The following is a 57132-nucleotide window of genomic DNA, read 5'->3' as shown; positions in this document are numbered from 1 at the left end:
CCCGGCCAGCTCCGCACTAAGGCGCGCTTCGACCGCCAGCAGGCGAATGTAGCGTTCATGCAGCTCATCGTAGCGCCCTTGCGCATCGGTCGTCCGCATGCTGATCAGTATCTGGCCGGCGCTGACCTTGTCGCCTTCCCGCACATGGATAGCCCCGATGATGCCGCCCTCCAGATGCTGGACGGTCTTGCGGTAGCCTTCCGGGCTGACGACGCCATTGGCGACGACGGCGCTTGCCAGAAGCGCCACACTCGACCAGACCGCGACGCCGCCGACAAAGATTATCGCCGAGAAATAGCCGAGCATCCGTGCCGGTCGCGTCCGGCGCTTCAGGTCGCGGCTGCTGTCGCGAAATGCGCGCGACCGCCGCCGGACGAGCCCTGCAAGGATGAGCAGAAGGATTGCCAGTGCCGCCAATCCGATGCGCGCCGGCATATCCAACCCTTCGAACCAGTTCGATGCCGTGGCTGCCAGATCGCCAGCAGCGACGACCAGCCTGTCCAGCACGTCGCGTAGGCTGGCCATCAGCATGTCCAGCATCTTCGACAGGTCGCCAAATTGGTCGCTCATGGTTCACTCCGCCGCCTTCAATTTTGCAGGCACATTAACGATGGTCTTGTCTTGCCCGGGCGTCGGCACGGCAGTCGGTTTGTGCTGGCCGCCCAGCGCGCCCAGCACCTCGTCGCGCGTGCCGAACGCCTTGACAGTGCCATCGAGCATGAAAGCAACATGGTCCGCCGTGCGCAAAAGGCTGATCTGGTGGCTGACGAGAATGACGGTCTGGCCTCGTCCCTTCAGGTGGCGAAGCACATTGAACAGCGCCATCTCGCCTTCGCTGTCGAGGCCGGTGTTCGGTTCGTCGAGTACGATGAGTGCGGGATTGCCGAACAGGGCCCGGGCGAGGGCGATGCGCTGACGTTGGCCGCGCGATATTCGTGCCCCGTGCGGCCCTACCTCGGTTTGATAACCGTTTGGCATCCGCAATATCATCTCGTGAATGCCGGCAAGCTGCGCCGCGGCGATGACAGCGGCACTGTCGACATCGCGCAGGCGCGCAATGTTCTCGGCGATCGTCCCGGGAAACAGGTCGACCTGCTGCGGCAAATAGCCGATGTGCATCCCCAACTGGTCCGACGGCCAGCTGGCGACCTCCGCACCGTCCAGCCTGACATGGCCGAGCGACGGGCGCAGGGTTCCCACCATGAGGCGGCAGAGAGTGGTCTTGCCGGAGCCCGAAGGTCCGATCACGCCACAGGTCTCGCCGGCCACGACGTTCAAGGATACTTTGTTCATCAGCGCCTGCTGTGTACCCGGCGCATAGTAGTACACGTCCTCGAGCTTCAGCCGCCCATGCGGGCGCGGCAAGGTCACGCCACCGCTCTGCCTGGGCCCGGTGTCGGTGAAGAGGCGCATGAGGTTGCGACGCGCAGTGCGGGCAGTAACCAGGCTGCGCCAGGCTCCGATCGAGCGTTCTATCGGCGCGAGCGCGCGGCTCAGCAGGATCGATGCCGCGATCATCGATCCTGCCGTCAGTTCGCCACGCAGGACAAAGTAGGCGCCAAGCCCCAGTACGGCCACCTGAAGGGCCAGGCGCAGCGAGCGCGACAAGCTGCCGATGCTGGTTGTGCGCGCGAGGAGCTGCGACTGGATGGTCATCAACGACTGCTGCTTTTCTTCCCAGCGCTGCAGCGCCGGCTCGGACATGCCGAGCGAGCGGAGCGTCTCGGCGCCATCGACATATTGACCAGCCGCGGCCTGGTTGCGGCGCAGCCCTAGCGTCGCCTCCTGGCTCTTGCGGCGAGTGAGAAAGTCGTTGGCCAGCGCGCCGCAGAACAAGAGGATCGCCCCGGCTATTCCGACCAGGCCCAATGCCGGGTGTAGAAGCCACATGAACGCCAGGAAGACGGGCGTCCACGGCGCATCGAGAAAAGTCAGCATGCCGTCAGCGGCAACGAAACCGCGCAGGTCCGCCACGTCCTTCAGGCCGGCCTCGAGGTTGCTGCCGGCCAGACGAGCCTCCATGGCTCGTTCGATCACCGGGACACTCAGCTGGTCGTCGAGCCATTGGCTGATATGTCCGAGGATCATGCGGCGGGCTTGCTCCAGCAGGCCGTAGACGGCGATCGCGCCGATCACCGCTAGGGTGAGCCACACCAGCGTGTCGATTGACCCGCTCGACAGCACCCTGTCGTAGATCTGCAGCATGTAGACGGTGCTGGCGAGCAACAGAAGGTTGGCAAGCAGGCTGAAGATAAGCAGGGCGGGCACTTGGCGCCGCGCCAGATGCATCACCTCCTGGAATTGCGGTCTTGGCTGCGTCACGGTTGCCCCCCCGTTGCGATGCTTTGGATTGGGCCCGGCGGGCGCCAATGCTGGCGCCCGGCCGGTATTGCGTCAGGCTATGACGACGCCGTCTACGTGGTTGTCGTCGAAGATGCCGGTCCCGTCGATGCCAATGGAGAAGCTGTCGCTCGCCGTGTCGCCGTCGGCATCGGTGATCTGCACGGTGAATTCGAGCTTCTCGTCGGGCGCTGGCTGCGTCTGGCTGAGGCCGAAGCCGCCGATATCGAAAGTGTTGTTGTCGTTGCCGGCAATGCCGTCAGCGTTGCTGATGTTTTCGATCAGCACGCGGTCGTGGGTTGCGCTCGTGGTCCACTCGACTTTGTCGCCGCTGCTCAGGCCGGTGATGATCAAATTGCCGTCGGCGTCGATCGAGGCCTCCGGAGTAAATTGCGTATTGCCTGTCTTGACCACGACGTTGGTGAGCGAGAACGACGTGATGGCGACGTGCGTATCGTTGGTGAGCCCGTCGACGAACCCCGCCCCCGGTTCCGCAGCGGTGCTGAAGGCCGAGATCTTGACGGTGACGGGTCCGACGCCCGGATTGGTCTGGTTGACGGTGAAGGACGCCTTGTTTGCATTGAACACGTTCTGGAAGGCGATGTTGGCTTCAACATCGGCCTCGTTTTGGTCCAGATTGGGCACGAGGAAGTTCGTGTTCGTGCCCGTGACGTAGGTGATGAACGCGCCCTCATCGGGGTTGATCTGGTTGCCGTTGACACCGAACGAGGTGGTGCTGCCGGCCTGGCTGATATTGAGCACATCCTTGGTCGTGATGTTTCCGCCATTGGATTGATTCAGCGGGTCTTCCCCGATCACCACGATCTGGGTGGAGTTTGGATCGCCGAACGTCATGAACAGGTTGCTGCCGGAGGGTGCCCCGGCGAAGCTGAAATTCAAATCCGCGGGTGGAGGATTCTGGAGGACATCGAAGGTGTAGTTGCCGCCCGACAGGGTCAGCTTGAAGAAATCGATGTCTCCGGCGGTGTGTGTGCCGCTGCCATCAACATCCTTGAAGTAGGTAGCGACAGTGTTGCTGTTGGTAAGGTCCCTGAGCAGCGTTACCTGCGAGGATGTGCCGTCCAGTATCGTCAGGGTCGCCGGCGAAGCCGTGATGCTATAGGTTGCCGGGTCATCTGCCCCGACCACCCCGCTGAGCGTCTTGGTCACGGTGCTGCCAGCAGCGAAGTCCACCAGCCCATCGCTGATAAGTCCAATGGCCGGCCCGTCGTCCTGGAACTGCACGGCGTCGCCGATGCCTGTCGAGTTGGTCGCGGTGTCGCCATCGCCGTCGGTGACCGTCACCACCGCCAGCAACGCGCCGTCGGTGATCGATACCGAATCATCTGGATTGGCGGTTCCAGGGTGCTTCAGTGAGGCGTACTGCGCCACGCTCACGACCCCGCTCGTGCTGTTGATCGCGACGGCGAACGCCGCCGCCCCCGCGGCTGAGCCTATGCGGCCCACCACCAGGTCGCCTTCCTTGAACAGCAGGATGCTGGTGCCGTTGGTCGTGTCGAGGCCGGAATCCACCCCCGCGACGGAGACCGCCAGCGAGAACGCAGTCGTGCCGCCATCTGTACCCGTAGAACTGCCGGTTGAGCTGACCACCGGGCTCGCGTCCTGTGCGTAGCCGGCTGGGCTCAGATCGGTGCTGACATTGCTGACGCCTGCGAACAGTACCGCCACTCCGGCTGCGGTCGTGTCGTCGGCATCGCCCTGGTTGCCCGCGGTCTCGTCATGCGCCACCGTCGGAGCACCCTGGACGATGCCCGCCGTAGGTCCGTCGTCCTCGATGACGATCTGCTGGCCGACGAACTCCGAAGCGCCGCTGGATGTCACGATGCCGAAGCCGCCGATATCGAAAGTGTTGTTGTCGTTGCCGGCAGCGCCATCCGCGTTGCTGATGTTTTCGATCAGCACGCGGTTGTGGGTTGCGCTCGTGGTCCACTCGACTTTGTCGCCGCTGCTCAGGCCGGTGATGATCAAATTGCCGTCGGCGTCGATCGAGGCCTCCGGAGTAAATTGCGTATTGCCTGTCTTAACCACGACGTTGGTGAGCGAGAACGACGTGATGGCGACGTGCGTATCGTTGGTGAGCCCGTCGACGAACCCCGCCCCCGGTTCCGCAGCGGTGCTGAAGGCCGAGATCTTGACGGTGACGGGTCCGACGCCCGGATTGGTCTGGTTGACGGTGAAGGACGCCCCCGTCGCATTGACGACGTTCTGGAAGGCGATGTTGGCTTCGACGTCGGCCTCGTTTTGGTCCAGATTGGGCACGAGGAAGTTCGTGTTCGTGCCCGAGACGTAGGTGATGAACGCGCCCTCATCGGGGTTGATCTGGTTGCCGTTGACGCCGAACGAGGTGGTGCTGCCGGCCTGGCTGATATTGAGCACATCCTTGGTCGTGATGTTTCCGCCATTGGATTGATTCAGCGGGTCTTTCCCGATCACCACGATCTGGGTGGAGTTTGGATCGCCGAACGTCATGAACAGGTTGCTGCCCGACGGCGCTCCGGCAAAGCCGAAGTTGAGCGTCTCGCTCGCCGCGAGCTTGAGGGTGTTGCCAAGATCGACCGCGTCATCCGGGTTGGTGCTGCCGTTATGGAAGATCGGAACATAGGTGACGATATGGAAAGTTACCTGGTCGCTGGTCGCGCCGGCGTTTATCACGTCCTGCTTGAAGATGACGAAGGCAACCGTATCGACGCCGCCGATCCCGTCGCTGTCATATTTGCCGATCACGGTGTCGTTTCCGTCGGCGAAGAGCAGGATGTCCTTGCCGTCGACAGTGTTGAGGCCGCTGTCGTCGCCATTCAGGGCGCCGCCGCTGCCGTCGGTGAACGTAGTGCCGGTGAGCTGGGAGCCGGCGGTGGCGTTGACAGTGACAGAGTTCGTCTTGGTCGCGACGCCGACGCTGGTCGGGAACGCAGAGTTCAGCCCGAGAGTCGCCTCAAGGTAGGTCCGGACCGACGCCGGCAGACTGGAGTACGCAACATCGGTGTCGGTAAAGGCGTCGTCGATATTGTCGCCGGTTTGTAGCCCGGTGGTCTGGTCGTTGACGGCTTGGCCGTTGAGAGTAAAGGTGATCGCCATAGCTTGTTCTCCCCAATCCTAATGAGTGGCCGCTGAAATGCCCCGCCGAAATGCACCCCCAACGCTAATGATCGATTCTTGAAGGGGCCCATTCAAAGGAAAGATCGCGCATTGAATTGCGGCCTTCGAATTTTGATTGTCGCCGATCTCGAGCGCCGGTCTATTCTCGCTTCGATAGTATTAGGGTGAATGCCGCTACCTGATCGAACGATATACATCCTTCGATAGATCAAGCCGGGATAGGCGCTCGGTCGACGCGCTGGAACGCATCGGACCAAGAGCGAATATCGGGTTTTGGAAAAATCGGACGCTTGAGCAAGGGCTTGGGCGGTAGTGCGGCTCAGCTTGGGCGGCCGCCGCTCTGGTTTTCCGGCCCGCTGCCGGCGCTTGCTGACGCCGGCGGCCTCGCCGCCCGGCCGAGGTTACGAGACCAGGCGGTTTTGACCAGCTCCTGAGTCAGAACCTTTGCCATGCGCCATCCAGGCCAGCTCCGCCCGGCTGCCGAGGTTAAGCTTGGCGTAGACGTGGTGCAGATGCATCTTCACGGTGCCTTCGGACACATTCAGCTGCTGGGCGATGGTCTTGTTGCGCAGTCCGCGCGAGACGAGGTCGGCGATTTCCGACTCACGCCCGGTCAGCCTGGACGCGGGCTGCTGCTGCGATCTCGACATCAGCAGCTGCTGGACGATCTTGTTGTCGATCCACTTCTTGCCTGCCGCCACCGCATTCACGCATTCGACAAGATAGCGATTGCTGATACCGTCCAGCAACAGGCCATCGACGTCGAGCGCCTGTATGTCCTTTATGTCGAATCGGCTGTTTGGCTGCAGGATGAAAATGATGCCGAGAGCATCGTGGCTGGCTCTCAGCCGCGACGAAAGAGTGGCCGTCTGCGGATCCGCGATATCCAGGCCGATGACGACCATATCAGGCCGGTGACGCTCCACTTGCGGCAGAGCGTCTATAGCGCGGTGGCACTCGGCGACGACACTGTGTCCGGCCTTCCGCAGAACCCACTCCAGACCAGCGAGATACACCCCCCGCGGGTCCGCGACAACCAAGGTCGACATGCGAACACCGTCCGTAAAAAACGCAACGAACTTGTCTAAATATGCCCGAAATCAGGAAACCAGAGGTTTGGAAGATTGTCAAGAAATCCCTAATATAGTTGAGGCTATACCTAAACCTATGGGCGTGCCCGGTCGGGCAATCGTCTCGCACGATCATGTATAGGGCGGGCGCCGCCAACGTTGTCGTGGCAGCGCCCGCCTCCGCCCGTCAGTAGCCGACCGTGAAGCGCTGCCTGATATGCCTGGGCGTCTCGGTTTCGTTTGCCATCACGATGGCGTAGTCCTCGAAGGAGATGCTGCTGCCTTTCTCAGACGCCAGCAGGCTGTCCTTGCCGAGACGGAACTGGCCGGTGCGCTCGCCCGCGGCGAAAAGCGCCGAAGGCGAGAGAAAGGTCCAGTCGAGATCGTCGATCGACTTGAGCGTGTCGAGGAAGTCGGCGCCCTTCTGCGCCTCGGCCTTGTAGATGGCCGGAAATTCCGGCGTGTCGACCAGGCGCTTGCCGGGGGCGACCTCGAGGCTGCCGGCACCGCCGACGACCAGGTAGCGCTTGACGCCGGAAGCACGCACCGCCGCGATCAGCTTGTCGGCATCGCTGGCAAGGAAATGCACCGAGCTGATCACGGCGTCATGGCCCTTGATCAGGGCGGCGAGGCCGTTCGCGTCGTGGATGTCTCCCTTCGTGGCGGTCACGCCGGGAAGTGCTGCGATCTTTTCCGGGTTGCGGGCGATGGCGGTGACGGTGTGGCCGCGGTCGGAGAGTTCCTTCAGGATGCGCGAGCCGGCCTGGCCGGATGCGCCGATGAGGGCGATCTTCATGTGATTTCCTTTCTGCTTGGGGAGGGGGATCACGCCGCCTGGATATGGGCGATGAGATTGTCGTAGCTGCCGAACAGCGCGTTCGCGCCGATCAGGCGCGGTGCCTCGTTGCGGACGACGGCGAGCGAGGGAACGCCATTGGCGTGCAATCGCTGAAAAAGCGCGCGGCCACGGCCGACCAGCTCGCGATGCGCCGTCATCAGCGTATCGGTCGGCGCCTTGACCATCTCGGCCGCATCCGCCATGCCGGCGTCGGTCAGCACGCCCGCCACGCCATCCACCGTCACGATGTCGCGGCCGTCGACATAGCGGGCATGCTGGATCGCCTTGAGCGCCGAAAGCCGCCGGCGCGGGTCTTCAAGGCCGGCAGCGGTGATGGCAAGGGTCGCTGCTGTGGAATCCAGCAGGGTGCCGCGGACATTCAGCACATTGTCGAGATAGGCTTGCATAAAGCGCTGGCCGCTCAGCCGCTCGATGCGCTGGTCGTTGTCCCAGGCATGGGCGGCGAAGCCCGCATCCATTGGCCGCGCCCCTGCGCCGGAGAAGAGCCCAGTCGGCAAGAGTGTCGGCGTAATGCCGCTCGCCGCCAACCGGTCCAGCATCGGCGTGGCGCCATAGCACCAGCCGCACAGCGGATCGAAAAGGTAGGTCACAGTGGCATCGGTCATAACAGGCTGGTCCGGGTGTCTTTGTCTCGGACCTGGATGGCAGTTCGGCTGGTTGCGAAAAACATCGATCAATCATACAAACTGTCTGATCAGATCAGACAATTTGCCGATGACCGACCTTCTGAACCTCAACCGCCTCGTCTATTTCACCACCGTTGTGGAAACCGGCTCGTTCACCGCCGCCGCCGATCGGCTCGATGTCGCCAAGGCGGTGGTCAGCCATCAGGTCGGCAAGCTCGAGCAGGAACTGGGTGCGACGCTGCTACGGCGCACGACGCGGCGCGTCACGCCGACGGAGGAGGGACGCCTGTTCTACGACCGGGCGGCGATCATCCTGCGCGAGGCTGAAACCGCCTACGGCGACATCTCGCAAAGCGCGGCGAAGCCGACCGGGATGCTGAGACTGACCGCGCCGCTCGACTATGGCCAGATGGTCGTGGCGCCGACCATCGCCGCCTACCTCAGGAAGTATCCAAAAATGCGCGTCGAGACGATCTTCGACGACGCGGTGAGCAATCTCGTCGACGAAGAGATAGATCTCGGCATCCGCGTCGGCTGGCTCGCCGATTCCAGCAATCTGGCGCGGCGGTTGGGGACCTTGCAGCAATTCGTCGTGGCAAGCCCGGACCTCGCCGCCCGGCTGCCGGCGGAAGCCGGCCCCAGGCTGGCGAAGTCGCTGCCCTGGGTCGGCAACGCCCAATTGCGCGGCATCGGCCAGTGGCTGTTTTCAAAAGACGGCGAGACGGTGCTGGCCGAGCTCAATCTGGTCGTCAACTGCGACAAGACCCCCGGCGTGAAGGCCTGCGTGCTGGCCGGCATCGGGCTCGGCATCTTTCCGGACTACAGCGTCAGCGATGACATCGCCGGGGGAAGGCTGGTTCGGGTGTTCGCCGACTGGACCTTGCCGACTGGCGGCATCCATGCCGTCTTCCCGCCGGCGCGCTTCAGGCCGGCCAAGGTGCGCGCCTTCGTCGACATGCTGGTGGCGGCCGAGAAGAAGCGTGCACGCGGCTCCGTCCCGGGTCGCTGAGGGAACCTTTGTCCAGCTGGCGATTTTGGAGGTATGATGGAAACCCAAATGGCCCGGAGGGTATTGCCGATGACGACGAAACGTTTTGCGATCTGCGCCCTCGTTCTCGGGGTAGCCTGCGGCATGCACGGCTCGGCATACGCTGGAAGTCGCGAGCACCGGCCACAGCCCGAACGCTACGTTCCCGCCGATGGCGATATCATCGACATCCTCTTCGGCGGCCCGCGCTACTACGACAAGCAGCTGGTCACGACAGGCGGCGAACCCTGCTCCTACCAAAGGGTAGGGCCTGACGCGAATGCGCTGAACAAGATCAACGATCACCATTGCGGGAAGTAGTTGTCGCGGAAGCCGCGACGACACCGCTCTAGCGTCAGGACGCGGCAGGCGTCAGCTTCGGGTCGCGGCACGCCTGAGCGCCTGCGGCGGCTGGCCGAAGGCTCTCAGGAAGGCACGGCGCATGCGTCCCGGGTCGCCAAAGCCGCTGGCCTCGGCGATGCGATCGAGAGGCGCGTGGCTGGTCTCGATCGCCAATCGCGCACTCTCCAGGCGCAGACGTTCAACGGCCTTGGCCGGGGTAATGCCGGTCTCGGCCGCGAAGGCGCGCGCGAAATGCCGCGGGCTCATGGCCGCTCGATCGGCAAGGCGCTCCACCGTCAGCGGCTCGGCGAGCTTTGTCCGCATCCACTCGATCAGTTCGACAAAGCGGCCTGTCCGCCCGCCGAGGTCGACCAGCGCCGAGAATTGCGACTGGCCGCCGGGCCGGCGTTGGTGAACGACCAATTGCTGCGCCGCGCGGCGCGCAATCGCCAGGCCGAGGTCGTCTTCGATCAGTGCGAGCGCCAGGTCGATGCCGGCCGAAATGCCCGCCGAGGTCCAGACGCCGCCGTCCTTGATGAAGATCCGCTCGGCGTCGAGCCGCACCTTCGGATAGCGGCGGGCGAAGTCGTCCGTGCTCCACCAGTGGGTGGTGGCGCTGCGGCCGTCGAGAAGTCCCGCTTCGGCGAGCAAATAGGCGCCCGTGCACACGCTTGCCGTCCGTCGCGCATTTGTGCGCCGCAGCCAGGCGACGATCTGCTCGGCCGCCGCCATGGAACGTATGATCTCACCGCCTGATATGATGGCGGTATCGAGCGACTCCTCTGCCGACAGCGGCCGGGCCGAAAGCCGCATTCCGGACGAGCTCTCCATCTCGCCGCCGCCGGGCGCCAGTATCTCGAGAGCGTAGCTTCCGGGACAGAAGTGTTCCGCCATCTCGAATGCCGCCGCCGGCCCGGCCGCATCCAGCAGCTGGAACCCGGGGTGGATGACGATGCCGATCTTCCGCAGCATGGCAGTTTTTGCCCGATATATGTCATTTCGGACAAAGCGTAACGGCGCTAGGCTGAAGGTCAAGTCGCTTGATCAGGAGAGCATGGTCATGAGTTCGCGCATCGTGGTGTGGAGCGGCCTGGGCATCGTCCTGCTTTTCCTGGTCGTCGGTGCCGCATGGCTGCTGTCGCTGCCTTCGGCATCCTTGGCCGCCGTTCCGCCGGCAATCGATGGCAAGGAGGCGGAGGCCACCATCGCGGCACTGAAGCCGCCGAAGCGACAGCGGCCGCTGATCGCCATCGTCGGCATCAACGATGCCACCGAAACCACCGACTACCTCATGCCCTACGGCATCCTGCGGCGCGCCGATGTCGCTGACGTCGTGGCGCTGGCAACCAAGCCTGGACCCGTAAAACTGTTCCCGGCGCTGCAGGTCCAGCCCGATGCGACCGTAGCCGAGTTCGACGCGCAGCATCCCGAAGGCGCCGACTACGTCATCGTTCCCGCCATGATGCGGGACGACGATGCCGACGTCTTGGTATGGATCAAAAGCCAGGCGACCAAGGGCGCCACCATCATCGGTGTCTGCGCCGGGGCCAAGGTGGTCGGAGCTAGCGGGCTGCTCGATGGCAAAAGGGCGACGACGCATTGGTATTCGCTGAAAGAGATCCGCGAAAAACACCCGACGATCCGCTATGTCGCGGACCGGCGCTTCGTCGTCGACCAGGGTGTCGCGACGACGACCGGCATCACCGCGTCGATACCGATGATGCTGACCCTGATCGAGGCCATTGCCGGGCGGGACAAGGCCGAAGCCGTTGGCCGCGACCTTGGCCTGGCGCATTGGGATGCGCGGCATGCCAGCGCTGCCTTCACATTCACTCGTCCCTTCGCGTTGACGGCGATCGGCAACACGCTGGCTTTCCTCAGTCACGAGCAGCTCGGCATCGAACTGACCCCCGATATGGACGAGGTGTCGCTGGCGCTGGTCGCGGACGCCTGGTCGCGAACCTATCGATCCCGCGCTGTCACATTTGCCGCAAAGGACGGTGCGATCGTCAGCCGCAACGGCATGCGCATCCTGCCCGACCAGGTCGCGGCGAACTGGCCGGCGGGGCGCCTGGTTCCTTCCATGGCCGATCCGCGGCCGGCGAAGGCTCTCGACCAGGCACTTCGCGATATTTCTGCCCGCTACGGCGCACGCACGACCGACTTCGTTGCCATGCAGCTCGAATATCCCAAACAACCGTAAAGCGGCGATGGCTTCAGGCGCGTCCCCCGGTCGCCTTCATCCGCTCGATGATCGCCGCCATCAGCGCAAGGTCGCGGCGCGAGTCCGCGAGATCAGTCAGCGGCTTGGTGCCGTCCATGATGTGGCGGTGGAAGATTTCGAGCTCGTTGGAAAAAGCGTCGCCATAGAGCGGTCCAAAGGTCTTCGTCACCGGGCCGAGCGGGCCGGCTTCCGTCACTTCCAATCGGGTCGGCAGGCTGCGGATATACGGCGTGTCGTAGATGATGCGCACCCGCCTGGTGTTCGAACGCACCTCGATCATAGCGTCGAACAGGCCGAGATCGTCGACCACCGCGTCGTACAGGCATGCGAAATGGCCGTAGTCGAAAGTCACGCTTGTGTTGGCGCCGCCATTGGTGCGGTGCGCGGCGATCACGCCGGCCGGCTCGCCGAGCAGCCCGCGCATTGCCGAGATGTGGTGCGAGGAGAGCGCCGTCAGCCCGCGATAGGCGCGCACCAGGTCGGCCGGTGCATCGGCGCTCACCACCTCGCGGATCAGCGCGTCGCGCTCCTTCGCACCACGCGCCAGGAGCGCCGGGTCGATGTCGTTGGGATAGAGGATGTTCTGGCTCTTCTTCAGGAAATGCCGGCCCTCGGAGATCAGGTCGAAGATGCGGACATGGGTGATGTCGGCAAAGGCGGGCAGTTCGTCCCTCGCCGCCAGATAGGCCGGCGCGTAGCGGCGCATGTAGCCGATGAAGATGGTCTTTTCGTAGTTCGTCGTCAGCGCCAGCAATTCGTCGATCTCGCGCACCGTCAGGCAGGCGGGCTTTTCCAGCAGGATGTGCTTGTTGGCCTCAATGGCGGCGCGCACGAAGCGGCTGTGGGTGTCGTCGGACGACAGCACGAAAACCGCGTCGATGTCAGCCGAATTGATCAGCGCTTCCGCCGTATCGAAAGCCTTTGCCGTCGGATATTCGGATTTGCACAGCGCCACCAGGCTTGGCGAGACGTCATGGACGCCCGCGATCACCCAGCGGTCGCGCTGGTCCGCCAACACGGGCAGATGGATCGACTGCGCGACCTCGCCTAGACCCACAAGTCCGACACGGATTGGTGCCACTCGCAAACTCCCTTTGATTTCAAGTCCGGTGCTGACCGAGCAGCAGCCGTTGATTTCACGCCGCGCCGGTGACAAGCGCAACGAGCTCATTGCCGGATGTTTCCGAGGCGCGCACAGTCGCCACCATTTTGCCGGCGCGCATCACCCAGATCTGGTCGGACAGGCGCCGCACCTGATCGAAATTGTGGCTGACCAGGATGACGCTGACGCCTTGCTCGCGCAGCCGCCGGATCAGCGCCTCGACATTGGCCGTCTCCTGCACGCCAAGTGCAGCCGTCGGCTCGTCCATCACCACCAGCTTGGCGCCGGAGCCGGCGGCGCGGCAGATCGAGATCGCCTGTCGCTGCCCGCCGGACAGGCGCCTTACGCGCTGGTTGACCGAAGGCATGTTGATCGACAGCCGTGACAGCATGGCGCGGGCCTGCGTCTTCATCGCCTTGCGGTCGAGAAGCGCGAAGGGGCCGATGCGGCGCACGATCTCGCGGTTGAGGAACAGGTTCTGCGCCACCGTCAGTTCGTCGATCAGCGCCAGGTTCTGGTGCACCGTCTCGATGCCGGCCTTGCGTGCTTCGTCGGGATTGCCGAACGGCTTCGGCTTGCCGTCGAAGAAAATCTCTCCGCCGTCCGGCACATGCACGCCGACCAGGCAGCGGATCAGCGTCGACTTGCCGGCGCCGTTGTCGCCGATCACCGCCGTGACCTCGCCGCGTCGCGCCTGGAAGGCGACGTCGGTGAAGGCGCGGATGCCGCCGAAATGCTTGCTCAGCCCTTCGCAGGCGAGGATCGCTTCCGAGGAGGGGATGTGATGGACGGCGCTCATTTCTGGTATCGCATGATCAGGGCCGCCAGCACCACGATGGCGCCCACGGCGAGCGGTTGGTAGAAGGCCGAAACGCTGAGCAGGGTCAGGCCGTTGACCAAAGCGGTGAGCATCAGTGCCCCGATCGCCGGCCCGAGGATGCTGGCGCGGCCGCCGAACAGGCTGACACCGCCCAGCACCACGGCTGCCACCGAATTCAAGAGCAGGCTGGTGTTGATCAGCGGCTCGGCCGAGCCGATCCGCGCCACCAGCAGAATTGCGGCGATGCCGGCGCAGAAACCCGAAATCGTATAGGCGGCGATCTTGACCCGGTTGGTGCGAATGCCGAGCGCGTTGGCGCTCTCGGTCTGGCCGCCGGTGGCCAGGAGATGCACGCCGAAGCGGGTGTGGTAGAGCGCGATATGCGCGACGATGACTGCCGCGATCGCCACCCAGACCGGATAGCCGAACGGCCCGAAATGACCCGATGCCAGGCGCAGCAGAAAGGTCGAGCCGACCATGGTCGGCTCGCCGCCCGACAGGATGAGGCCGAGGCCGGTGATGCCCGACAGCGTGCCGAGCGTCACCACGAAGTCGGGGATGCGCCCGGCGGTGATCAGCAGCCCGTTGAGAAAACCCACCGCGCTGGTGGCAAGGACGGCGAGCACGCAGGCGAGGAAAATGCCATAGCCGGCGGCGTTGAACAGGCCGAGGATGATGGCGCCCAGCATGACGGCTGCCGCCAGCGACAGATCGATGCCTGAGGTCGCCACGACGAAGGTCTGGCCGATCGACAGCACGACCAGGATCGCCGCCGCAAGCAGCAGCGCCTGCAGATTGGCGACGCTGAGAAAGACCGGCTGGGCGATGCCGAAGACGATGACGAGGCCGACCAGGCCGACGACCGATGCCCAGTCGGCCCAGAAGGAAGGATCCAGGAGGAGAGCCGACAGGGAGGGGCGGCTCTCCTCCGCCGCGCCCGCCGTCACTCGAGCGGGCGCGTTTTGTTCAGGTGTGCTCACTTCAACATCTCGCGGAAGGGATCGGGATAGTCGCCGCCCGGGGCCGGGAAGTTCTTCAGCGAGGCTTCAGCATTGTCCTTGTTGATCAAGAGCACCGGCGCCGGCACGTTGGCGGGTAGTTCCTTGCCCATCGCCGCCGCCTTGCAGGCTTCCACGCCCATGGCGCCGACCACGTACGGATACTGGGCGACAGTGGCTGAGAGTTCGCCGGCGGCAACCGATTTCAGCGCGTCGACGATGCCGTCGAGCCCGATCACCTTGACGTCCTTGCCCGATGTCTGCACGGCGCGCTCGACGCCGAGTGCCATGATGTCGTTGGCGGCGAAGAAGCCGGCGAGATCCGGGTGTGCCGCCAGGATGTCGGTGGCCGCCGTCAGCGCCTTCTCGCGATCCCAGTCGGCGCTCACCATCACGACGACTTCGAGCTTGCCTTCGACGGCTTGCTTGAAGCCCTTGATGCGGGCGTTGGAGCCGACGTCGCCGACGATGCCCGCCACCAGGGCGACCTTGGAGCCGGCAGGCACCAGCTTCAGCATCTCATCGCCGGCCAGTGCGCCGGCGGCGACGTTGTCGGTCCCGATATAGGTCGAGATGGCGAAGCCGGCAGCCTTGGCCTGTTCGGCATCGATGGTGCTGTCGATGTTGACGATCGGCTTCTTCTTCTGGGCGACAGGCACCAGCGCCTGCACCAGGTTGGAGACGCTGATCGGGTTGACCAGGTAGCAATCGAAATCCTGCATGGCCATGGCGGTCAGCCGGTCGGCCTGCCCGGTCGCGTCGCCCATATTGGCGGCCGCCTGCACGGTGACGCCGACACCGTCGGCCTTGGCCTGCTCCTCGATGCCCTTCTGCATGTACTGGAAGAACGGGTTGTCGAGGCCTTTCACGATCGCCGCGACCTTTGCCGCGTCCTCGGCATGGGCTGGTATCGTCAATGTCGTTGCAATCAGGCCCGCGCCGAGCGCCAGGCAATTGAACATGCGCATGTACTTTCCTCCTCCGGATTTCTGTTTGTCGGCTCGTTTTTCTGCGAACGGCATGCCTGACAGGACACAAGCGACCCCGGCGCTTGCGTTGGAAAAATGGTGACCGGTTGGTGCGCGGCTTGCGACCCCGGTTCGGATCTCGTCTGTGTCAGGCATTGCTCCTCCCAGAGCGCTGGCCGATGCCTTGCCAGCATTTCCGCATGTTTTAGAAAAATTTGACACGCGTCAAGAATTAAAGTGGTGTGCAGTGCGTTTTGATGTGCTGCGATGCAGCAGGATTTTTTCGTCATCCTCGGGCGGAGCGGCAGCGAAGCGAACGCGCAGACCCGAGGATCCTGCCGTTCGTTCCACGCGTTGCAGCAGTGCAGAACTGTGTGACTCTGCAGCGCCGTGACACCCGAAAGTCACGGCATGGATTCCAGGGAGGAGGCGCCAGCTCAGACCCGATGCAGCGGCGCCAATGCCGGGCCATCGGGGCGAAACAGGTGGCAGACCGCAGGAGAGATATCGAGCGCGATCAGGCTGTGCAGCGGTGTCGTGTCGCCGCCTTCGGCCTGCACCACCAGCGTGAGGTCGGGCGTGACCTCGACATGCAGGATGGTCAGCCCGCCCAGCCGTTCCGCCAGCATGGCCTGCCCCTTGAACGGTCCCTTTGGCGAGACACGCAGGTGCTCCGGCCGCATGCCGAGCAGCAGCTCATCGCCGGCTTTGACACCGACCGCCGCGACCGGCACGGTCAGCGTCTGGCCGCCCGGCAAGGTGACAGTGACGCCTTCGGCTCCAGCGGACGCCACATTCAGCTTCAAAAGATTCATTTTCGGCGAACCGATGAAGCCGGCAACGAAGATGTTGGCCGGCCGGTTGTAGAGTTCGAGCGGCGAACCGACCTGCTCGATCGAGCCGCCATTCAGCACCACGATCTTGTCGGCCATGGTTGGCCTCGATCTGGTCACGGGTGACATAGATCATCGTCGCGTTGAGCTGCTCATGCAGCCGCATCAGCTCCAGCCGCATGCTGACGCGCAGCGCTGCGTCGAGGTTCGACAGCGGCTCGTCGAACAGGAACACTTTGGGATTGCGCACAATGGCGCGGCCGATGGCGACTCGCTGGCGCTGGCCGCCCGACAGCGCCTTAGGCCGCCGGTCGAGAAGATGCGCAAGCTGCAGCACGTCGGCTGCCTCCTTCACCTTGCGCTCGCGCTCCTGGAGCGGCACACCGGCGATCTTCAGTGCGAAGCCCATATTCTCGGCAACGCTCATATGCGGATAGAGCGCGTAGGACTGGAACACCATGGCCAGCCCGCGCTCGGACGGGTCGATGTCGTTGGCGCGCACGCCGTCGATCATGAGGTCGCCGTCGGTGATCCTTTCCAGCCCGGCGATCATCCGCAGCAGCGTGGACTTGCAGCAGCCGGAAGGGCCGACGAAGACCACGAACTCGCGATCCTCGACATCGAGGTCGATACCCTTGATGATCTCGGCGGCTCAATAGGATTTGCGCGCGCCGCGCAGCTTGAGCTCAGCCTTGGCTTGCCTCCCTGGCGCCCGCCTTTCCGCCGGCGCCGCTCTTGGTCTCGTCGTCCTGCACCATCGCCAGCGCCGTGCCGGGCTCGCCCTCCCACAGGATCAGGCTGGCCGCGCCGACCAGGCCCGCCCGGTCGCCGAGCTCGGCCGGAACGATCGGCACGTCGCGATAGGCTTGCATCGCGCGCTGCTCGACGGTCGCCCTGATGGTCGGCGCCAGGAGGTCGAAGCCATTGGAAAGACCGCCGCCCATCACGATCAGATCGGGCGAATAGAGATGCAGCAAATTGGTGAAGCCGATGCCCAGCCACTTCGCCTCCGCCGCGACCAGTTCGAGTGCGCTGACATCGCCGGCGCGCGCCGCCTCGACGACATGCCGGGCTGAAACGTCGCCGTCATTGGAAAGGCGCCTGAGCAGCGAGCCGTCGCCGGCCGTCGTCAGCTTGGTGGCGCGCCGCCCGAGCGCGGTGCCCGAAGCGACCGCCTCGAAGCAGCCGACAGCGCCGCAGAAGCAGCGCTCGCCTTCGCCGGTAATCGTCATGTGGCCGATCTCGGCCGCCAGTCCGCGCCTGCCGTGATAGATGTGGCCATCGGCAACCACGCCGCCGCCAATGCCGGTCGACACGGTGACGAACACCAGCGATCCGCTGCCGCGGCCGGCGCCGAAGCGCCATTCGCCAAGGGCGGCCGCGTTGGCGTCGTTTTCCAGCCGCACCGGCAGGCCGAATTGCCGGCTGAGAATGTCGATCAGCGGCACGTTGTGCCAGCCGGCCAGCGTCGGCGGCCCGATGACGATCCCCGCCTTGGGATCGAGCGGCCCCGGCGCGCACATGCCGATGCCGACCACCTTTGCCTGCGGATGCTCGGCCAGCAGGGTGCCGGCCAGCGCAATGATCTGGCCGATCACCGCCTCCGATCCCGCGCCCGACATCGTCGGCGCCGAAACACGGGCGATGACGTCGCCGCTGCGCTCGACCAGCGCGCCGCGCAGCTCCGTGCCGCCGAGATCGAAGGCAAGCGCAAGCGTACTCATCAGGCGGCGACCTTCAGTCCGTGTAGCCAGGCCATGCGCTGTGCAAGGTCGGGGTCGCCGAAGGCAAGCGAGCCCAGCACCACGGTCTCGGCGCCGGCGGCGCGCAGCAGCGGCACCGTTTCGTGGCGGATGCCGCCATCGGCGGCCAGCACGATGTTGGCCTCGCGGCCGGCCTTTCGCATCAGCCCGCGCGCCTCGATCAGGCGCGGGCACGCCTGGTCGGACAGGCTCTGGCCCTTGACGCCGATGGAGGTGCCGAGCAGCGTCACGAAGGCCACTTCGGGCAGGAAGGGCGTGACGGCGCTGACAGGCGTTTCCAGCCTGAGCACCACGCCGGCCTCGGCGCCAAGCTCATGCGCCAGCCGCACGGCGCGCAGGCCCGCCTCGCCATTTTCGGCGTGCACGCTGATCAGGTCGGCGCCGGCCTCGATGAACTGACGAGTCTGCTCCTCGACGATCTCCGCTTCGACCATCAGATGCACATGGATCGGCCTGGTCGTCAGCTTGGCGATCCGCGCCACCAGGTCGGGAAAGAACAGGAAGCCGGGCGTGAAGCGGGCATCGGCGACGTCGATATGGTGGAGGTCGACATGAGCGTCGATGCGCTTCAGGTCGCGCTCCATATTGGCGAGGTCGGCCGACCACAGCGAGAACTCGCCGATCAGCCGGTTGCGCGGCAAGGCGGCTATTGCCGAGGGGCCGGACAGGGGTTTGGTCGTCATGACGGAATGAGGCTCCGGAAGTTGGCGTGGGCGTGAAGGAAGGCCGTGATCTCAGCGTGCAGTTCGGCAAAATGCCCGGCGCTGTCGAGCGCCTTGGGCGCGATGTCGGCAAAGATTGCATTGGGAATGGCGGCCGCCAGCGTATAGGCGGCGGACAGCGGGTGCACGGCATCCATCGCATTGCCGATGACCAAAGCCGGAATATCGAGAGCCTCGGCATCCTTTGCCGAAACCTCCGGTCCGTCGGCGGCGATATCGGCGAGCACTTGCGCGAACGCCATGGCATCCGGCCGGTCGAAATAGCCCAACAGCGAAGCGAGATTGTCGGGCGCCTCGCGATAGAGCTGCACGGCCGTCTCGGACTGCGCGAAGATCGCCCGCGCCTTGTCCGGGCCGTGATCAAGGATGAGGCCGGCGACCTCGACGATCGGCCGCATGTTCGCCGGTGCCTTGCCGAACGTCCAGGCCGGGCGCACCAGCACCAGGCCGGCGACGCGATCGGGATGGCGGCAGGCGAGGCGCAGCGCGATTCCCGCGCCCATCGACACGCCGCCGGCGACGAAGCGCTCGAGGCCGGCCTGGTCGGCCGCCGCAAGCACATCGTCGGCGAACATCTGGAAGGAGAACGGCCGGCTTCTGCCGAGCGCCGAGCCGCCATGCCCGCGGCATTCCAACGTGATGCGCCGCAGACCCGTGCTGGCAGGGAAGGATTGGGCGACCTGCGCCTCGCCGCCGCCGAGGCCATGCTGGAAGACGACCGCCAGCCCGTCGCCCGCATCGGAAACCCGCAGCGTGGTGTCATCGCGGAGCAGGGTCGACGGGCGCTTCATCACAGCAGCCCTTTCAGGAAGTGGGCAACCTCGGGCGCCTCTTCGGCCGAAAGCCCATGCGTCACCAGGGGTCCATTGAAACCTGTTGCCGTGAGCCGGGCGACGAAATCTGGAAAGTCGACGACGCCACGGCCGGCGGTGGCGAAGCGGCCGTCGGCGAAACGGTCCTTGGCGTGGGCCATGGCGACATGGCCGGCCGTGGTTTCGATGGCGGCGGTAACGATGGCGCGGGCCTGGGCGGCATCCGCCTGCTCGAACAGATTTGCCGGATCGAGCACGATCCGCAGCCGCTTCGAACCCATTTCGGCGATGAGGCGCATGGCGTCGTCGGCCGAGGTAACAATGTTGGCCTGTTCCGGCTCGATGCCGAGATCGACGCCGTGGCGCTCGGCGAGTTGCAATGCCTTTTCCATCTCGGCAGCCATGTCGGTCCAGGCCGAGGGATCGGCATTGTCGGGATGGCGCGCCCACTGGTCATCGCGGTTGCGCGTTCCCGTGCACAGCGTGACCAGCGGCGTGGAAAGCCTGGCGGCGGTTTCGATTACCACCGCCAGCCGGCGCAAGCCATCGTCGCGCACGGACTTGTCCAGATGCGCCATGTTGTAGGTGCCCGACAGCGCCACCAGCGCGACGCCGGAGGCATTGGAGGCGGCCTCAATGGCGCCGATGGCGTCGTCCGCAACCGCATCCGGCATCGACGGCAGGCCGGCACAGGCCAGGTTGAACTGGGTGACGGCAAATCCCGCCTCGCGCACCGCGGCCAACACGCCGGCCGGCTCGCTGCCAGGAAAAGTCTTGGCGAACACCCCGATTTGCATCAGACCGCTCCCGTGACGCTGGCGATCTCGACGCGCTCGCCGCTCTCGACCGAGCGCGCGATCGCCACCATGGCGCGGATCGAGGCAAGGCCGTCATCGACGTTGGCGCCGCGCATCGACTTGCCGTCGAGGACTGTCTCGGCGAGGCCTTCGAGCTGGCGCCGGAAGAAATGGCCGTCGGCGCCGAGCGGCTTGCGCGAGGTCGCGTCCTTCTCGTGGAAGATGTCGACCTCGCTGGCGCGGAAATACCAGGGATTAAAGGTCTTCGCGATCACCGAGCCGTTCTCGCCATAGAGCTGGAAACCTTCGTGCCAGTCCATGCGAACGGCGACCGTGAGGTCGAGATGGCCGAGCGCGCCATTGGCGAATTCGGTTTCGACGAACCAGCAATAGGCGCCGAAGCGCTCGTTGAGGCGCGCGCGCACTGCAACGATCTCGCCGCACAGGAAGCGTGCCGTGTCGACCAGATGCGAGCCATGCGCCAGCATGAAATACTGCCTGAGATCCGCCTTCGGATTGCCGGCCGGTTTCCTCGCCAGCTTGCTGGTGACGGGCCGCGGCTGCACCGCGTCGGTGTTGGTGTAGCGATGGGTGGAATCGCAGTACCAGGCCTTCAGCGCCAGGATATCGCCCATCTCGTCGCGGACGAAATCGCGCGCCGCTTCCAGCGCCGGATCGAAGCGCTTCATATGCCCGACCTGCAGCACCTTGCCAGAGCGTTTGACCGCATCCGCGAGTTTCTGGCCTTCTTCCACCGAGACGCCGATCGGCTTTTCGCACAGCACGTGTTTGCCGGCCTCCAGCGCCTTGATCGACATCGGCACGTGATAGGCATCGGAGGTGGCGACGATCACCGCTTCCAGCTCAGGATCGGCAAGCATGGCGTCGTAATCGCCATACATTTTTTCCGGCTCGTAGGTCGCGCCCATGCGTGCGAGCAGGTCGGGGGCGGCGTCGCAGATCGCGTAGAGATCGGCATTGCTGGCCTTCACGCAGGATTCCAGATGGGCGAACTGCGCGATCGGCCCGCAGCCGAGCACTCCGACACGAAGGCGACGGTCTTGCTTGCGGATCATCGTCTCAGGCTCCGTAGCCGCGCATGGTCTGGCGGTTGATCTTGACCGCGCCGGCCGGATCGGCGGCGGCGGTTTCGGATTCCTCCTCCAGCACCAGCCAGCCGTTGAAGTTGGGCGCGGCACTGGCGATCTCGATCACCTTTGCCGTGTCGCAGACGCCCTTGCCGAGCATCGCCCAGGTGCCGCCGGCATCGACGTCCTTCAGATGCACGTAGCGGATGCGGTCGCGATAGGTGGTGAGCGTGTCGGCCATGTCCTTGTGGCCGCGCAGTATGTGGCCGGTGTCGGGCACCCAGCCGTCCAGCGACGGATCGAGCAGGCCGAAGATGCGGTCGTAGTCGGCACGGTCGAACAGCAGCGTGTTGTGATGCGAACTCGGATGCACCGCGACCTGGACGCCGGCCTTGCGGCCAAGTTCGCCGGCCTTGTTGTAGACCTCGGCGGCGATGGCGAATTTTTCGTCGCGCGGGCCATCGGACACGACGGTCGCCGAGCCCATCGAGATAAGCGCGCGCGGAAAAGCGGCGACGAAATCGATCCAGCGTTTCGCTGTTTCGAGATCGGCGCCGATCTTTTCCTTCAGCGTGAAGCCGCTCTTGGAGCCGAAGGCGAAGGAGACGAGCGTCAGGCCGGACGCCTTCAGCGCGGTCGCGAACTCCGCCGGTTTGACGGCATAGCGGCCGATCATCGTGTCGGTGATCTCGATGCCGGCATAGCCGCCATCGGCGATCGCTTTGAGCAGGTCGTCGGGGCCGCCGGCAAAACGGTCTCCGAGCATTTCCCAGGTGAAGGTCTGGCAGCCGACTTTGAGGTCTTTCACGTTCATCCTTTCATTCCTTGATTCCACCTGCGTAGGCCCTTCGATGATGTGGCGCTGGAAGAACAGCACGAGCACGATCAGCGGCGCTACGACGACGCCCGAGGCCGCGGCGATATCGCCTGCCAGCAGAGAAGGTCCAATCCACCGATTTCGATGCGCGGCCTACTCCATCAGTTCTCCGTGGGAGGGACATCCTACTTGACCGAGCCCGCGGTCATGCCGGCGAGGAAGAACCTCTGGGCAACGAGGTAGATGAGCAAGAGCGGTAGCGAGCCGAGCACGCTCATCGCCATCATCTGGTTCCATTCGAAGGCGTGCTGCCCCATCAACAGCTGGATGCCGATCGGGACGGTGCGCATGGACGTTGACTTCGTCAGCGTCAGCGCAAAGAGAAATTCGTTCCAGCACAACAGGAAGGTGTAGACCGACGTCGCCACGATACCAGGCAGTGAAATCGGGACGATCACCCGCCAGAGTGCGGTCCAGCTGGTGCCGCCGTCGACAGCCACCGCTTCATCGAGATCGCGGGGCAAGGTGTTCAGATATCCCGTCATCAGCAGGATCGCGTAGGGCAGCGTAAACACCAGGTAAGTCAGGATCAGTGCGACGTAGGTGTCGAAGATGCCATACGAGACGACAAGCCCGAAGAAGGGGATCAAAAGCGTGATCGGCGGGATCGTCTGCGTGCTGATGATGAGTGTGTTGAGGCTGCCCTTGCCGCGGAAATTGAAACGGCTGAATCCATAGGCCGCCAGCAAGGCGATCAGCACAGTCAGCACGGTCACCGCTCCGGCCACGAAGTAGCTGTTGAAGAAGAAGCGCAGCTTTACCGGGTCGCCAAGGATGGCCGCATACGCTTCTAGCGTGAAGGCCTTCGGCAGGACGGTTGGTGGCAGGGCAAAGATTTCGGTATTCGACTTGAACGAGCTGCTCAGCATCCAGTAGATCGGGAAGGCCGCGAAAAAGAGCCCTGCGGCAAGCGCGACATGGAGCGCGACGGTGATCAGCCTGTCTTTCGGCGTGTGCCTTTTCCTCATGGTGACTACCGAGCCTTTTGATAGCGGATGTAGAACAGCGTCAGGCCGAGAGAGATCAGCAGGATGACCACGGCACTCGCCGACGCCTGCGACAGGTTGTAGCTCGAAAACGCCAGCTTATACGTGTAGGTGCTGAGGACCTCGGTCGAGTAGATCGGACCGCCGCCCGTCGTTATCCAGATCAATGGAAAGACCTGCATGGTCCAGATGAAGTCGAGCAGCGAGATGCTGATGATGATCGGCATCAGCTGCGGGATGGTGATGAAGATCAGCTTCTGGTAGGCCTTCGCCCCGTCGATATCGGCGGCCTCGTAGAAATCCTTGGGAATGCCCTGCAAGCCTGCGAGCAGGCTGACCATGAAAAGCGGGTAGCCCGCCCAGATATTGGCGAAGGTGACGGCGTGCAGCGCGGTCTCGGGCGAGGAAAACCACTCGACCTTGGAACCGATGATGCCCATCTGCATGAGAACGCTGTTCACGACACCGTTCGGCTCGAGCAGGAGGCGCCAGATCACGGCGATAATCACCGCGGTGAACAGCCAAGGCAGTATGTAGAGCACGCGCAGAATATTGCGCAGCGTCGGATTGATGCGGTCGCTGTTCAGCATGAGTGCGAAGACCATGCCGATGGTCATGTGGAAGACGACACTCATGCATGTGAAGTAGAGCGTGTGCCACAGCGAGGCCCAGAACACCGGATCGACAAAGATCGCCTGGTAGTGTTTCAGTCCGGCAAAGGACGGGTCGCGACGCAGCACCGCGCTGTTCTGGAACGAATAGGCAATCACCGTCACCATCGGCAGCAGCATCAGAAGGCCGATTATGAGGAGCGAGGGTGACAGATAGAGATAGGGTGCGACCGCTCGTTTCAGTCTATGGTGGGAGCGCTTCTGCCGAGTCATGTGCCAACCTTGGGATACGCCTTCAAGAGAAGGTGAGCTTCGGAAACAGGTCCATCTCAAATTGCCGGTCCGTTGTTGACGGGTGGCCTGCCCGAAGTCAGGCCACCCGGTGGAAGATAGCAACGGGGAACAGGCCGCTCAGAATTTCGCCATCCAGCCCTTTTGAGCGTTGGCTGCGGCTTGTTCCGGAGACTGCTCGCCGGCGAGCATCTTCTGGGCTTCCACGTCGAACTGGGTCATCAGGTCTTCAGCCACCGGCAGACCCGTGAACTCGTTGGCGAGATAACCGGTCTTGAAGATTTCGAAAGCCTTGCCGAAAGCCTTGTCCGAGGTCACGAAATCGGGCTTGGCGTTGACGTTGCCCGGGAAGGCGTTTGCAAGCGACACGAGCTTGGCGTTCACCTTCTCACTCATCAGATATTGGACGAGCTTCCAGGCTTCCTCTTGATGTTTCGAGGCCGCAGAGATGCCGATGCCCCAGGAGGCGTAGGGAAGGCCGCGCTTGCCGTTGTAGTTCTCCACGACCGGGACCGGGATGAGATCGAAGTTCAGTTTGGGATTGCGTTTGCGGATGAGGTTCACGTGCGCAAGCGAGTCGATCATCATTCCGACCCGATCGTTCACGAATTCCTCGACCTTTTCCTGCTCGGTCTTGGTGGCAATGCCGGGCGAGATGACGCCGGCGTCGTTCAGCGATTTGACGAAGGTGAGCATATCGACGACCGGCTTGCCCTCGAGAGCCGGCTTGCCGTCAGCCATCATCGATTGACCCGAGGCCCAGACCCACGACATCAGGTCGTTCTGGACACCGGACGGCGTTTGCAGCGACAAGGGAAGCACCCAGCCATACTGGTTCTTGTCGGCATGCGTCATCTTCTTGGCGGCTTCGAGAAACTCCGCGCGGGTCGACGGCAGCTTGGTCACGCCTGCCTGGGCGGCTAGGTCCATGTTCACGAAGACCGGATAGACGAACGAAGCCACGGGAAACATCACCGCCTTGCCGTCCACCTTGATGATATCCGCGACCTGGGTCTTGTCGAACCCGCTCGCATCCATCATCGGGTTCATGTCGGCCAGCGCATTCTGCGCGTTCAGATTGTTTACCCAGGCGCCGTCGAGACCGACGACGTCGCTAAGCGTTCCAGTTGCAGCACCAACCGAGATCTGGTCTCGCGTGGTCGCATAGGGGCCGCTGACCAGCGTCACCTTGATTCCGGGGTTTGCAGCCTCGAAGTCATTCATGATTGCCCTGAGCGAGCCGGCCGGCAATTCGGGCTCCCACCATTGGGTGAATTCCAGCGTCGTGTCTGCCATGGCGCTGGTTGCGCCAAGCAACCATGCGGCCGCGGCTATTTTCAGCATCGCGGGTTGTATCCGAAACGTCATTTTCTCCTCCTTCTTTAAGATCGACCGCACAATGCGGACGATCGTCTGGTTTATTCAGAAGCCTTCTTGCGAGTATCTTTCGCAGGCGCCTCGCTCTCGCCTGCGGTCTGCCGCAGATATTCAGATCGCCAGATGCGTCTCGGGATCGAAGAAATGGAACTTGGCATCATCCACGGCCAACCGGATATCCGAGCCGGAGTGGACGGCGCTGACCGGCTCGAATCTCGCCACCGCGTTCGATGCCAGGCCAAAATCGTCCACCGCGTCCGGATCGCCGGAGTCCACCCGGACCGCGTCGACGTTCAGGTGGACAATATGTTCAGAGCCGAGTTCTTCGATCGAAGTCACCTTTGCGGGTATCGTCTGATACTTGCGACCGGATTCGAGGCTGCTGTCATAAAGATCCTCCGGTCGTATGCCGAACACGACCTTGCGCCCCGCATACGACCTCAAGCCCGGCCTGCGCACGAAGGCTGCATCCTGCAGCCGGATGGCGAAGGTGCCGGACATCAGTTCGTCGCCCGTCAGGGTCGCCTCGAAAAGGTTCATCGAAGGAGAGCCGATGAAGCCGGCAACGAAGGCGTTCACCGGCGATTCATAGAGCCTCTTGGGTGTGTCGACCTGCTGCAGCACGCCGCCTTTCAACACCGCTACCCTGTCCCCCATCGTCATCGCTTCGATTTGGTCGTGGGTCACGTATATGGTCGTTACGCCGAGTTGCTTTTGGAGGCTGGTGATTTCGGCGCGCATTTGAACACGTAGTTTCGCATCCAGGTTGGAAAGGGGTTCGTCCATGAGAAAGGCGGCCGGCTCGCGCACCATGGCGCGGCCCATGGCAACCCGTTGACGCTGTCCGCCTGAAAGGTTCGCGGGTTTGCTGTCCAGCAAAGACGTCAGCTGAAGGGTTTTGGCGATCTCGTCCACGCGCTTCTTGCGCTCGGCCTTCGGCTTGCCTGCCAGCCGCATCGAAAAGGCGATGTTTTCGAACACCGTCATATGCGGGTAGAGCGCGTAGCTCTGGAAGACCATCGCGATGTCGCGGTCCTTGGGCGGCATGTCGACGACGTCGACTCCGCCGATCCGAAGGCTGCCGCTGGTGATGTCCTCCAATCCCGCGATCATTCGCAACGCGGTGGATTTGCCGCAGCCGGACGGCCCGACGAGAATCAAGAACTCGCCGTCCTCGACCGATAGGTTCAATTGGTCGATTGCGCGAAAATTGTTCCCGTAGGTTTTGCAGATATTCTCAAGAATGACTTCTGCCATCTTCCTCTCTCCACAAGTATAAGCCAATGACTTTTATAATTCTCCTCGGCTTATATTCACCTGCGAAATATTTCCTCGGATAGTTTCAGGCTATGTTCCAGTATCGACATGCGCATTTTCAGTTCGACTGCCGACGGCGCGTTCGTCGATGCCAGGAGTTCCGTGACCTGGTCGTCGGTCGGAAGCGCCTCGCGCCCGCCACGCCCCGTTATCGAAAGGGCCGCCGCCGCGGCCGCGAATGCCACCCGGCCTGCGGTGTCGGCTCCGCGCGTCAACGCATGGGCATAGGCGCCATGAAAGCAGTCACCCGCGCCGGTCGAGTCGACGACCACAACCCGGTGCGGGGGCAGGTGCCAGAGACCTGTCTCTTCACGCCCGCGATAGTACACGCCCCTGCCACCATCGGTCAGAACCACGGCGGACCGCGACGGCAACCACAATGCATCGAGCATCTCGGCGGGCGATCGGCACCCCGTGGCAGTCCGCGCAAAGCCGAGTGGAAGAATGAGATGGTCGCAGAGCGCGATCAGCCGCTCCGTGGCTGGGCCGTTGCTCCATTCGATATCGCCGAGGATCGCAAGGCCGAGATCGCGAGCCCGAGCCACGACATCCAGCGACCGGATCGCGTAGCTATCGACGATCAGGACGGTCGCGTGGCTGAGGATATCGTCCGGAAAGTCCGGAGCGGTGCCCAGCATCGCATCGTCGTCATACGCGATGAACCGTTCCCCGTCCGAGCCGACGGTGATCCGCGAGCGCACCGGGCGCGCGTCGGGATGGCGCGGCGCGAATGCGGTTTCAACACCGCTCGCAACGAGATCGCGCAGCACGGCGTCGTCCGCGGCACTGCCCAGCCATCCGACGAACCCGGCGGTTCCGCCGAGCCGCACGACGGCGGCCAGGGCCGTCGCGACATTTCCCCCGAAAGCGCGGGCACTTTGCAGAACCTTCCCCTTGCCCGCCGACAACGGCTGATCGACGTAGACGATGTCGTCGATCGCAATAGCGCCGAAGCCGAGGATCGAGGGGACGGTGGGCATCGTTCAGGCACCCGCCTTCGCCAGGGCGTCTTGCGCCGAAAGGCCGTCATGGATGACGCCCCGAAAGGCAAGCGCTGCCTTCTCCGGATCGCCATGCCCCCAGAGATTGCGGCCTACCACGGCGCCGCGTGCGCCGGCACGGATGGCGTCCGCCGTCTGCTGAAGTGCGCCGAGCAGCGTATCGGTCTTCGGACCACCCGCGATCACAACCGGCACCGGGCAGGTCCGGACGGTCTCTCGGAACGACTCGAAATCGCCCGTGTAGCCGATCTTGATCACGTCGACGCCGGACTCGTAGCCGATGCGCGCCGCATAGGCGATCTCGTCGGGGGTGAAGACGATTTTTGCTCCGTCGGTGAAATCGCGAGGGTAGACATGCGCCACCACAGGCATGCCGTAGCGGGCCGCTGCATTTACCGAATCGGTCAGCCAGCGTATGTATTTGCCCTCGGTCGCGCCGCGCACCGGAATGGCCACGGCCAACGCATCGGCCCCCGCGCGCACCGCATCCTCTGGCGTTGCGATCAACTCGCTGATGCGATCGTCCGGAGTGAAGCAGCCCGCCTGAATCACCAGGGAAGCTTTGCCCGCATATTGCGGCCACAGATGGCGCGCGGTGCCAGGCTGGATGCTGACGTAGTCGGGTTTGCCCACCATGACGCGTGCGAGCGCACCCGGCAGGTCGGCAAGGCCGCCTTTGCGCACGTCGCCATAGCCGACGAAGTGGTCGACCGCGCCGCCAAAAAGTTTCCCCGATGGATGCGAGAAGAGGCGCGCAAGACGCACCTTGGTTCCTAGGCTCATGAGTGCAAAATTCCCCAATCGTTTGATTTCAAAATCCTGGACCCAGTGTTTTCGAAAGAAACGAGAAATACAATCTTTCGAAAGCTTTCGAATTTGCGTATTTTTGGTAAGGTGAGCCGAGGCCAGAGCGGTTGCTTGGCGCAGGGAGGCAAGGGCAGGGCAATGTTGTCGGAGCAGAGACGCCAATCGATCCTGGGTGAGGTGCAACGCAGCGGACAGGTTCGCACGAAGGACCTGTCAGACGGGTTCGGCGTGTCGGAAGTCACGGTGCGCTCCGACCTCGAGATACTGGACCGCAAGGGACTACTGACCAAGACCCGTGGAGGGGCGGTGACCCGGACCACCGATTCGACTACGGCCGCGTTCGCCCGGCGGATGCAAACGAACCTCGGCGCAAAGAAGCGCATCGCCCGGGCGGCGGTAGACCTGTTCGAGGACAACCAATCGGTCATCTTCGACGGCGGCTCGACATTGATGCAGGTTGCCATGCAGTTACCGCCGCTCAGCAATGTCGTGGTCGCGGCCACGGCCATGAATATCGTGCAGCATCTTATGCATCGTCCCGGGCTCGACGTTCATATGATCGGCGGCCGGGTCTATCCCGACACGGTGAGCACGCTGATCACCGATGCCGATACGGCGCTCGGTGGCTTGGTAGCGCATCAGGTCTTTGTTGGAGCGCATGCGATAGACTCGTCACTGGATGTGGTCGACGTGAACGAAGACATGGCGCGAACGAAGCGAAACCTCGTTCGCATGGCCCGGCGCGTTGTCCTCCTCGCCGATTCGAGCAAATGGGGCGTCAGCGGGACCTCCAAGGCATTTTCGCTGTCGGCCGTCGATGTGGTGATCACCGACGATGGCCTGCCCGGTCCAATACGCAGCGAGCTTGATATGACCGGGGCCAAGGTGATCTATGCCTGAACCCGTCTCGGTCCCTGACCGCGACGGAAAGATCCAATGCGCGCATGGCCCACGGGCTTCGTATCGGCGGTCGGCCGTTTTTTCATGTCTGTCATTTTCTCCTCCTAGGGCTGGCAGCCTCCCGATGTTGCGCCAGCATTCCCGCATGTTCTATAAAAATTTTACGCGCGTCAAGATTTAAAATGTTGTATAGCGGGTTCCAGATGTGATCCGTTGCCGGCGCAACGGTTGAGGCAGGCCATTTCCGCGTTGGGAGGTACGTTCGAAAATGCACGGAAAATCAAAGACAAAGCTCGGCATCGGCGTCATCGGATGCGGCAATATCTCGATGACCTACCTGCGCAACGCCGCTTTGTTCAGCGGGGTCGAGCTGCGCGCCTGCGCCGACCTCTCGGCCGACATGGCCGCGCTCCGCGCCAAGGAATACGGCATCCGCGCGCTTGGCGTCGATGCGCTGCTGGCTGATCCGGATATCGACCTTGTGCTGAACCTGACGATTCCGGCGGCGCATTTCGACATTTCGCTTTCGGCGCTGTCGGCGGGAAAGCACGTCTTCACCGAAAAGCCGCTGGCGACCTCGGCCGCCGATGGCCGCCGCCTTGTCGCTGAGGCGGCAAAGCGCGGGCTGCTGCTCGGCTCGGCCCCTGATACATTTCTTGGCGCCGCTGGGCGCCGCGCGCGCCGCCTGATGGACGAGGGCGCCATCGGCAAGCCGGTGACTGGCACCGCCTTCATGATGGCACGCGGCATGGAGCACTGGCATCCCAATCCGCAATTCTACTACCAGCCCGGCGGCGGCCCGGTCTTCGACATGGGGCCTTACTACCTGACGATGCTGGTCAACCTGCTTGGCCCGGTCGAGCGCGTCATGGCGATGGCGACGCGCGGCCAGGAGGAGCGCCTGATCACCGCCGAGGGTCCCTACAAGAACACCACGTTCAAAGTCGGCACGCCGACCAACATCCTGTCGCTGCTGGAATTCCGCTCCGGCGCCACCGTCACCTTCGGTGCCTCCTGGGACGTGTTCAAACATTCCAACCACCCGATCGAATTGCACGGCACTGAGGGTTCGCTCAGGCTGCCCGATCCCGACACGTTCGGCGGTACCGTCTCGCTGTCGGAACGTGGCGCCGACTGGGCCGATTTCGCCAGCGAGGCCGAGCTCTACGGCGCGCGCAACTGGCCCTATGCCGCGCCCGACCGCGCCAACTACCGCATGCTCGGCGTCGCCGATCTTGCGCGTGCGCTGACATCAGGCAGGAAGCCGCGCGCCTCGGGCGAGCTGGCGCTGCATGTGCTGGAGATCATGGAAGCCATCCTGGCTTCGGGAGAAAGCCGCGGCTCGGTTGCCGTCAATGGAACCGTCGACCAGCCGCCGCTTCTCAGCGAGGACGAGGCGGCAAGCCTGCTTGCCTGACGCGGAGGTTCGAATGACATCGATCCTCTCGGCAACACCGTCCCTGTCCGGGCTTGACCCGGAAGCCCGGCATGTGCTCGACCTCGGCCGCCGGGCCGACGCCCCGCCATTCGAGGCCGGCACGCCGGAACAGGCGCGCCGTGCCTATGATGAAGGCTTTCCGGATCTACAGGGCGAGCGCGAACCGGTCGCCTCGGTCAGCGAGCGGACCATCGCCGGACCCGGTGGCCCGTTGACGCTGAGGTTCTATCGCGGGCAGGGCGCGCCTGCCACAGACGCGCCGGGGCTGCTTTACCTGCATGGCGGCGGCTGGGTGATCGGCAATCTCGATTCGCATGACGAGATCTGCCGCTGGTTCGCCAACATGGCGGCCTGCGTCGTCGTCTCGCCCGCCTATCGGCTGGCGCCGGAGCACAAGTTTCCGGCGGCGGTCGATGATTGCCGTGCCGTACTGTCCTTTATGCGCGACGCCGCTGGCGATCTCGGCATCGATGCACGGCGCATCGCCGTCGCCGGCGACAGTGCCGGCGGCAATCTTGCCACGGTGCTCAGTCTTCTCGCGCGGGGTGATCGCATCCCGTTGACCGCGCAACTGTTGTTCTATCCCAACACCGACGCCGCGCAGACGGCCGACAGCTATCGTCGCTTTGCCGAAGGTTTTGGCCTCACTGCGGCAACCATGGCCTGGTTCCGCGATCATTATGTCCGCGACGCTGGCGATATCGACGACTGGCGCGCCTCGCCGCTCAAAGCCGAAAGCCTCGCGGACGCTGCCCCTGCCTTTGTCGCCCTCGCCGGTCACGACATCCTCGCTGACGAAGGCGAAGCCTATGCCAGGCGTCTCGAACAGGACGGCGTGCCGCTCGTGCTGCGCCGCTGGCCGGGTCAGATCCACGGCTTCGTCTCGATGGGTCGTCACGGTCCGGCGCCACGGCAGGCGGTGGCTGGAGCGGTCGCCGCATGGCGCGGCTTCGATCCGGCTTTCGGGAAGGCTTAAGCGGATTGACGCATCACCAAGGTCGCGTCGAGGCTGACCTTGGGCGCGACCGCCGTGTCGTCCTCGTTGAGCAACGCGAGCAGCGTCTCGACACTGCGCCCGGCCATGGCGGCAAAATCCTGCGCCATGGTGGTGAGGCCGGGACATGTGTAGCGGCTCAGCGGATGATCGTCATGGGCAGCTACGCGCAGGTCGCAATCGCCCTTGCGGCCGACCTTGAGGCCGCGCGCGTAAGCCGCCGCCATCACGCCAAAGGCGAGACGGTCATTGTTGCACAGGATGGTCTTGCCCGGCAGGCCGCCATTGGCGAGCATCTTTTCCGTCTGCTCGTAGCCGATCCGTTCGAAATCCCATGTGTAGTCGTCGGTGTCGCCGATGACGACAGGCTCATGCCCGAGCCGCTTCATCGAGCCGACGTAGCTCTCCAGCCGTTCCGGCGAATTGTGGTTGACATGCGGGATGTCGAAATAGACCGGGGCATCGCCGGACCGGCACAGATATTCGACGATGGTCGAGATGCTCTGGGCGTTGTTGTTGCCGACGAACGGCGTTCCGCCTTCGAGATAGGTGTCGAAATAGACGACCGGGATGGCCTGCGTCAGCTTCTCCAGCGTGCGGCGGTCCGAGCGCAGGCCAAGCGGGGCAATCAGCGCACCGGAGACTTTTAGCGACAGGATGGTCCGCGTCGCCTCCACTTCAAGCTCCCGCGAGCCATGCGAGGAGATCACGATCGGCCAGTAGCCTTCGTCGCGCAGGCGAAGCTCGATGCGGCTGACCATCTCCGAATAGAAGGGATCGGCCACCGTCGGCACCATGATGCCGATGCTGCGCGTCCGCTTGCGGTTGAGGTTGCGGGCAAACAGATTGGGCTGGTAGTCGGACGAGCGCAGCGCCTCTTCGATGCGCTTTCGCGTCGCCGGCTTGACGCTGGTCGGATCGTCGAAAAATTTCGACAAGGTCGGCCTGGAGACGCCGCAGGAGCGGGCGAAATCCTCCATCGTCTTGTGCGTCATCGCCATCGATACCCTCGCGTTTTGGACATCCAACCCTGGCTGTTCCCTAGCGCTGCCCGGCACCTACATACGGTGCGCCGGCGCGCAACCGCAAGGTGAAATTTTACAGACAAACTCAACAGTTGCCATGCGTAAATTTATTAATTGACGCGAAAAAGCACAAGCCGTATTCACTTTGGAGTCTATGGCGCAGGCCACTATGCTTGCCGTGCATCCGAGGCAAGGGCCGGAAGCGAAACGCCGGGAGGAATTCCGCGAGATGAAGAAGCTGGTCTCAGCCGGCGAGATCCTCGTCGAGATCATGGCCGAGCGCATCGGCCAGAGCTTTCTCGAGCCCGGTCCGCTACTTGGCCCCTATCCGTCCGGCGCGCCCGCCATCTTCATCGGCCAGGCTGCAGCGCTCGGCCAGCCCGCCGGCCTGATCGGCGCGGTCGGCGAGGATGATTTCGGCGAGCTGAACATCGAGCGGCTGCGGGCCCTGGGCGCGGATGTGTCGGCGATCGCGGTCCACAAGGGCCATGCGACGGGCACCGCCTTCGTCACCTACCGGGCCGATGGCAGCCGGCACTTTGTCTTCAACATCCGCAACAGCGCCGCCGGCCTGGTCGGGATCGATGCCGCCGCGCAGAGCATGCTGGCCGCCACCGACCACGTCCATGTCATGGGCTCGTCGCTGTTCTCCGACCGCGCCACCGAGGTCGCGCTGTCGGCGATCCAGACGGTCAAGGCCAAGGGCGGAACCGTCTCCTTCGACCCCAACATCCGCCGCGAGATCATGCAGGCCTCCGGCATGCGCGAGGCGCTCGACCAGGTGCTCAAGCAAACCGATGTCTTCCTGCCGAGCGGCAACGAGCTGTTCCTGTTTTCATCGGCCGGCGACGAAAAGGGCGCGGTCGACGAGCTCCTGCAGCGCGGCGTGTCCTGCATCGTCCTCAAGAAGGGCGCCGGGGGCGCCGCCTACCACGACCGTCACGGTACGGTTGCCTTGCCGGGCTTTGCCGTCGACGAGGTCGATCCGACCGGCGCCGGCGACTGCTTCGGCGCCGCCTTCGTCTCGTTCTGGCTGCGCGGCGCGGCGCCGGCCGAGGCGCTCAGGATCGCCAATGCCTGCGGCGCGCTTGCCGTCACACGCAAGGGGCCGATGGAAGGTATCTTTCCGCTGGCCGAGGTTAAGGCTTTCGCAACCGCCGCCGGGAAGGGCCAGCCATGAGCGCCGCGACGCAGAGATTTGCCAGCATCGCGGCGAAGCGCGCCGCGGGCGAGAAAGGCGGCATCGCCTCGATCTGTTCGGCGCATCCGATGGTGATCGAGGCCACGCTCCGCCATGGCGCGGCACGCGGCTCCGATGTGCTGATCGAGGCGACCTGCAACCAGGTCAACCACGAAGGCGGCTACACCGGCATGAAGCCGGCCGGCTTCCGCAGCTTCGTTGAGGGCCATGCACAAAACGCCAGCTTTCCGCTCGATCGCCTGATCCTCGGCGGTGACCATCTCGGGCCGAACCCGTGGAAGCACCTTCCTGCCGCCGACGCTATGAAGCAGGCGGCCGACATGATCGACGCCTATGCCGGCGCAGGCTTCACCAAGTTGCATCTCGACACCAGCATGGCCTGCGCTGACGATCCCGCGCCTCTCGCCGACGAGACCATCGCCGCCCGCGCCGCCGCGCTTGCGGCCGTCGCCGAGGCGGCGGTCGAACGCATTGGCGGCGAAAAGCCGGTCTACATCATCGGCACCGAAGTTCCGGTGCCGGGCGGCGCGCTCGAAGCGCTCGACCATATGCATGTCACCGAACCTGATGACGCCCTGCGCACCGTCGAGATCCACCGCCAGGCATTTTCGCGCGCCGGCCTCGACGCCGCCTTTGCCCGCGCGGTCGGCGTCGTCGTCCAGCCCGGTGTCGAATTCGGCAATGCCGAGATCATCGCATATGCGCCGGAGAAGGCGACGGAACTGGTCGCTATGCTCGGGCGCATACCGCAATTCGTCTTCGAGGCGCATTCGACCGACTACCAGCCGAATGAGGCACTTGGTGCTCTGGTGCGCGACGGCTTCGCTATCCTCAAGGTCGGACCTTGGCTCACCTTCGCGCTGCGCGAGGCGCTGTACGGGCTGAGCCATATCGCCGACGTGCTCGCGCCGGACCCCTCGCGCGAAAACCTGCCGGCGGCGATGGAACGCATCATGCTGGCTTCGCCCGACAATTGGCGCAAATACTATCCGGGCACGCCCGACGAGCAGCGCGTCGAACGGCATTTCTCCTTCAGCGACCGCATCCGCTATTACTGGCCGGCGCCGGACGCGCAGCGCGCGACGCAGACGCTGCTCGAGGCGCTGGGCGACCGCGAGATCCCCCGTACCTTGATCGGCCAATACCTCGGACAGCTCGATGCGGCGGTTGCGGCCGGCCGGGTCAAGCCCACAGCGCATGAGCTGCTGATCGGCAGCATCACCCGCGTTCTCGATATCTATGCCGGTGCGACCAGGCAGTAGCGGCCTTACCGCCCGTTCCAGCTGGGCTCGGACTCATTAAAGGGATTCACAGGATAACGGCGTTCTGATTCATTGGCGGCGCAAGGGGGCGCTGCCATGCTGGCCTTGATCAAAGACCTGAGACTAGGCTGTTGACTGAATCTGCCGAATTGAGTCGGCGGATTGTTCGGCACTATGATATCAAGCGGCACTGCCGGAGGATCGGCCGATGCCACAACGCCCCTGTGATGAGCGCCTGCTCCGTCAGGCATTCGAAGTCGCGCGCAAGGCTCGCGATGCTGGCGAACATCCCTTTGGTTCGCTCCTCGCTGACAAAGACGGCAATGTGTTGCGCGAGCAACTCAACGGTTACAAATCCGGAGGGGGCGACCGCACCGCTCATGCCGAAAGTCTGCTAGCCCGGTGGGCGGGGATGAATTTCACCCTCGAAGAGCTGGCCTCTTGCACACTCTACACTTCGGCCGAACCTTGCGCGATGTGCTCCGGGACAATCTATTGGGCGGGCATCGGACGGGTCGTCTTTGGCCAGAGCGAACACGACGTCAAGGGGTTGACGGGTGCACACGTCGAGAATCCCACACTTGACCTGCCCTGCACGATCGTCTTCGAAGCTGGGCAGCGTCCAACTGAAGTCGTCGGCCCGCTGCTTGCCGATGAAGCGGCGCAACTCCAGGCCGATTTCTGGAAAGACAAGTAGCTCAATTGCCGCGCCCACGGCAAACGAGTGAGTGCTAGTACAGCGGCTGGGCCATGTGCCTTGGCGTCGGCCATTCGGTTGTGATGCCCGGCTGAACAGGCCGCTCGAGATAGGTCGACAGCACGACATAGCTTCGCGTCGAGGTCACGCCGGGTGTCTCGTAGAGGCGCGACAGCAGGCCCTCCAGCGCCCTTGTGTCTTCGGTGCGCACCTTGAGCAGCATGCAGGTGTCGCCGGCGACGGAATGGATCTCCTCGACTTCCGGATATTCGGAAACCGCCATCAATTCCGGCGTCTTGCCCCAGCCCTTGGTGTCGATATGCACGAAGGCGAGCAGCGGCTTCTTCACCGCCTTGGGATCGATGATCGCCGCGGTGCTGCGGATGGCGCCGCTGCGGCGCAGGCGCTTCACCCGTTCATGCGCCGCCGGCGGCGACAGGCCGACACGATCGCCGAGATCGGCGTAGCTGATCGTCGCGTCGTCGACCAGAACGCCTAATATCTTTCGGTCCGTCGCATCGACGTCCCGGGCCGCTGACCGGTTCCGCGGAATGCCATCTGTTTCTTCATCCATATGGAAATTCCTTGTTGATGCTGAATTTCATACGGTCATTATGATCGTATGTCGAACAGTGATCAATCAGCAATTTTTGTGGCGCCCCGGCCGCCGATTCCGGCGATCGCCTATCTGCTCACCGGATGCATCGCTGTCATCGGTTCGAATTCGCTGGTCCTTGGCCCGATAGCACCGGCCGTGGCGGCGGCGTTCGGCGCAAGCGTGCCGGCGGTGATGATCGCGTCCGCCGCCTTCGGGCTCGGCACCTCGGCCAGCGCGCTCTTCCTGGCGCGTTACATCGATCGCATCGGCGCCCGCCGCATGCTGCAGGGGGCGCTGCTGCTGCTGGCGATCGGCCTGGTCGCCAGCGCATTGGCGCCGACGGTGACGGCGCTGGTCGCCGCCCAGTTCGTCGCCGGCATAGCCGCCGGCATTGCCATGCCGGCCATCTACGCAAGCTCGGCAGCGATCGCGCCGCCCGGCCGCGAGAGCGGCACGATCGGCGTCGTGCTGACCGGCTGGACGCTCTCCATGGTGGCGGGCGTCTCGCTGTCGGCCGTGATTGCCGATCTCGTGCATTGGCGCGCCGTGTTTGGCACGGTCGCGGTGCTAGCCGCCATTGCCCTGGCTGGTCTGACGCTGACCTCGCTCAGCGACACCAGGAAAAGCGGTCCGGCGCCGACGCCGCTCGGCGCCTTGGCCGTTCCCGGCATCGTGCCGCTGCTCATCGCCTGCGCTGCCTTCATGACCGCTTTCTATGGCGTCTATGGCTATCTCGGCGATCACCTTCACAGCGGGTTGGGGCAGCCAGTCAGTGCCAATGGCTGGGCGGCACTTGCCTATGGTGCCGGCTTCGGCGCGGCCGCACTTCTCGACGGCGTCATCGACCGCCTCGGCGCGCGCCGCGTCATGCCTTTCTCCTATCTCCTGGTCGCGGTCGTCTATGTCGCGATCGCCGCGGCAAGCGGCAGCTTCGGGCTGACGCTGGCGATGGTGGCGGTCTGGGGCCTTGCCAACCATTTCGGCCTGAACGTGCTGGTGATGCGGCTCACCGCGCTCGATCCGTCGCGGCGTGGCACGATCATGGGCCTGAACAGCGCGGTGACCTATTTCGCGGTCTTTGTCGGCACGACAGGTTTCGGTCCGCTTTACACCGGCTTCGGCTTTGCCGCCTCGGCGATTGTAGCCGCACTGCTGATGCTGGTCGCCGCCTCGGCGGCGGCCTGGCGTTCACCAACGCCCATCCGGACGTAAGCCGCTGCCGCAAGGCTTGCGTCCTCGTCCCGTCCATGGATAAGGCTTGGCCGACAACCGAGCCGAGCCCGCCATGAAGACGACGCTTGAGACCACCGCCGATCCCTTGCCCGAGGAACTCGCCTTTCTGGGCGAACGGCTGACGGCCTTCAACGACAGCGATGTCGGCGCTTCCAGGCGCAAGGCACTCGCCGTCTTCGTGCGCGACGAAGGCGGCAAGGTCGTCGCCGGCATCTCGGGCTACACCGCGTGGGGTTGGCTCTTCGTGCAATGGCTTTGGGTCGACGAAAGGCTGCGCGGCCAGCACATGGCCGGCCACATGCTGGAAGCGGCCGAGCGTGAAGCCGTGGCGCGCGGCTGTCACGGCGCCTGGATCGACACCTTCAATCCGAAAGCGGCCAGGGCCTATGAGCGTCAGGGCTACCAGCCGTTCGGCACGCTGCCCGACTTTCCCATCGGCCGCAGCCGCATCTTCCTGCAGAAGAAGCTGCTGGCTAACCCGCCAGCCGTCCGCCGCGCATCGGCTGCGGCACGCCGGTCGTGCTCGGAAAACTGATCGGCAGGCCGCGCAGCACGCGCACCGCCAAGAAGGCAAAGCACTCCGCTTCGACGGCATCGCCCTTCCAGCCGAGTGTCTCGGCCTGCACGGCTTCGACGCCGGCGCGGCTGGCGAGCATCGCCATCATCGTCGGGTTGTGACGGCCGCCGCCGCTGACTACCAATTTCCCGGGACGATGCGGCAGCAGGTCGAGTGCCTTGCCGACGGCGGCTGCGGTGAAGGCCGTCAGCAAAGCGGCGCCATTCTCGGCATTGAGCCCGTCGGCCATCGCTGCACCGAAGTCGAAACGGTCGAGCGATTTCGGATAAGGCTTGGTCAAATAGGGGTGCTCAAGCAGCTTGGCCAGCCGCGCCTCGTCCACCGTGCCGCCGCGGGCCAGGGCGCCGTCGCGGTCCATATCGCCAAGCCCCTTCGCCTTGATGAAATCGTTGAGCGGCGCGTTGGCTGGCCCGGTGTCGAAGGCGATGACATTGTCCTTTCCGTCCCACCAGGTGATGTTGGCGACGCCGCCGAGATTGAGCACCGCCATGTCGCCGCTGGCGTCCGCCGCGCGCAGCAGCGCGGTGTGATAGGTGGCCGCCAGTGGCGCGCCTTGCCCGCCGGCGCGCATGTCGGCCGAGCGGAAATCGTAGGCGACTTTCGTGCCGAGAATGGCGTGCATCAATTCGCCGTCGCCGAGCTGGCGGGTCTGGCCGAGGCGGCCGACCTGCGGCGCGCGATGCAGCACGGTCTGGCCGTGGAAGCCGACGACGCCGATGTCGGCCATGGTTAGGCCGTAGCTTTCGACGAGGTCCCTGACCGCCGCCGATTGCGCCCGCGTCAGCGCCTCCTCGGCCTCGCGGAAGATCGCCGGCTCCGGCCCGGTGAAGTTCCACGCCCGCGCCTGGCGCAGCGTCTCCTCCAGCAAGGTGCGGATCGATTGCGGGTAGGGCGCCAGCGTATAGGTGCCGAGTTCCGCGATGCGCTCGCCGTCGGTCTTGATCAGCGCGACGTCGATATTGCCGTCAAGCACGGTGCCGGTCATCAGGCCGACGGCCCAGATTGGTTCCATGGTCAAGTTCCTAAGCTCCGTTGACGAGATCGCCCACCGTTTGGCGAAGCGTCGCGATTCCGCTGTCGAAATGACGTGTCGGATGGATCCGGTTGGTGAGCAAGGTCCACGCCTTGCCTTTGTCGAAATCGATCCACAGACCGGTGCCGGTAAAGCCGGTATGGCCGATCGTGCCTGGGCTGCACAGCCTGCCGCCGGACCAGTTTTCGTAAGGGTATTCCCAGCCATGGGTGCGGGTCGCCGACAGCGGCGTCCGCATCAGCGCGATCGAGGCCGGCGAGGCGCCGGCTCCGGTGAGCAGCCCTTGCGCGAAATCGAGGATCGAGGCCGCCGTGCCGAACAGCCCGGCATGACCCGCTCCCTGCAGTGCCGAGCAATTGTCGTCGTGCACTTCGCCTGAGAGTACGCGGTGGCGCCAGGTGCAGTCCTCCGTCGCCGCCGCCTGATCCGATGCTGCCGAGAAGGCGAAGCTCGGGCCTGGGTTCATAGCGCGGATGGTTTTCCCCGACAGGCGCTCCAGCGCGAAGCCGAGCAGGATGAAGTTGATGTCGGAATAGACGGGCAAGCCGGCCTGCCATTCGCGCTGCAGGATGAAGGCGCGCAGCAACTCGGGATCGCGGCCATAAGTGTAGATCGGCGCCACGGCGGGGAAGGGCGTCTGGTGGCCGAGGCACTGGCGAAACGTCACCTTCCGTTCCCATGCCTTCTCGTCATACTGGCGCAGATCGGGCAGGGCCGAAATCAGCGGCGCGTCGAGGTCGATGATGCCCCCCTCCGCCAGCTTGAGGATGCGCGGCGTGGTGAAGATGACTTTGGTCAGCGACGCGAGATCGAACCAGGTGCCTTCATGAATCGGCCTGGCATCCGGGATGCGCTGGGCAAGGCCGATTGCCCTGACGATGCGCGTGCCGTCGCGCTCGACAAGGCCCAGAACACCGCCTGGAATCCGGCCCGCCGTCACCGCTGTTTCGACAGGGGCGAAGGCACGTTCGAAAAGATGGGGGAGCTTGGTCAATGCCAGCCTCCGCTCGAAAGTGGGCGATCCGTCACGCTCACGCTTCCATCCTCACCCTATGGTCCGGCCCGAACTGTTCCCACTTCGCCGGCCCCGGCTCAAATCCCAACGGATACACCAGCGATGGCACCTGCCGCGTGTCTAGCTCGAAACGCTCGCGGCGCCGCTCGATGGTCGGAACGGCGGCGATGAGCTTCTTGGTGTAAGCATGCTTCGGCGCCGACAGCACGGACCTGGCGTCGCCGATCTCGACGATCTGGCCGGCGTAGATCACCGCGATCCGGTGTGCGATGCGCTCCACCACCGCCATGTCGTGCGAGATGAAGAGGTAGGCCAATCCGAACTCTCGTTGCAGGTCGACCAGCAGCTCCAGCACCCTGGCCTGCACCGAGACGTCGAGCGCCGAAACCGCTTCGTCGAGCACGACGACGGAAGGGTTGAGCATCAGCGCCCGCGCGATGCACAGCCTTTGCCGCTGGCCGCCCGAGAATTCGTGCAGATAGCGCTCGAGGCTCTCTTCCGGCAGGCCGACGCGTTTGAGCAGGGTCGTCATTTTTGCCCGGGTCTCGGCCGTCGCGCGGCCGCCGGTGGCGATCACCGGTTCGGCGAGGATGCTCGCGATCGAAAGCCTTGGATTGAGCGAGGCATAAGGGTTCTGGAACACCATCTGGATCGGCCGCGCGCTCTGCCCGGAGGCGGCCTTGCGCGCGCTGGCCGAGAAGCTGCCGCGCGTCGCGCGCACCAGGCCCAGCACCGCGCGCGCCGTGGTCGATTTGCCGGAACCGCTCTCGCCGACAATGGCCAGCGTCTCGCCTGGCATCAGGTCGAAATCGACACCGTCCACCGCATGCACAGCCCCGGTGGTCCGCCCTAACAGGCCGGCCTTGACCGGGAACCGCACCACGAGGCCGTCGACCTTCAGTGCCGGTCCGGCGTCTGGCGCCTTGTCGCGCTGCCCATCCGAACGCGTCGCGCGGCCGCTGGAAAAATGCGGCACGGCGTGCAGCAAATGCTGCGTGTAGGCATGCCGCGGCTGGTCGAGGATCTGGTTCAGCTCGCCCTGTTCGACGGCCTCTCCGTTCTGCATCACCATCACCTTGTCGGCGATGCCGGCGACGAGGCCGATATCGTGGGTGATGAAGATCATCGACATGCCGGTCTCGCGCTTCAGTTCGGCAAGCAGCGCCATGATCTGCGCCTGCACGGTGACGTCGAGCGCCGTCGTCGGCTCGTCGGCGATCAGCAGGCGCGGGTTGCAGGCCAGCGCCGTGGCGATCATCACCCGCTGCAGCATGCCGCCGGAGAGCTGGTTCGGCGTGTATTTCAGCCGCCGCGCCGCATCCGGAATGCGCACGCGGTCGAGCGCATCCTTGGCCGCAGCCATTGCCTGCCGGCCGGTCAGGCCGCGATGCAGGCGGAACGATTCCGCGATCTGCGTGCCGATGGTCAGCACCGGGTTGAGCGAGGTCATCGGCTCCTGGAAGATCATGCCGATCTCGGCGCCGCGGATCTTCGTCAGCTGCGGTTCGGTCGCGCTTGTCAGGTCGAGAACGCTGCCATCGGCGCGCTTGAGCCTGATCGATCCGCCGGTGATGCGGCCGCCGCCGAAATCGACGAGGCGGTTGATCGACAGCGCGGTGACCGACTTGCCGGAGCCGCTTTCGCCGACGATGGCCAGCGTCTCGCCGTCCGCCAGCTCGAAGCTGACGCCGCGCACCACCTCATTGGCTTCAGGCTTGCGGCCGAAACCGACGCTGAGATCGGATACGGAAAGCAGCGGGATCACGCGATCGCCCTCCGCATCTTGGGATCGAATATATCGCGCAAGGCGTCGCCAAGCAGGTTGAAGCCGAGGATGCTGATCATGATGGCGATGCCCGGAAAGATCATCAGCCAGGGGGCGGTCTCCATCAAATTGCGGCTGTCGCTCAGCATCAGGCCGAGCGAGGCGGCAGGCGGCTGTTTGCCGAGCCCGAGGAAGCTGAGGCCGGCTTCGGTGAGCAGCGCCCAGGCCAGCGCCAGCGTGACCTGAACGGTCAGCGGCGCCACCAAATTGAGCAGGAGATGCCGCGTCAGGATGTAGCTCGAGCTGCTGCCGAATGTGCGCGCGGCGTCGACGAACTCGCGCGCCTTGAGCGACAAAGCAGGGCCGCGCACGACGCGCGTGAAGATCGGCGTATAGACGATGGCGATGGCGACGATGCTGGTCGAGGTTCCCGGCCCCGCGACCGCGACGATGAGCAGCGCCAGGAGGATCGCCGGAAAGGCCAGCAGCACATCCATGATCCGCATCACGATGCCATCCCAGCGGCGCCCGAACCAGGCTGCCGCGAGTCCCAAAACAGTGCCCGCGAGCGCAGCGAAAGCGACCGAGAAAAAGGCAACGATGAACGACTGGCCGATGCCCATCATCAGCCGGCTCGCCACGTCGCGGCCGAACAGGTCGGTGCCCATCCAGTAGGTGCCGCTCGGCGCATGCAGCCGGTCTATCCGGTATTGCATCAACGGGTCGTGCGGCGTCAGCCCGAGCAAACCGAGCACGGCAAGCAGCAGATAGAGACCGACGATGAAACCGCCGATGCGGCCGCTGGTATGCGCGAAGATGGCCCTGAGCGTGCGCATCACCGCTCTCCCAGCCGGATGCGCGGATCGAGCGCGACATAGGCGAGGTCGACCAGGAGGTTGACGATCATGAAGTTGAAGGCGATGAACAGCACGCACCCCTGCACCAGCGCATAGTCGCGTTGCAGGATCGCGTCGAGCACCAGCCGTCCGATGCCGGGCAGCGCATAGATCTGCTCGACGATGACGGCGCCGCCGAGCAGATAGCCGAACTCGATACCACTCAGTGTCACCACCGGGATCAGCGCATTGGGCAGAGCATGGCGCCAGATGACGCTGCGCGCCGAGGCGCCCTTGCTGCGGGCGGTGCGCACATAGTCGTCGCTCAGCACATCGAGCATGGCCGAGCGCGAGATGCGTGTGACCGAGGCCGCGAAGGCGAAGCCGAGCGTGATGGCGGGCAGGATCAACTGGCCGAGATTGCGTAGCGGATCCTGCCAGAGCGGCGAGAATTCGCCCATCGCCGGCAGCACGCCGAAGCCGGCCGACAGCGTGTAGATGATCAGCAGCGCCAGCACGAAGTTCGGCGTCGACTGGCCGATCATGGCGGCGATGCGCACGCCAAGATCGGAAAGCCTCTCGTTGCGAGTGGCAGCGAAGACGCCCGCCGGCATGCCGACGACAAGCGCGATCATCATCGACAGCAGCGCCAGTTCCAGCGTCAGCGGGAAGCGTTCGAGAATGACGTCGAGCACCGGCTTGCCATAGGTGGGGGAGATGCCGAGATTGCCTTGCACGAGTCCGAGCAGCCAGCGCCCGTACTGGACGAACCAGGGCTGGTCGATGCCGAAATAAGCGGCGAGCGCATCGCGTTGCTGCGGCGTCAAAAGGCCGGCCTCGGTCCCCAGCATCGCCGTGATCGAATCGCCCGGAACCATCCGGATGGCCACGAACACGACGATGGAGACGCCGATCAAAACGAGAGGAAACACCGCCAGGCGTCGCAGCAGATAGGTCACGCGAAGAACACCTCTCGTCCGCTCACTTTGGCCGCTACTGCTGGATCGTCACCTTGCTCAGGCTGAACAGCGTGCCGGTCGGAGTCGGCACGAACCCCGCCACGTTCTTCTGCTGCGCAGTATAGCTGTAGGAGGTGTAGAGCCAGATCCACGGCGAAACCTCGGCGAGGTGCTTTTCGAACTCGGCAAAGATCGCCTTGCGCTTGGCCGGGTCGGTTTCCGCGCGGCCCTGCTGCATCTGGCTGTCCAGCGTGTCGTCGATGTAGTTCGCCACCTTCTGCAGATTGCCCGATTTGGTCCAGTAGCGGTTGTACATTGTGTAGGGATCGGCCCTGCCGCCATTCAGCGCCACGGCCATGTCGAAATCGCCCTTCAGCCAAGCGTCGACGTAGACGTTGAGCTCCATCATCTTGATGTCCAGCTTGACGCCGATTTCGGCGAGTTGCGACTGAATGACCTGGGCCTCCGCCGCCGCCGTCGGCGGCTCGCCGGTGGCGCCGATCACGGTTGCCGAGAAGCCGTCGGCAAAGCCGGCTTCGGCCATCAGCTTCTTGGCCTTCTCGACGTCGCGCTTGTAGCAGAACAGCTGGCTCGGATCGGTGGCCAGAGAAGGGATGGTCAGCGGTCCCGTGACCTTGCCTTCGCCGAGCGAAGCGGTGTCCAGCACCTCCTGCCGGTCGATGGCGCAGGAGATCGCCTGGCGCACCTTCAACTCGGTCATCGGCTTGCGCGACGGGTTGAGCTGCAGCACGTGATAGGCAAGCACCGGCACGCGGTTGAGCTGCAGGCTGGCTTCCTTCGGCACCAGCGTGGCGACCAAAGGGTCGTTGAGCAGGGCGAAGTCGATCTGCTTGGTGCGCAGCGCCGCCAGGATCGCCGTCTCGTCCGGCAGCACGCTGATCTCGATGCCGTCGACGCCGGTGGCGCCGCCGGCCCAGTCCCTGTTGGCGCTCAGAACTTCCTTGGCATTCGGATCCCATTTGTCGAGCTTGAACGGACCCGAGCCGACCGCTTTCGTGCCGACCGATCCGGCGGTGATTTCGCTTGCCGGAACGATGGCCGCATTGACGTCGCTCATCGCCGTCAGGATCGGCACGTCCGGCTGCGACAAATGGAAGACGACGGTCGCCGGATCGGGCGTGTCGATGCTGGCGATCGACAGGAAATTGGCACGCGCCGCCGCACCGGTCTTTTCGTCGAGGATGCGCTCGAACGAGGCCTTCACATCGGCCGAGGTAACAGCGGCGCCGTTCTGGAACTTGGCTTTCGGATTGAGCTTGAAGGAGAGCTCCTTGCCGTCGGCCGAGAACTGCCAGGACTCGGCGATGGCCGGCACGATCTGCAGGTTGGCGTCGACCCGGACCAGCGGCTCGTAGATCAACTCCAGCAGCCTGAGCGACGAAAAGGCCGTCTGCTTGTGCGGGTCAAGCCCGGTGGCGTCCTGCGACCAGGCCATGTGCAGCGTCGCAGCACTGGCCTGCAGCGGCACCGCCGCAATGCCGAGCATGGCCGCAAGCGTCATGCCCGAGAGCAGTTTCCTGGTGAGATGCTGTACCATTGTCGTCTCCCATTATTGTCGAAAATGATGCCTTGCAGTTCCCCGGACCGCTTCAAAGGGGCACGTGCCCCGGAATGTCGGCCCAGTATGTCCTTGCGGTTTCACACCGTCTTGTCGCCAATCGCCTTGCGCAGAAACCCTCCGGCCTTGCCGAGTGCCGTACGCGCCTCCTCGACGCCCAAGCCGGTGACCACCACCAGGATCGCCAACTTCACATCCTTGCCAGTCGCCTCGATCGCGCGGCGCGCCTCCTGTGCCGTGCAGCCGGTGGTCTGCATGACGATCCTGACCGCCCTGGCGACCAGCTTCTTGTTGGAAGGGTTCAGGTCCACCATCAAATTCTGGTAGCTCTTGCCGATGCGGATCATGCTGGCGGTGGTCAGCATATTGAGGACCAGCTTCTGCGCGGTGCCCGACTTCAGCCGCGTCGAGCCTGTGAGGATTTCGGGGCCGACGACCGGCGAGATGGCGATGTCGGCAATGCCGGCGATGGTCGAGCGAGGATTGCAGGACAGCGCCACTGTCGTTGCGCCGACTTCCTTCGCGTAGTTCAGGCCGCCAATGACATAGGGCGTGCGCCCGCTGACCGCGATGCCGACCACGACATCGTCCGCTGTCAGCCTGATATGCTGCAGGTCCCTGACGCCCTGTTTCGGATCGTCCTCGGCGCCTTCAGCGGCGCGCACCAGAGCCTCAGTGCCGCCGGCGATCAGGCCGATCACCATATCCTCCGGCACGCCGAAAGTCGGCGGACATTCCGAAGCGTCGAGAACGCCGAGCCGGCCGCTGGTGCCGGCGCCCAGGTAGATCAGCCGCGCGCCCTTCTGGAAGGCTTGCACGATCCGGTCGACGGCAGAAGCGATCTCCGGGATGACCTTCTCGACGGCGCCCGCGACTCCCTTGTCCTCGTCATTCATCCGGCGCAGCACGTCGGCGGTCGGCAACAAATCGATGTCCATCGTGCGCGGGTTCCGGTCCTCGGAGACCAGCCGCTCCAACTCGGACATCAGGCCGTGTTCGCTCATCCACGCGCTTTCAAAATGCATGCCGTCAGCAGGAATGTGACGCAGCGCGCGACCTTGACCAGTGCCGGCAATGGCATTGGCTGTCGTGTTGGCTGCTCGGGTTTCCGCTTCGTTAACTTTTTAGAATTTGATATTCTCAGTGTCAACGAAACTTTGGAATATAATATTCCTTCCTTGATCCGAACTAGCGGTCACCGAGCGATTTTTTGGCGAGGATGATTGCGCCTGAAACCGCGTCGCCGTCGGCGGGCTTCAGTCGGCGCCGAACATCGGGCGCAAGCCAGGGCTCGAGCGGGCTGGACAGGCCGCCGAGCAGCGTCACGCGCGGCGCGCCCTTTTCGAACAGCACCCGCACGAATGTGTCGACCTGCTCGGCAGCATTCTGCACGATCCGCCGCCCGGCCGCATCACCCTGGTCGGCATGGCGGATCACCATCGGGGCAAGGGCCGCGTAGTCGGTGGCGGTGGCGCGGTCCATCCAGGCGACGGCTTCCATCGGATCGTCCTTGAAGCGCTGCATGACCTCGCTCAGCAGCGCCGTCCGCTCGTGCCGGCCGTCATGGGCGCGCAGAGCGAGCTGCACCGCCTTCAGGCCGAGAGCCGCACCGCTGCCCTCGTCGGAGATCGGAAAGCCGTAGCCGCCGACGCGCAGATCGCGCCCGTCGACGAAACCGAGGCCGATCGAGCCGGTGCCGGCAATGACGATGGCGCCGTCCTGGCCCGAATGCGCGCCAAGGCAGGCGCCGACGCCGTCGCTGACGAAGGCGATGCTGGCGAAGGGGTGGGCGATCGCCGTGAGCGCGTCAAGCGCGCCCTTGCGGCCGATGCCGGCAAGTCCGATGCCTGCATGGATCCGGGCGATCTCTTCTTGACCGAACCCCGCTTCTTCGATCGCAGCACCAAAAGCTCGTGCAACCGAGGCCCAGGCCTCGTCGGTTCCGAGCCGAGTCGTCGCCGGCCCGGACAGTCCCTGCCCGAGCGCACCTCCTGCCTCGTCCTCGATGCGAGCCCGGCAACCGGTGCCGCCGCCGTCGACGCCGAGAAAATAATGCGGCGATGCCGCGACGGCGCTCATGTGCTGATCCGCTCGATATGGGCGCCGCAAAGACGCAGCTTGCGGTCGAGCTGCTCGTAGCCGCGGTCGAGGTGATAGACGCGGTTGATCACCGTTTCGCCTTCCGACACCAGCGCCGCCAGCACCAGCGAGACCGAGGCGCGCAGATCGGTCGCCATCACCTGCGCGCCCTTGAGCTGCTCGCCGCCACGCACCAGCGCCATGGTGCCTTGCAGCTTGATGTTGGCGCCGAGCCGCATCAGCTCCGGAACATGCATGAAGCGGTTTTCGAAGATCGTCTCGCGCAGCAGCGAGGCGCCGTCGGCGCAGCACATAAGCGCCATGAACTGCGCCTGCAGGTCGGTCGGGAAGCCAGGATAGGGTTCGGTGGTGACGTCGACCGCCTTGAGTGGCCCGTCCCGCGATACGATCAGCCCGCGATCGCCCGGCCAGATCTTCACCCCGGCGGCCTCGAGTAGCTGCACCACCGATGCCATATGCTCCAGCCGCGCGTGGGTGAGCTCGAGCTGGCCGCCGGTGATGGCAGCCGCGACCGCATAGGTGCCGGCCTCGATGCGGTCGGGGATGATGTCATGCGTGGCGGCGCGCCAGCTTGTGCCGCCTTCGATCAGGATGCGGTGCGTGCCGGCGCCTTCGATCTTCGCGCCCATGGCGTTGAGGCAAGCGGCGAGGTCCGCCACCTCCGGCTCGCGCGCCGCGTTGAGGATCTCGGTTTCGCCCTTCGCCGTCGTCGCCGCCATCATCGCCGTTTCGGTCGCGCCGACCGATGGCGAACTCAGCACTATTCGCGCCCCTCGCAAGCCATTCGGCGCCGAGGCGACGATCAGCCCGCCTTCGATGCCGATATCGGCACCGAGCGCCGCGAGTGTCGCGATATGCATGTCGACCGGCCGCGCGCCGATGGCGCAGCCGCCGGGCAGCGACACCCTGGCATGACCAAAGCGGGCAAGCAGCGGGCCGAGCACCAGCACCGTCGCGCGCATTTTTCTCACCGTGTCGTAGGTGGTCTCCTTGGAAACGGCGGCACTGGTGTTGATCGTCGCCGCATGGGCCGATCTGGTCACCACGGCGCCGTGAAGCCCGACGACGCCCAGCATGTTTTCGACATCGGTGACGGCGGGCAGGTTGGTCAGCTCCAGTCTGTAGGGGCTGAGCAGTGCCGCGGCGATCTGCGGCAGCGCCGCGTTCTTGGCGCCCGATATCGTCACCGCGCCTTCGAGCCGCTGTCCGCCGACGATCCGCAATCTGTCCATGGTTCTGGAACCCGTTCCGACGTGGCCCAGCCTGGCGCTGGCAGGCAGTGTTTCAATGACGATTCCTGATCGGCCTGACAGTCGATCGATCATTCTTTGCTGTCAATTGGAATTGGAATATTTTATTCCTTGTCTCGGCATCGCCAGCCGCCGGCCGGCAAATTGAACCTGCAAGGGAACTTGATGTCCGTCCTGAAGAAGATCGAGGCCAAGCTCGAGACGATGGCGCCGGGCGATCGCGAGATCGGTCAGTACATCGTCGACAATCCCGACCAGATGCTGCGCCAGTCGACGGCAGCACTTGCGGCCGAGATCGGCCGCAGCCAATCGAGCGTCGTCAAGTTCAGCCAGAAGCTCGGCTATGCCAGCTACCAGGAGCTGAAGCTCGCTGTCAGCGAGGCCAAGGCGCAGGAATGGCACGTGCCGGCCGGCGTGATCCACGGCTCGATCGAGGTCGGCGACAAGTACCAGGTCATGCTGAAGAAGCTGATCGGCAGCAAGCTTCTGTCGATGCAGCAGACCGTCGCCGCCAATAGCGAGCGGATCCTCTCCAGGGCGCTGCAAATGCTGGACGGCGCGCGCCGCATCCATCTGGTCGGCGTCGGCGCCTCCTCGTTGGTGGCGCGCGATTTCTCCTACAAGCTGATGAAGCTCGGCCGCAACGTCCTGCATGACAGCGACAGCCATGTGCAGATGGCCAATGTCTCGACGCTCGGCCCCGATGATGTGCTGTTCGCGCTCTCTTATTCCGGCGCCAGCATTGAAACCCTGCGCATCGCCGAGCTTGCCCGCAAGCGCGGCACGAAGGTGATCGCCGTCACCGGCCTGCACGACAATCCGCTGAGCCGCGTCGCCGACATCCGCCTCTATACCATCGCCGACGAGGAGCGCGCACGTTCGTCCTCGATCACCGCGCGCGACGCGCAGCTGACGCTGACCGACCTGCTGTTCATCCTCCTGGTGCAGCGGCAACCGGATGCCAACGAGCATATCCACAACAGCGAGCTGGCTGTTTCGGTGCTGAAGGCTGATCGGTCTTCGTAACGTTGTCTGGGACCGCGCGCCCATGGATGCGCTTGAGGCAGATCGTGGTGATGGAGCATGTCGGCTGCCGTTACGCCCGATTTTTGGTTTCCTGCTTGTCTGATTCAGCGAACCCAGCAACGCTTTTTCCTTGCCTGCCCATTGGGAAGGCGCGACCCTGTGTTGCGCGATGGGGGTTCCACACCTGACAGGCGGATGAGGCATGATCGATCTCTATTATTGGCCGACACCAAACGGAAAAAAGGTCTCGATCTTCCTCGAGGAAACACAAACCCCGTACAGGCTGCTTCCCGTCAACATCGGGCGCGGTGACCAGTTCGCTCCCGAATTTCTGAGGCTCAATCCCAACCATCGCATGCCGGTAATCGTCGATCACGCGCCAAGCGACGGCGGCGCGCCGATCAGCGTCTTCGAGTCCGGGGCGATCCTGTTCTATCTCGCAGAAAAGACCGGCAAGTTCTGGCCTCAGGATGTGCGTACCAAATATGACGTCGCCCAATGGGTGTTCTGGCAGATGGCGAACCAGGGGCCGAAACTCGGCGAGGTCGGGCATTTCCGCCGCCTTGGCGACAGGGAAGGTGACCAGTCCTATGCCGTACGCCGCTTCACCAATGAGGCCAACCGTCTCTACGGCGTCCTCAACGCCCGGCTTCGCGACCGGCGCTACATTGCCGGCGACGCCTATACGATCGCCGATGTGATCAGCTATCCTTGGACTGTCGGCTGGAAGGCGCAGGGGCAGGACATAGACGAGTTCAAGTATTTCAAGCGCTGGTTCGAACAGGTCGGCGCCAGACCGGCCGTACAGCGCGGCCTTGCAATCGGTGCGGGGCTGTCCACCGAAACCAGCAAGCTTTCGCCGGAAGAGCAGGATCGCATCCGCAAAATCCTCTACAATCAGCGAGCGCTGCCCGTACCGGACTGATCTGCGCTACGATGAACACGCGCCAAAGGCAGCGCTTCCGCCAGGATCCGCGAGGAGAGAGTACCATGACATCCGATGTTGCCGTTATCGCAGGCGCGGGGCAGGGCTTGAGCGCCTCGCTGGCGCGTCTCCTGACCAAAGAGGGCTTTCGCGTCGTGCTGGCCGCTCGCAACACCGGCAAGCTCGCGCCACTGGTCGAGGAGACAGGTGCATTGGCCGTCGAAACCGACGTCTCCGATCCGGCCTCCGTCGCACGCCTGTTCGAGGCCGCGGACAAGGCCGGCTCGCTCGCGCTTGCGGTGTTCAACGCCAGCGGGCGCACGCGCGGCCCGATCGCCGAGCTCGATCCTGACGCCGTCAAACAGGCGCTGCTGGTCGGCGCCTATGGCGGCTTCCTGGTTGGACAGCAGGCGGCGCGGCGGCTGCTGGCGCGCGGTTCCGGATCGATCCTGTTCACCGGCGCCACTGCCAGCCTCAAGGGATTTCCCGGTTCGGCCGGCTTCGCCATGCCGAAGTTCGGCCTGCGCGGCCTGGCGCAGTCCATGGCCCGCGAGCTTAGCCCAAAGAACATCCATGTCGCGCATTTCATCATCGACGGTCAGATCGAGCCGCCTGGGCAGGCCGATGAGCCCGACCGGCCGGATCGCCGGCTGTCGCCGGACGCGATCGTCGAGGCCTATCTCGCGACCCACCGCCAGCATCGCAGCGCCTGGAGTTTTGAAGTCGAACTAAGGCCCTGGGTCGAGACATTCTGAGCTTTCGGCCAAAGCCGGCGCGGCGATTCTGGCACAGCGCCTGTCGCTCGCCGCCTGCATATGCCACACGCTGGCGGGCGTGCTCGCCGTCGCAAGATCTTTGAGAGAATATTTCCTGCTTCGCGTTGAAGAAGAAAAGCGGTTCTTTGATCGGAAGCGCAGCATTGCCGATCCTGTCATTAAGGCTTCGCATCCCGCCTGGCCGATATGACTTCAGCATTGCAAGGAACGCATCATGTCCGAACGCGGAAACGCTTTTAAGCCTTTCGTTTCAACATCAATCACCCGGCGTGCAGGCCTCGCCGCGCTTCTGGCCTCGGCGCTCGCCATTGTCAGCCTGACAGGGCCGACACCGTCCTTTGCCGAAGACAAGAAGGCGATTAAGGTCGGCATCATCAGCGGCGAGGACGAGGATGTCTGGCGTGTCGTCGTGGCCCAGGCGGCCGAAAAAGGCCTGACGATCGAGACCGTCGTCTTCAACGACTACACCCAACCCAACGAAGCGCTCGAGCGCGGTGAGATCGACGCCAACGCCTTCCAGCACAAGCCCTATCTCGACAACCAGATCAAAACGCAGGGCTATCACATCGTCCCGGTCGGCTACACCGGCGTCTGGCCGATCGGCCTCTATTCCAAGAAATACGCCAAGGTCGCCGACCTGCCCGAGGGCGCCGTCGTCGGCCTGCCGAACGATCCGTCCAACGAAGGCCGCGCGCTGCGCGTGTTACAGGATCAAGGCCTGATCAAGCTGAAGGACGGCACCGGCATCCTGGCGACCACCGCCGATATCGCCGAGAACCCGAAGAAGGTCGTCATCAAGGAGCTCGATGCCGGCATTGTCGGGCGTTCGGTCGAGGATCTCGACGCTGCCGTGGTCAACACCGACTGGGCGCTGAAGAGCGGCCTCGGCCCTGACAACCGCATCGCCCAGGAGCCGGTGGCCGACAATCCCTACCGCAACTTCATCGCGGTCAAGGCCGCCAACGAGAACGAGCCCTGGGTGAAGACGCTGGTCGCTGCCTACCAGAACGAGACGGTGAAGACCGAGTTCGACAAGGTCTACAAGGGCACCGGGATCAGCGCCTATTGATCGGCGCGTGGCTGGCAGAAACAGGCGGTCCGCCACGGAGCGGGCCGCCATCGCATTTGCGGAACGCCGAAACAGGAACCTCGATGAACCAGCATATCAAAGCACCGGCCGATCTGGCGGCGGCCAGCCATCCTCCTGCTTCGGAAGATGTCGTCCGTCTCATCGACCTGAAGCGGCGCTTCGGCGCAACGCCGGCACTCGACGGCGTCTCGCTGACGGTGCGCAAGGGCGAGATCCTCGGCATCATCGGCCGCAGCGGCGCCGGCAAGTCGACGCTGATCCGCTGCCTGAACGGATTGGAGCGGCCGGATTCCGGCGAAGTGTTCATCGAGGGCTGCGAGATCAGCCGGCTCGGCGAGCGCGAGCTGCAGCCGCTGCGGCACCGCATCGGCATGATCTTCCAGCATTTCAACCTGCTGTCGGCCAAGACCGTCGAGGACAATGTGGCGCTGCCGCTCAAGATCGAGGGCCGCCCCAAGGCCGAGCGCCTGGCGCGTGCCGCCGAACTCCTGGAACTCGCCGGCCTGTCGGAGAAGGCGAAAGCCTATCCGGCCTCGCTGTCGGGTGGCCAGAAGCAGCGTGTCGGCATAGCCAGGGCACTCGCCGCGCGCCCGGCGCTGCTGCTTTCCGACGAAGCGACCTCGGCGCTGGACCCGGAGACGACGCGCTCGATCCTGGCCCTGCTGAAAGATATCAACCGGCAGCTTGGCCTGACCATCCTGCTCATCACCCACGAGATGGAGGTGATCCGCTCGATCGCCGACCGCGTCGCGGTGATCGACGCCGGGCGCATCGTCGAGCTGGGCCCGGTCTGGTCGGTCTTTGCCGACCCGCGTTCGGAAATCACCAAAAGCCTGCTCGGCGGCATCCGCCCGCAACTGCCGGACGAGATCGCCAGCCGGCTTGTGCCGGGAACCGGCGCGGAAACGATCCTCAGGATCGACGTCGCCGGCGAGGCCGCGCGAGCCCCGCTGCTATCGGACCTTGCCACAGCCCTGCCTGGCCCGTTCCGCCTCGTCCATGGCGGCATCGACCATGTCCAGCAGCAGCCCGTCGGCACGCTGTTCCTGGCGGTGGCAGGCAACGATGAAAATCACCTGTCGGAAGTGATCGCGTTCCTGAAAGCCCGCCACGGGCGGGTGGAGGTGCTTGGCCATGTCGCCGGTTCTGTTTGAGCTTCTCATTCGTTCGATCTGGGAGACGGTCCTGATGACCGGGTCCTCCGGCCTTATCTCGCTCATCTTCGGCCTGCCGCTCGGCCTTGCATTGGTCGCCACCGATCGTGGCGGCATCGCCGAAAGCCTGTGGGTGAACCGCGCGCTCGGTGCCATCATCAACGGCTTCCGCTCGGTGCCCTTCATCATCCTTCTGGTGGCGCTGATCCCGGTGACGCGGCTGATCGTTGGCACCTCGATCGGCACCTGGGCGGCGATCGTGCCGCTGTCGATCGCCGCCACGCCCTACTATGCCCGCATAGCCGAAGTGTCGCTGCGCGAGGTGGATCACGGGCTAATCGAGGCGGCGCGCGCCATGGGCGGCAACCGCTGGACGATCATCCGCGAGGTGCTGGTGCCGGAGGCGCTGCCCGGCATCGTCGCCGGATTCACGGTGACGCTGGTGACGCTGATCGGCGCTTCCGCCATGGCCGGTGCCATCGGCGCCGGCGGACTGGGCGACCTTGCTATCCGCTATGGCTACCAGCGCTTCGAGACCAGTGTCATGGTGGCGGTCGTCATCGTGCTCATCATCCTGGTCTGCGGCATCCAGTGGGTCGGGGACCGGCTGGTCGCCAGGCTGGACCACCGCGCATGACCGCCGGACGCAAGCAGGTTGGATATCCGTTCGGACGTTCTTTGCCCACCGGCGGCAAAATGCAGGCCGGTGTTCTCCCATCGGCGTCGAGTTTGGATCGTCCGTTGCTTGGATCGCAGAGGCCTGCATGCCACCGTGGCAGTCAGGCGCAACGCCCCGCATAAGGAGCCTGACCATGCCCAGAATTGTCCCTGTGCTCGATCTCGACCGCCTCGAACAGGGCGCATCGGAGCGCCGGACCTTTCTGTTCGACCTGCGCACGGCGGCGCGGGATGTCGGTTTCTTCTATCTCAGCGGCCATGGCATATCGGCAGCGGAGATCGCCGACGTGCTCGATGCCTCGCGCCGCTTCTTTGCCTTGCCGGAGGCCGACAAGCTGGCCATCGAAATGGTCAGGTCGTCGCAATTCCGCGGCTATACGCGCGCAGGCGGCGAGCTGACCAGCGGCAAGGCCGACTGGCGCGAGCAACTCGACATCGGCCTCGAGCGCCCGCCGATCCCGCAAGGGCTGGGTGTTCCCGCCTGGACGCGGCTGCAAGGGCCGAACCAATGGCCGGCTGCGCTGCCGGAGCTGAAGCCGGCGCTGCTCGCCTGGCAGGCAAGGGCGACCGAAGTGGCGATCCGCCTTTTGAAGGCCTTCGCGCAGTCGCTCGACCAGGCCGAGGACGCTTTCGATCCGATCTATCGCGACGAGCCCAACCACCGCATGAAGATCGTGCGCTATCCCGGACGTGACGCGACCGGCGACGACCAGGGCGTCGGCGCGCACAAGGACGGCGGCTTCCTGACTCTGCTGCTGCAGGACGAGAACAAGGGGCTGCAGGTCGAGTATGATGGCAGCTGGGTTAATGTCGATCTGATCCCGCAGACGCTGGTGGTCAACATCGGCGAGTTGCTCGAATTGGCGTCGAATGGCTATCTGCGGGCGACCGTCCACCGCGTCGTGACGCCGCCGCCCGGTGTCGAGCGGATTTCCGTTCCCTTCTTCTTCAGCGCCCGTCTCGATGCGACGATCCCGCTGCTCAACCTGCCCGAGGAACTGGCGGCCGAGGCACGGGGGCCGGCGAGCGATCCCGACAATCCGCTGTTTCGCGATGTCGGAACCAATGTGCTGAAAAGCCGGCTGCGCTCTCATCCCGATGTGGCGAAGCGGCACTATGCCGACCTGCTGGAAACGGCTGCTGCGGCCGGCTGATGACTGACTGCAATGGAGCCGAATTTTTCGCCGTCGGCTCGTTTTTTGGAATTTTGTTCGTCGCAAATGCGCCTGGGCAAGCCCACATAAAGGATATCGTTCGGCGGTTTCCTCCCATTCCCCGAACGGTGTTCCCCTCTGAAGGTTTGACCTTCATTTTTGGCCGGGCCGCTTTCGTGCCCGGCCTTTTTCTTTCGAGTGGTCGCCGGCCACGTGGCACTGCGATCATCTTTGATCGGGCGAAGCAGGCACGGAGTATGCCTCGTTGCTGAAGTGCTCAAAAGACAGAGCCTCGAAGGCCGTCAGGTAGTCGTCCAGTGCCTTGAGATCGGTGGAATATTTGCTCTTCATCCGGCGTTCTTGTACGCGCTCTGACGGATGGCATTGCCGCTCTCGGCAAAATCGTTGATACAGCGGCGTATCCGCTGAGCACGCCTCGCTCAGGGACGAAATTGGTATTCCTTCGGAGATTTGATCTTGTTGCCGCCCAGCGTTCGCCGCTCCTTGCCGATGGCTCTCTTGCGCGCCCGCGAGGCAATAACGGCGCGCTTCCGGCCGATGCTCGCCCGGCACGATATCACCGAACAGCAATGGCGCGTGTTGCTCGTGTTGGCCGAAGCCGGCCCGCTTGAGGCCACAGAGCTCGCCAATCGCGCCTCGATCCTGCCGCCGAGCCTGACCCGCATCATCAAGGCGATGGAGGAGCGGCAGTTCATCACCCGCAATAAGGTCAAAGACGATGGCCGTCGGGCGCTGCTGGCGATCAGCCCCGCCGGGCTGGCGGTGATCGAGGATCTGTCACCCGAGCGCGCCGCCATCTATGAGGCGATCCAGAAACGCTACGGCGTCGAACAGCAGGAGCGTCTGCTCGACCTGCTCGAAAGCCTGATCCAGTCGGAGTCGGCAGAAGGATGAGCTTCTCAACGCCACCGCTAGAGCGGTTCAGGCATTGACAGAATCGGAGGGGATTGAACGAAGCCGCTGACGCGGCATTTGGCGGGTCGGTTTGCGGGTGAAGCTTCTGTTTTGGAGGATTGCGGCTGTTGAAGCGCAATCTTGAGAACAGGAGCAATAAAATGGCCGAGTTGAGCC

The 57132-nt window shown here is 64.3% G+C and carries 54 protein-coding genes and 1 pseudogene (1 of these 55 only partly in view); 19 read left to right on the top strand and 36 right to left on the bottom strand.

Annotation, left to right across the window (positions count from 1 at the left end; translation table 11 throughout):
• The 6 genes from D3227_RS05445 to D3227_RS05420 form a co-directional block, all read right to left on the bottom strand.
• Positions 1–570: the start of an HlyD family type I secretion periplasmic adaptor subunit gene (locus tag D3227_RS05445; RefSeq protein ID WP_120013118.1), read on the bottom strand. The gene continues 951 nt to the left of window position 1, outside the view; only the first 570 of its 1521 coding nucleotides appear in the window; its start codon is at positions 568–570; its stop codon lies beyond the left edge, outside the window.
• A gap of 3 nt (positions 571–573) precedes the next feature.
• Positions 574–2289, bottom strand: a complete 1716-nt coding sequence (locus tag D3227_RS05440) for a type I secretion system permease/ATPase (protein WP_120013117.1) — start codon at positions 2287–2289, stop codon at positions 574–576.
• A 105-nt stretch (positions 2290–2394) separates the two neighbouring features.
• Positions 2395–5436: a DUF5801 repeats-in-toxin domain-containing protein gene (locus tag D3227_RS05435; RefSeq protein WP_120013116.1), complete on the bottom strand. Its 3042-nt coding sequence runs from the start codon at positions 5434–5436 to the stop codon at positions 2395–2397.
• 422 nt (positions 5437–5858) lie between these two features.
• Positions 5859–6506 (bottom strand): LuxR C-terminal-related transcriptional regulator, encoded by a 648-nt coding sequence (locus D3227_RS05430; RefSeq protein WP_120013115.1) that lies wholly within the window; start codon positions 6504–6506, stop codon positions 5859–5861.
• 208 nt (positions 6507–6714) lie between these two features.
• Positions 6715–7323 (bottom strand): NAD(P)-dependent oxidoreductase, encoded by a 609-nt coding sequence (locus tag D3227_RS05425; RefSeq protein WP_120013114.1) that lies wholly within the window; start codon positions 7321–7323, stop codon positions 6715–6717.
• 29 nt (positions 7324–7352) lie between these two features.
• Positions 7353–7991: a DsbA family protein gene (locus tag D3227_RS05420; protein ID WP_120013113.1), complete on the bottom strand. Its 639-nt coding sequence runs from the start codon at positions 7989–7991 to the stop codon at positions 7353–7355.
• Positions 7992–8100: 109 nt separating this feature from the next.
• Here D3227_RS05420 and D3227_RS05415 point away from each other — a divergent pair, with 109 nt between their 5' ends.
• Positions 8101–9021, top strand: a complete 921-nt coding sequence (locus tag D3227_RS05415) for a LysR family transcriptional regulator (protein ID WP_120013112.1) — start codon at positions 8101–8103, stop codon at positions 9019–9021.
• Between the two features lie 69 nt (positions 9022–9090).
• Positions 9091–9360 carry a hypothetical protein gene (locus tag D3227_RS05410; RefSeq protein ID WP_120013111.1) on the top strand — a complete coding sequence of 90 codons (270 nt, stop codon included), beginning with the start codon at positions 9091–9093 and terminating at the stop codon, positions 9358–9360.
• 51 nt (positions 9361–9411) lie between these two features.
• On the opposite strand, the gene D3227_RS05405 is transcribed toward D3227_RS05410, so the two are convergent.
• Positions 9412–10353 (bottom strand): GlxA family transcriptional regulator, encoded by a 942-nt coding sequence (locus D3227_RS05405; protein ID WP_120013110.1) that lies wholly within the window; start codon positions 10351–10353, stop codon positions 9412–9414.
• An 88-nt stretch (positions 10354–10441) separates the two neighbouring features.
• Here D3227_RS05405 and D3227_RS05400 point away from each other — a divergent pair, with 88 nt between their 5' ends.
• A complete protein-coding gene (locus D3227_RS05400; RefSeq protein WP_120013333.1) occupies positions 10442–11584 on the top strand; it encodes a DJ-1/PfpI family protein in 1143 nt (380 codons plus the stop codon).
• A gap of 13 nt (positions 11585–11597) precedes the next feature.
• Here D3227_RS05400 and D3227_RS05395 read toward each other — a convergent pair whose 3' ends face one another.
• From D3227_RS05395 to D3227_RS05315, 17 genes and pseudogenes are all read right to left on the bottom strand, one after another.
• Positions 11598–12686 carry a Gfo/Idh/MocA family protein gene (locus D3227_RS05395; protein ID WP_120013109.1) on the bottom strand — a complete coding sequence of 363 codons (1089 nt, stop codon included), beginning with the start codon at positions 12684–12686 and terminating at the stop codon, positions 11598–11600.
• A gap of 55 nt (positions 12687–12741) precedes the next feature.
• Positions 12742–13506 (bottom strand): ATP-binding cassette domain-containing protein, encoded by a 765-nt coding sequence (locus tag D3227_RS05390; RefSeq protein WP_120013108.1) that lies wholly within the window; start codon positions 13504–13506, stop codon positions 12742–12744.
• Entirely contained in the window at positions 13503–14507 is a 1005-nt protein-coding gene (locus D3227_RS05385) for an ABC transporter permease (protein ID WP_120013107.1), read from the bottom strand. Before D3227_RS05385 ends, D3227_RS05390 begins: the two co-directional genes overlap by 4 nt.
• On the bottom strand, positions 14504–15493 hold the full coding sequence (locus D3227_RS05380; protein WP_120013106.1) for a sugar ABC transporter substrate-binding protein: 990 nt from the start codon (positions 15491–15493) through the stop codon (positions 14504–14506). The genes D3227_RS05385 and D3227_RS05380 overlap by 4 nt, the downstream gene beginning before the upstream one ends.
• Before the next feature lie 437 nt (positions 15494–15930).
• A pseudogene (locus tag D3227_RS05375) lies at positions 15931–16969 on the bottom strand (ABC transporter ATP-binding protein).
• Between the two features lie 43 nt (positions 16970–17012).
• Entirely contained in the window at positions 17013–18050 is a 1038-nt protein-coding gene (locus D3227_RS05370) for an ROK family protein (RefSeq protein ID WP_120013105.1), read from the bottom strand.
• On the bottom strand, positions 18050–18772 hold the full coding sequence (locus D3227_RS05365; protein WP_120013104.1) for a ribulose-phosphate 3-epimerase: 723 nt from the start codon (positions 18770–18772) through the stop codon (positions 18050–18052). Before D3227_RS05365 ends, D3227_RS05370 begins: the two co-directional genes overlap by 1 nt.
• On the bottom strand, positions 18769–19602 hold the full coding sequence (locus D3227_RS05360) for an alpha/beta fold hydrolase (RefSeq protein ID WP_120013103.1): 834 nt from the start codon (positions 19600–19602) through the stop codon (positions 18769–18771). The genes D3227_RS05365 and D3227_RS05360 overlap by 4 nt, the downstream gene beginning before the upstream one ends.
• Positions 19602–20420: a sugar phosphate isomerase/epimerase family protein gene (locus tag D3227_RS05355; protein ID WP_120013102.1), complete on the bottom strand. Its 819-nt coding sequence runs from the start codon at positions 20418–20420 to the stop codon at positions 19602–19604. Before D3227_RS05355 ends, D3227_RS05360 begins: the two co-directional genes overlap by 1 nt.
• Positions 20420–21496, bottom strand: coding sequence for a Gfo/Idh/MocA family protein (locus D3227_RS05350; RefSeq protein ID WP_120013101.1), 1077 nt, complete (start codon positions 21494–21496; stop codon positions 20420–20422). The genes D3227_RS05355 and D3227_RS05350 overlap by 1 nt, the downstream gene beginning before the upstream one ends.
• A 4-nt stretch (positions 21497–21500) precedes the next feature.
• Positions 21501–22322 carry a sugar phosphate isomerase/epimerase family protein gene (locus tag D3227_RS05345; RefSeq protein ID WP_120013332.1) on the bottom strand — a complete coding sequence of 274 codons (822 nt, stop codon included), beginning with the start codon at positions 22320–22322 and terminating at the stop codon, positions 21501–21503.
• Positions 22323–22510: 188 nt separating this feature from the next.
• A complete protein-coding gene (locus D3227_RS05340) occupies positions 22511–23353 on the bottom strand; it encodes a carbohydrate ABC transporter permease (protein WP_023797144.1) in 843 nt (280 codons plus the stop codon).
• Positions 23354–23358: 5 nt separating this feature from the next.
• On the bottom strand, positions 23359–24255 hold the full coding sequence (locus D3227_RS05335; protein WP_120013100.1) for a carbohydrate ABC transporter permease: 897 nt from the start codon (positions 24253–24255) through the stop codon (positions 23359–23361).
• A gap of 138 nt (positions 24256–24393) precedes the next feature.
• Complete coding sequence (locus tag D3227_RS05330; protein WP_120013099.1) at positions 24394–25641, bottom strand: ABC transporter substrate-binding protein; 1248 nt, start codon at positions 25639–25641, stop codon at positions 24394–24396.
• Between the two features lie 120 nt (positions 25642–25761).
• Positions 25762–26907: an ABC transporter ATP-binding protein gene (locus tag D3227_RS05325; RefSeq protein ID WP_120013098.1), complete on the bottom strand. Its 1146-nt coding sequence runs from the start codon at positions 26905–26907 to the stop codon at positions 25762–25764.
• Between the two features lie 56 nt (positions 26908–26963).
• A complete protein-coding gene (locus tag D3227_RS05320) occupies positions 26964–27947 on the bottom strand; it encodes a PfkB family carbohydrate kinase (protein WP_245451653.1) in 984 nt (327 codons plus the stop codon).
• A gap of 3 nt (positions 27948–27950) precedes the next feature.
• The gene (locus tag D3227_RS05315) at positions 27951–28751 is read right to left on the bottom strand and encodes a beta/alpha barrel domain-containing protein (RefSeq protein ID WP_120013097.1); all 801 of its coding nucleotides are present in this window, start codon (positions 28749–28751) and stop codon (positions 27951–27953) included.
• A 162-nt stretch (positions 28752–28913) separates the two neighbouring features.
• On the opposite strand from D3227_RS05315, the gene D3227_RS05310 reads away from it, so the two are divergent.
• The 3 genes from D3227_RS05310 to D3227_RS05300 all read left to right on the top strand — a co-directional run bounded on the left by D3227_RS05310 (position 28914) and on the right by D3227_RS05300 (position 32089).
• Positions 28914–29675 (top strand): DeoR/GlpR family DNA-binding transcription regulator, encoded by a 762-nt coding sequence (locus tag D3227_RS05310; protein WP_120013096.1) that lies wholly within the window; start codon positions 28914–28916, stop codon positions 29673–29675.
• A gap of 268 nt (positions 29676–29943) precedes the next feature.
• Positions 29944–31092, top strand: a complete 1149-nt coding sequence (locus D3227_RS05305; RefSeq protein WP_120013095.1) for a Gfo/Idh/MocA family protein — start codon at positions 29944–29946, stop codon at positions 31090–31092.
• 13 nt (positions 31093–31105) lie between these two features.
• Positions 31106–32089 (top strand): alpha/beta hydrolase, encoded by a 984-nt coding sequence (locus tag D3227_RS05300; RefSeq protein WP_120013094.1) that lies wholly within the window; start codon positions 31106–31108, stop codon positions 32087–32089.
• Here D3227_RS05300 and D3227_RS05295 read toward each other — a convergent pair.
• On the bottom strand, positions 32086–33108 hold the full coding sequence (locus tag D3227_RS05295) for a LacI family DNA-binding transcriptional regulator (protein ID WP_120013093.1): 1023 nt from the start codon (positions 33106–33108) through the stop codon (positions 32086–32088). The genes D3227_RS05300 and D3227_RS05295 overlap by 4 nt on opposite strands.
• A 253-nt stretch (positions 33109–33361) precedes the next feature.
• Here D3227_RS05295 and D3227_RS05290 point away from each other — a divergent pair, with 253 nt between their 5' ends.
• The 3 genes from D3227_RS05290 (at position 33362) to D3227_RS05280 (ending at position 36292) form a co-directional block, all read left to right on the top strand.
• Complete coding sequence (locus tag D3227_RS05290) at positions 33362–34312, top strand: sugar kinase (RefSeq protein WP_120013331.1); 951 nt, start codon at positions 33362–33364, stop codon at positions 34310–34312.
• A complete protein-coding gene (locus tag D3227_RS05285; protein ID WP_120013092.1) occupies positions 34309–35595 on the top strand; it encodes a D-tagatose-bisphosphate aldolase, class II, non-catalytic subunit in 1287 nt (428 codons plus the stop codon). The genes D3227_RS05290 and D3227_RS05285 overlap by 4 nt, the downstream gene beginning before the upstream one ends.
• 208 nt (positions 35596–35803) lie before the next feature.
• Positions 35804–36292, top strand: a complete 489-nt coding sequence (locus D3227_RS05280; protein ID WP_120013091.1) for a nucleoside deaminase — start codon at positions 35804–35806, stop codon at positions 36290–36292.
• A 34-nt stretch (positions 36293–36326) separates the two neighbouring features.
• On the opposite strand, the gene D3227_RS05275 is transcribed toward D3227_RS05280, so the two are convergent.
• On the bottom strand, positions 36327–36866 hold the full coding sequence (locus D3227_RS05275; protein WP_120013090.1) for an Lrp/AsnC family transcriptional regulator: 540 nt from the start codon (positions 36864–36866) through the stop codon (positions 36327–36329).
• Between the two features lie 48 nt (positions 36867–36914).
• On the opposite strand from D3227_RS05275, the gene D3227_RS05270 reads away from it, so the two are divergent.
• Positions 36915–38102, top strand: coding sequence for an MFS transporter (locus tag D3227_RS05270; RefSeq protein WP_120013089.1), 1188 nt, complete (start codon positions 36915–36917; stop codon positions 38100–38102).
• Between the two features lie 73 nt (positions 38103–38175).
• Entirely contained in the window at positions 38176–38658 is a 483-nt protein-coding gene (locus D3227_RS05265) for a GNAT family N-acetyltransferase (protein WP_245451675.1), read from the top strand.
• On the opposite strand, the gene D3227_RS05260 is transcribed toward D3227_RS05265, so the two are convergent.
• From D3227_RS05260 to murA, 9 genes are all read right to left on the bottom strand, one after another.
• On the bottom strand, positions 38597–39712 hold the full coding sequence (locus D3227_RS05260; protein ID WP_120013088.1) for an anhydro-N-acetylmuramic acid kinase: 1116 nt from the start codon (positions 39710–39712) through the stop codon (positions 38597–38599). The genes D3227_RS05265 and D3227_RS05260 overlap by 62 nt on opposite strands.
• Before the next feature lie 10 nt (positions 39713–39722).
• Complete coding sequence (locus D3227_RS05255; RefSeq protein WP_120013087.1) at positions 39723–40727, bottom strand: serine hydrolase domain-containing protein; 1005 nt, start codon at positions 40725–40727, stop codon at positions 39723–39725.
• 37 nt (positions 40728–40764) lie between these two features.
• Positions 40765–42513, bottom strand: a complete 1749-nt coding sequence (locus D3227_RS05250; protein ID WP_120013086.1) for an ABC transporter ATP-binding protein — start codon at positions 42511–42513, stop codon at positions 40765–40767.
• Positions 42510–43349 carry an ABC transporter permease gene (locus tag D3227_RS05245; protein ID WP_120013085.1) on the bottom strand — a complete coding sequence of 280 codons (840 nt, stop codon included), beginning with the start codon at positions 43347–43349 and terminating at the stop codon, positions 42510–42512. Before D3227_RS05245 ends, D3227_RS05250 begins: the two co-directional genes overlap by 4 nt.
• Complete coding sequence (locus D3227_RS05240) at positions 43349–44308, bottom strand: ABC transporter permease (protein WP_120013084.1); 960 nt, start codon at positions 44306–44308, stop codon at positions 43349–43351. Before D3227_RS05240 ends, D3227_RS05245 begins: the two co-directional genes overlap by 1 nt.
• Positions 44309–44342: 34 nt before the next feature.
• The gene (locus D3227_RS05235) at positions 44343–45866 is read right to left on the bottom strand and encodes an ABC transporter substrate-binding protein (RefSeq protein ID WP_120013083.1); all 1524 of its coding nucleotides are present in this window, start codon (positions 45864–45866) and stop codon (positions 44343–44345) included.
• A gap of 101 nt (positions 45867–45967) precedes the next feature.
• A complete protein-coding gene (gene murQ, locus D3227_RS05230; protein ID WP_120013330.1) occupies positions 45968–46891 on the bottom strand; it encodes an N-acetylmuramic acid 6-phosphate etherase in 924 nt (307 codons plus the stop codon).
• A gap of 184 nt (positions 46892–47075) precedes the next feature.
• Positions 47076–47966 (bottom strand): glucosamine kinase nucleotide-binding domain-containing protein, encoded by an 891-nt coding sequence (locus D3227_RS05225; protein WP_120013082.1) that lies wholly within the window; start codon positions 47964–47966, stop codon positions 47076–47078.
• Complete coding sequence (gene murA, locus D3227_RS05220; protein WP_120013329.1) at positions 47963–49219, bottom strand: UDP-N-acetylglucosamine 1-carboxyvinyltransferase; 1257 nt, start codon at positions 49217–49219, stop codon at positions 47963–47965. Before murA ends, D3227_RS05225 begins: the two co-directional genes overlap by 4 nt.
• Before the next feature lie 183 nt (positions 49220–49402).
• Between murA and D3227_RS05215 the strand changes: the two genes are divergently transcribed.
• From D3227_RS05215 to D3227_RS05185, 7 genes are all read left to right on the top strand, one after another.
• On the top strand, positions 49403–50263 hold the full coding sequence (locus D3227_RS05215; RefSeq protein ID WP_120013081.1) for a MurR/RpiR family transcriptional regulator: 861 nt from the start codon (positions 49403–49405) through the stop codon (positions 50261–50263).
• Positions 50264–50465: 202 nt separating this feature from the next.
• Complete coding sequence (locus tag D3227_RS05210; protein ID WP_120013080.1) at positions 50466–51188, top strand: glutathione binding-like protein; 723 nt, start codon at positions 50466–50468, stop codon at positions 51186–51188.
• Between the two features lie 65 nt (positions 51189–51253).
• Positions 51254–51943 carry an SDR family NAD(P)-dependent oxidoreductase gene (locus D3227_RS05205; protein ID WP_120013079.1) on the top strand — a complete coding sequence of 230 codons (690 nt, stop codon included), beginning with the start codon at positions 51254–51256 and terminating at the stop codon, positions 51941–51943.
• Positions 51944–52178: 235 nt separating this feature from the next.
• Positions 52179–53033, top strand: coding sequence for a MetQ/NlpA family lipoprotein (locus tag D3227_RS05200; RefSeq protein WP_120013078.1), 855 nt, complete (start codon positions 52179–52181; stop codon positions 53031–53033).
• Between the two features lie 83 nt (positions 53034–53116).
• Positions 53117–54208: a methionine ABC transporter ATP-binding protein gene (locus D3227_RS05195; RefSeq protein WP_120013077.1), complete on the top strand. Its 1092-nt coding sequence runs from the start codon at positions 53117–53119 to the stop codon at positions 54206–54208.
• The gene (locus tag D3227_RS05190) at positions 54189–54845 is read left to right on the top strand and encodes a methionine ABC transporter permease (protein ID WP_120013076.1); all 657 of its coding nucleotides are present in this window, start codon (positions 54189–54191) and stop codon (positions 54843–54845) included. The genes D3227_RS05195 and D3227_RS05190 overlap by 20 nt, the downstream gene beginning before the upstream one ends.
• A 175-nt stretch (positions 54846–55020) precedes the next feature.
• Positions 55021–56040, top strand: a complete 1020-nt coding sequence (locus tag D3227_RS05185) for an isopenicillin N synthase family dioxygenase (RefSeq protein WP_120013075.1) — start codon at positions 55021–55023, stop codon at positions 56038–56040.
• Between the two features lie 225 nt (positions 56041–56265).
• Here D3227_RS05185 and D3227_RS43715 read toward each other — a convergent pair whose 3' ends face one another.
• A complete protein-coding gene (locus tag D3227_RS43715; RefSeq protein ID WP_281034896.1) occupies positions 56266–56391 on the bottom strand; it encodes a hypothetical protein in 126 nt (41 codons plus the stop codon).
• Between the two features lie 159 nt (positions 56392–56550).
• Between D3227_RS43715 and hpaR the strand changes: the two genes are divergently transcribed.
• Positions 56551–56955: a homoprotocatechuate degradation operon regulator HpaR gene (gene hpaR, locus D3227_RS05180; protein ID WP_120013074.1), complete on the top strand. Its 405-nt coding sequence runs from the start codon at positions 56551–56553 to the stop codon at positions 56953–56955.
• Positions 56956–57132 lie beyond the last annotated feature (177 nt).

The organism is Mesorhizobium waimense (assembly GCF_003601975.1).
Lineage (GTDB): Bacteria > Pseudomonadota > Alphaproteobacteria > Rhizobiales > Rhizobiaceae > Mesorhizobium > Mesorhizobium waimense.
Note: the sequence above shows the minus strand (reverse complement) of the source record. Positions and strands in the feature narration are given on the sequence as shown.

Coding starts and splice junctions, on each gene's coding strand:
- murQ (WP_120013330.1), bottom strand. CDS start 46,891: ATGAGCGAACACGGCCTGATGTCCGAGTTGGAGCGGCTGGTCTCCGAG.
- D3227_RS05320 (WP_245451653.1), bottom strand. CDS start 27,947: ATGCCCACCGTCCCCTCGATCCTCGGCTTCGGCGCTATTGCGATCGAC.
- hpaR (WP_120013074.1), top strand. CDS start 56,551: ATGGCTCTCTTGCGCGCCCGCGAGGCAATAACGGCGCGCTTCCGGCCG.
- D3227_RS05380 (WP_120013106.1), bottom strand. CDS start 15,493: ATGCGCATGTTCAATTGCCTGGCGCTCGGCGCGGGCCTGATTGCAACG.
- D3227_RS05290 (WP_120013331.1), top strand. CDS start 33,362: ATGAAGAAGCTGGTCTCAGCCGGCGAGATCCTCGTCGAGATCATGGCC.
- D3227_RS05325 (WP_120013098.1), bottom strand. CDS start 26,907: ATGGCAGAAGTCATTCTTGAGAATATCTGCAAAACCTACGGGAACAAT.
- D3227_RS05210 (WP_120013080.1), top strand. CDS start 50,466: ATGATCGATCTCTATTATTGGCCGACACCAAACGGAAAAAAGGTCTCG.
- D3227_RS05405 (WP_120013110.1), bottom strand. CDS start 10,353: ATGCTGCGGAAGATCGGCATCGTCATCCACCCCGGGTTCCAGCTGCTG.
- D3227_RS05420 (WP_120013113.1), bottom strand. CDS start 7,991: ATGACCGATGCCACTGTGACCTACCTTTTCGATCCGCTGTGCGGCTGG.
- D3227_RS05265 (WP_245451675.1), top strand. CDS start 38,176: ATGAAGACGACGCTTGAGACCACCGCCGATCCCTTGCCCGAGGAACTC.
- D3227_RS05440 (WP_120013117.1), bottom strand. CDS start 2,289: ATGCATCTGGCGCGGCGCCAAGTGCCCGCCCTGCTTATCTTCAGCCTG.
- murA (WP_120013329.1), bottom strand. CDS start 49,219: ATGGACAGATTGCGGATCGTCGGCGGACAGCGGCTCGAAGGCGCGGTG.
- D3227_RS05350 (WP_120013101.1), bottom strand. CDS start 21,496: ATGATCCGCAAGCAAGACCGTCGCCTTCGTGTCGGAGTGCTCGGCTGC.
- D3227_RS05195 (WP_120013077.1), top strand. CDS start 53,117: ATGAACCAGCATATCAAAGCACCGGCCGATCTGGCGGCGGCCAGCCAT.
- D3227_RS05280 (WP_120013091.1), top strand. CDS start 35,804: ATGCCACAACGCCCCTGTGATGAGCGCCTGCTCCGTCAGGCATTCGAA.
- D3227_RS05425 (WP_120013114.1), bottom strand. CDS start 7,323: ATGAAGATCGCCCTCATCGGCGCATCCGGCCAGGCCGGCTCGCGCATC.
- D3227_RS05295 (WP_120013093.1), bottom strand. CDS start 33,108: ATGGCGATGACGCACAAGACGATGGAGGATTTCGCCCGCTCCTGCGGC.
- D3227_RS05310 (WP_120013096.1), top strand. CDS start 28,914: ATGTTGTCGGAGCAGAGACGCCAATCGATCCTGGGTGAGGTGCAACGC.
- D3227_RS05335 (WP_120013100.1), bottom strand. CDS start 24,255: ATGACTCGGCAGAAGCGCTCCCACCATAGACTGAAACGAGCGGTCGCA.
- D3227_RS05410 (WP_120013111.1), top strand. CDS start 9,091: ATGACGACGAAACGTTTTGCGATCTGCGCCCTCGTTCTCGGGGTAGCC.
- D3227_RS05430 (WP_120013115.1), bottom strand. CDS start 6,506: ATGTCGACCTTGGTTGTCGCGGACCCGCGGGGGGTGTATCTCGCTGGT.
- D3227_RS05400 (WP_120013333.1), top strand. CDS start 10,442: ATGAGTTCGCGCATCGTGGTGTGGAGCGGCCTGGGCATCGTCCTGCTT.
- D3227_RS05330 (WP_120013099.1), bottom strand. CDS start 25,641: ATGACGTTTCGGATACAACCCGCGATGCTGAAAATAGCCGCGGCCGCA.
- D3227_RS05435 (WP_120013116.1), bottom strand. CDS start 5,436: ATGGCGATCACCTTTACTCTCAACGGCCAAGCCGTCAACGACCAGACC.
- D3227_RS05370 (WP_120013105.1), bottom strand. CDS start 18,050: ATGAGTACGCTTGCGCTTGCCTTCGATCTCGGCGGCACGGAGCTGCGC.
- D3227_RS05285 (WP_120013092.1), top strand. CDS start 34,309: ATGAGCGCCGCGACGCAGAGATTTGCCAGCATCGCGGCGAAGCGCGCC.
- D3227_RS05260 (WP_120013088.1), bottom strand. CDS start 39,712: ATGGAACCAATCTGGGCCGTCGGCCTGATGACCGGCACCGTGCTTGAC.
- D3227_RS05415 (WP_120013112.1), top strand. CDS start 8,101: ATGACCGACCTTCTGAACCTCAACCGCCTCGTCTATTTCACCACCGTT.
- D3227_RS05245 (WP_120013085.1), bottom strand. CDS start 43,349: ATGCGCACGCTCAGGGCCATCTTCGCGCATACCAGCGGCCGCATCGGC.
- D3227_RS05190 (WP_120013076.1), top strand. CDS start 54,189: ATGTCGCCGGTTCTGTTTGAGCTTCTCATTCGTTCGATCTGGGAGACG.
- D3227_RS05235 (WP_120013083.1), bottom strand. CDS start 45,866: ATGGTACAGCATCTCACCAGGAAACTGCTCTCGGGCATGACGCTTGCG.
- D3227_RS05360 (WP_120013103.1), bottom strand. CDS start 19,602: ATGAAGCGCCCGTCGACCCTGCTCCGCGATGACACCACGCTGCGGGTT.
- D3227_RS05365 (WP_120013104.1), bottom strand. CDS start 18,772: ATGACGACCAAACCCCTGTCCGGCCCCTCGGCAATAGCCGCCTTGCCG.
- D3227_RS05275 (WP_120013090.1), bottom strand. CDS start 36,866: ATGGATGAAGAAACAGATGGCATTCCGCGGAACCGGTCAGCGGCCCGG.
- D3227_RS05340 (WP_023797144.1), bottom strand. CDS start 23,353: ATGAGGAAAAGGCACACGCCGAAAGACAGGCTGATCACCGTCGCGCTC.
- D3227_RS05225 (WP_120013082.1), bottom strand. CDS start 47,966: ATGAGCGCCGTCGCGGCATCGCCGCATTATTTTCTCGGCGTCGACGGC.
- D3227_RS05205 (WP_120013079.1), top strand. CDS start 51,254: ATGACATCCGATGTTGCCGTTATCGCAGGCGCGGGGCAGGGCTTGAGC.
- D3227_RS05270 (WP_120013089.1), top strand. CDS start 36,915: ATGTCGAACAGTGATCAATCAGCAATTTTTGTGGCGCCCCGGCCGCCG.
- D3227_RS05315 (WP_120013097.1), bottom strand. CDS start 28,751: ATGAGCCTAGGAACCAAGGTGCGTCTTGCGCGCCTCTTCTCGCATCCA.
- D3227_RS05185 (WP_120013075.1), top strand. CDS start 55,021: ATGCCCAGAATTGTCCCTGTGCTCGATCTCGACCGCCTCGAACAGGGC.
- D3227_RS05200 (WP_120013078.1), top strand. CDS start 52,179: ATGTCCGAACGCGGAAACGCTTTTAAGCCTTTCGTTTCAACATCAATC.
- D3227_RS05300 (WP_120013094.1), top strand. CDS start 31,106: ATGACATCGATCCTCTCGGCAACACCGTCCCTGTCCGGGCTTGACCCG.
- D3227_RS05355 (WP_120013102.1), bottom strand. CDS start 20,420: ATGCAAATCGGGGTGTTCGCCAAGACTTTTCCTGGCAGCGAGCCGGCC.
- D3227_RS43715 (WP_281034896.1), bottom strand. CDS start 56,391: ATGAAGAGCAAATATTCCACCGATCTCAAGGCACTGGACGACTACCTG.
- D3227_RS05390 (WP_120013108.1), bottom strand. CDS start 13,506: ATGAGCGCCGTCCATCACATCCCCTCCTCGGAAGCGATCCTCGCCTGC.
- D3227_RS05305 (WP_120013095.1), top strand. CDS start 29,944: ATGCACGGAAAATCAAAGACAAAGCTCGGCATCGGCGTCATCGGATGC.
- D3227_RS05345 (WP_120013332.1), bottom strand. CDS start 22,322: ATGAACGTGAAAGACCTCAAAGTCGGCTGCCAGACCTTCACCTGGGAA.
- D3227_RS05215 (WP_120013081.1), top strand. CDS start 49,403: ATGTCCGTCCTGAAGAAGATCGAGGCCAAGCTCGAGACGATGGCGCCG.